General features: G+C 67.7%; 45 protein-coding genes, 1 tRNA gene and 2 pseudogenes. 16 read left to right on the top strand and 32 right to left on the bottom strand.

The genetic code is table 11. The features are described from left to right. Nucleotides 1–32: 32 nt before the first annotated feature. The 4 genes from ASE78_RS06900 to purM are packed head-to-tail and all read right to left on the bottom strand — an operon-like array spanning nt 33 to nt 2,563. Nucleotides 33–635 (bottom strand): hypothetical protein, encoded by a 603-nt coding sequence (locus ASE78_RS06900; protein ID WP_056494837.1) that lies wholly within the window; start codon nt 633–635, stop codon nt 33–35. Next, nucleotides 632–898 carry a hypothetical protein gene (locus tag ASE78_RS06905; protein ID WP_056494841.1) on the bottom strand — a complete coding sequence of 89 codons (267 nt, stop codon included), beginning with the start codon at nt 896–898 and terminating at the stop codon, nt 632–634. The genes ASE78_RS06900 and ASE78_RS06905 overlap by 4 nt, the downstream gene beginning before the upstream one ends. Continuing rightward, on the bottom strand, nt 895–1,416 hold the full coding sequence (purN, locus tag ASE78_RS06910) for a phosphoribosylglycinamide formyltransferase (RefSeq protein ID WP_056494844.1): 522 nt from the start codon (nt 1,414–1,416) through the stop codon (nt 895–897). The genes ASE78_RS06905 and purN overlap by 4 nt, the downstream gene beginning before the upstream one ends. Before the next feature lie 40 nt (nt 1,417–1,456). Next, nucleotides 1,457–2,563: a phosphoribosylformylglycinamidine cyclo-ligase gene (purM, locus tag ASE78_RS06915; RefSeq protein WP_056494846.1), complete on the bottom strand. Its 1,107-nt coding sequence runs from the start codon at nt 2,561–2,563 to the stop codon at nt 1,457–1,459. Between the two features lie 59 nt (nt 2,564–2,622). On the opposite strand from purM, the gene ASE78_RS06920 reads away from it, so the two are divergent. Genes ASE78_RS06920 through ASE78_RS06935 form a run of 4 tightly spaced genes read left to right on the top strand, consistent with a single transcriptional unit; the run spans nt 2,623 to nt 8,163 of the window. Then, on the top strand, nt 2,623–3,861 hold the full coding sequence (locus tag ASE78_RS06920; protein WP_056494849.1) for a hypothetical protein: 1,239 nt from the start codon (nt 2,623–2,625) through the stop codon (nt 3,859–3,861). Beyond that, the gene (locus ASE78_RS06925) at nt 3,858–4,496 is read left to right on the top strand and encodes a hypothetical protein (RefSeq protein WP_055756253.1); all 639 of its coding nucleotides are present in this window, start codon (nt 3,858–3,860) and stop codon (nt 4,494–4,496) included. The genes ASE78_RS06920 and ASE78_RS06925 overlap by 4 nt, the downstream gene beginning before the upstream one ends. Next, nucleotides 4,493–6,673 (top strand): RNA degradosome polyphosphate kinase, encoded by a 2,181-nt coding sequence (locus tag ASE78_RS06930; RefSeq protein WP_056494853.1) that lies wholly within the window; start codon nt 4,493–4,495, stop codon nt 6,671–6,673. The genes ASE78_RS06925 and ASE78_RS06930 overlap by 4 nt, the downstream gene beginning before the upstream one ends. Then, nucleotides 6,673–8,163 (top strand): Ppx/GppA family phosphatase, encoded by a 1,491-nt coding sequence (locus ASE78_RS06935; RefSeq protein WP_056495330.1) that lies wholly within the window; start codon nt 6,673–6,675, stop codon nt 8,161–8,163. Before ASE78_RS06930 ends, ASE78_RS06935 begins: the two co-directional genes overlap by 1 nt. Nucleotides 8,164–8,666: 503 nt before the next feature. On the opposite strand, the gene ASE78_RS06940 is transcribed toward ASE78_RS06935, so the two are convergent. Next, entirely contained in the window at nt 8,667–9,035 is a 369-nt protein-coding gene (locus ASE78_RS06940) for an I78 family peptidase inhibitor (RefSeq protein WP_056494856.1), read from the bottom strand. Then, nucleotides 9,032–10,207 carry a ribonuclease D gene (rnd, locus tag ASE78_RS06945; protein ID WP_056494858.1) on the bottom strand — a complete coding sequence of 392 codons (1,176 nt, stop codon included), beginning with the start codon at nt 10,205–10,207 and terminating at the stop codon, nt 9,032–9,034. Before rnd ends, ASE78_RS06940 begins: the two co-directional genes overlap by 4 nt. A gap of 189 nt (nt 10,208–10,396) precedes the next feature. On the opposite strand from rnd, the gene aspS reads away from it, so the two are divergent. Next, nucleotides 10,397–12,193, top strand: a complete 1,797-nt coding sequence (aspS, locus tag ASE78_RS06950; RefSeq protein WP_056495333.1) for an aspartate--tRNA ligase — start codon at nt 10,397–10,399, stop codon at nt 12,191–12,193. 49 nt (nt 12,194–12,242) lie between these two features. Here aspS and ASE78_RS06955 read toward each other — a convergent pair whose 3' ends face one another. Continuing rightward, entirely contained in the window at nt 12,243–12,869 is a 627-nt protein-coding gene (locus tag ASE78_RS06955; RefSeq protein WP_156351315.1) for a carbonic anhydrase, read from the bottom strand. Between the two features lie 107 nt (nt 12,870–12,976). Between ASE78_RS06955 and lipA the strand changes: the two genes are divergently transcribed. After that, a complete protein-coding gene (gene lipA / locus ASE78_RS06960; protein WP_056494864.1) occupies nt 12,977–13,903 on the top strand; it encodes a lipoyl synthase in 927 nt (308 codons plus the stop codon). After that, nucleotides 13,903–14,403 (top strand): type II toxin-antitoxin system RatA family toxin, encoded by a 501-nt coding sequence (locus ASE78_RS06965; RefSeq protein ID WP_056494868.1) that lies wholly within the window; start codon nt 13,903–13,905, stop codon nt 14,401–14,403. The genes lipA and ASE78_RS06965 overlap by 1 nt, the downstream gene beginning before the upstream one ends. Here ASE78_RS06965 and ASE78_RS06970 read toward each other — a convergent pair. The 3 genes from ASE78_RS06970 to ASE78_RS06980 are packed head-to-tail and all read right to left on the bottom strand — an operon-like array spanning nt 14,325 to nt 16,528. After that, nucleotides 14,325–14,864 (bottom strand): CinA family protein, encoded by a 540-nt coding sequence (locus tag ASE78_RS06970; RefSeq protein ID WP_056494871.1) that lies wholly within the window; start codon nt 14,862–14,864, stop codon nt 14,325–14,327. The genes ASE78_RS06965 and ASE78_RS06970 overlap by 79 nt on opposite strands. A 6-nt stretch (nt 14,865–14,870) precedes the next feature. After that, nucleotides 14,871–15,389 (bottom strand): hypothetical protein, encoded by a 519-nt coding sequence (locus ASE78_RS06975; protein ID WP_056494874.1) that lies wholly within the window; start codon nt 15,387–15,389, stop codon nt 14,871–14,873. Then, entirely contained in the window at nt 15,386–16,528 is a 1,143-nt protein-coding gene (locus ASE78_RS06980; protein WP_056494877.1) for a bifunctional 2-C-methyl-D-erythritol 4-phosphate cytidylyltransferase/2-C-methyl-D-erythritol 2,4-cyclodiphosphate synthase, read from the bottom strand. The genes ASE78_RS06975 and ASE78_RS06980 overlap by 4 nt, the downstream gene beginning before the upstream one ends. A 91-nt stretch (nt 16,529–16,619) precedes the next feature. Between ASE78_RS06980 and dusB the strand changes: the two genes are divergently transcribed. The 7 genes and pseudogenes from dusB (at nt 16,620) to hflX (ending at nt 25,710) form a co-directional block, all read left to right on the top strand. Further along, nucleotides 16,620–17,615, top strand: coding sequence for a tRNA dihydrouridine synthase DusB (dusB, locus tag ASE78_RS06985; protein ID WP_056494880.1), 996 nt, complete (start codon nt 16,620–16,622; stop codon nt 17,613–17,615). Further along, nucleotides 17,591–18,661, top strand: a complete 1,071-nt coding sequence (locus tag ASE78_RS06990) for a two-component system sensor histidine kinase NtrB (RefSeq protein WP_056494883.1) — start codon at nt 17,591–17,593, stop codon at nt 18,659–18,661. Before dusB ends, ASE78_RS06990 begins: the two co-directional genes overlap by 25 nt. Beyond that, entirely contained in the window at nt 18,658–20,103 is a 1,446-nt protein-coding gene (gene ntrC, locus ASE78_RS06995) for a nitrogen regulation protein NR(I) (RefSeq protein ID WP_055757285.1), read from the top strand. Before ASE78_RS06990 ends, ntrC begins: the two co-directional genes overlap by 4 nt. Nucleotides 20,104–20,157: 54 nt before the next feature. Continuing rightward, a complete protein-coding gene (locus ASE78_RS07000) occupies nt 20,158–22,422 on the top strand; it encodes a sensor histidine kinase NtrY-like (RefSeq protein WP_082467042.1) in 2,265 nt (754 codons plus the stop codon). Further along, nucleotides 22,419–23,801, top strand: coding sequence for a sigma-54-dependent transcriptional regulator (locus ASE78_RS07005; RefSeq protein WP_056494889.1), 1,383 nt, complete (start codon nt 22,419–22,421; stop codon nt 23,799–23,801). The genes ASE78_RS07000 and ASE78_RS07005 overlap by 4 nt, the downstream gene beginning before the upstream one ends. 122 nt (nt 23,802–23,923) lie before the next feature. Further along, a pseudogene (hfq, locus tag ASE78_RS07010) lies at nt 23,924–24,427 on the top strand (RNA chaperone Hfq); the annotation flags it as partial. After that, a complete protein-coding gene (gene hflX / locus ASE78_RS07015; protein ID WP_056494895.1) occupies nt 24,424–25,710 on the top strand; it encodes a GTPase HflX in 1,287 nt (428 codons plus the stop codon). The pseudogene hfq and the gene hflX, both read left to right, overlap by 4 nt. Nucleotides 25,711–25,846: 136 nt before the next feature. On the opposite strand, the gene mazG is transcribed toward hflX, so the two are convergent. The 10 genes from mazG to ASE78_RS07065 form a co-directional block, all read right to left on the bottom strand. After that, the gene (gene mazG / locus ASE78_RS07020) at nt 25,847–26,605 is read right to left on the bottom strand and encodes a nucleoside triphosphate pyrophosphohydrolase (protein WP_056494898.1); all 759 of its coding nucleotides are present in this window, start codon (nt 26,603–26,605) and stop codon (nt 25,847–25,849) included. A gap of 32 nt (nt 26,606–26,637) precedes the next feature. After that, nucleotides 26,638–27,279 (bottom strand): TIGR02281 family clan AA aspartic protease, encoded by a 642-nt coding sequence (locus tag ASE78_RS07025; protein ID WP_235514897.1) that lies wholly within the window; start codon nt 27,277–27,279, stop codon nt 26,638–26,640. Further along, on the bottom strand, nt 27,276–28,040 hold the full coding sequence (locus tag ASE78_RS07030) for an MBL fold metallo-hydrolase (RefSeq protein WP_056494900.1): 765 nt from the start codon (nt 28,038–28,040) through the stop codon (nt 27,276–27,278). Before ASE78_RS07030 ends, ASE78_RS07025 begins: the two co-directional genes overlap by 4 nt. Then, entirely contained in the window at nt 28,037–28,816 is a 780-nt protein-coding gene (locus ASE78_RS07035; protein WP_056494904.1) for a TatD family hydrolase, read from the bottom strand. The genes ASE78_RS07030 and ASE78_RS07035 overlap by 4 nt, the downstream gene beginning before the upstream one ends. After that, complete coding sequence (gene metG, locus ASE78_RS07040; protein WP_056494907.1) at nt 28,813–30,360, bottom strand: methionine--tRNA ligase; 1,548 nt, start codon at nt 30,358–30,360, stop codon at nt 28,813–28,815. Before metG ends, ASE78_RS07035 begins: the two co-directional genes overlap by 4 nt. A 222-nt stretch (nt 30,361–30,582) precedes the next feature. Continuing rightward, entirely contained in the window at nt 30,583–31,533 is a 951-nt protein-coding gene (locus ASE78_RS07045; RefSeq protein WP_056494910.1) for an AAA family ATPase, read from the bottom strand. Further along, nucleotides 31,530–32,156, bottom strand: a complete 627-nt coding sequence (gene tmk, locus ASE78_RS07050; RefSeq protein ID WP_056494913.1) for a dTMP kinase — start codon at nt 32,154–32,156, stop codon at nt 31,530–31,532. The genes ASE78_RS07045 and tmk overlap by 4 nt, the downstream gene beginning before the upstream one ends. Next, nucleotides 32,153–33,319, bottom strand: coding sequence for a D-alanyl-D-alanine carboxypeptidase family protein (locus tag ASE78_RS07055; protein WP_055756213.1), 1,167 nt, complete (start codon nt 33,317–33,319; stop codon nt 32,153–32,155). Before ASE78_RS07055 ends, tmk begins: the two co-directional genes overlap by 4 nt. Before the next feature lie 25 nt (nt 33,320–33,344). After that, nucleotides 33,345–34,076 carry an SPOR domain-containing protein gene (locus ASE78_RS07060; protein WP_056494916.1) on the bottom strand — a complete coding sequence of 244 codons (732 nt, stop codon included), beginning with the start codon at nt 34,074–34,076 and terminating at the stop codon, nt 33,345–33,347. Next, nucleotides 34,073–35,095, bottom strand: a complete 1,023-nt coding sequence (locus ASE78_RS07065; protein ID WP_235514898.1) for a lytic transglycosylase domain-containing protein — start codon at nt 35,093–35,095, stop codon at nt 34,073–34,075. The genes ASE78_RS07060 and ASE78_RS07065 overlap by 4 nt, the downstream gene beginning before the upstream one ends. A 117-nt stretch (nt 35,096–35,212) precedes the next feature. Between ASE78_RS07065 and ASE78_RS07070 the strand changes: the two genes are divergently transcribed. Continuing rightward, nucleotides 35,213–35,302 (top strand) — tRNA-Ser (locus ASE78_RS07070). A 54-nt stretch (nt 35,303–35,356) separates the two neighbouring features. On the opposite strand, the gene pcaF is transcribed toward ASE78_RS07070, so the two are convergent. Genes pcaF through pobA form a run of 8 tightly spaced genes read right to left on the bottom strand, consistent with a single transcriptional unit; the run spans nt 35,357 to nt 42,751 of the window. Next, nucleotides 35,357–36,559 carry a 3-oxoadipyl-CoA thiolase gene (gene pcaF / locus ASE78_RS07075; protein ID WP_056494923.1) on the bottom strand — a complete coding sequence of 401 codons (1,203 nt, stop codon included), beginning with the start codon at nt 36,557–36,559 and terminating at the stop codon, nt 35,357–35,359. Next, nucleotides 36,559–37,737 carry a 3-oxoadipate enol-lactonase gene (gene pcaD / locus ASE78_RS07080; RefSeq protein WP_056494926.1) on the bottom strand — a complete coding sequence of 393 codons (1,179 nt, stop codon included), beginning with the start codon at nt 37,735–37,737 and terminating at the stop codon, nt 36,559–36,561. Before pcaD ends, pcaF begins: the two co-directional genes overlap by 1 nt. A gap of 4 nt (nt 37,738–37,741) precedes the next feature. Continuing rightward, complete coding sequence (locus ASE78_RS07085) at nt 37,742–38,884, bottom strand: lyase family protein (protein ID WP_056494929.1); 1,143 nt, start codon at nt 38,882–38,884, stop codon at nt 37,742–37,744. Further along, entirely contained in the window at nt 38,881–39,540 is a 660-nt protein-coding gene (gene pcaG, locus ASE78_RS07090) for a protocatechuate 3,4-dioxygenase subunit alpha (RefSeq protein WP_056494932.1), read from the bottom strand. Before pcaG ends, ASE78_RS07085 begins: the two co-directional genes overlap by 4 nt. Next, entirely contained in the window at nt 39,530–40,231 is a 702-nt protein-coding gene (gene pcaH / locus ASE78_RS07095; RefSeq protein WP_056494935.1) for a protocatechuate 3,4-dioxygenase subunit beta, read from the bottom strand. Before pcaH ends, pcaG begins: the two co-directional genes overlap by 11 nt. Next, complete coding sequence (locus ASE78_RS07100; RefSeq protein ID WP_056495339.1) at nt 40,228–40,857, bottom strand: 3-oxoacid CoA-transferase subunit B; 630 nt, start codon at nt 40,855–40,857, stop codon at nt 40,228–40,230. Before ASE78_RS07100 ends, pcaH begins: the two co-directional genes overlap by 4 nt. Beyond that, entirely contained in the window at nt 40,857–41,567 is a 711-nt protein-coding gene (locus tag ASE78_RS07105; RefSeq protein WP_056494938.1) for a CoA transferase subunit A, read from the bottom strand. Before ASE78_RS07105 ends, ASE78_RS07100 begins: the two co-directional genes overlap by 1 nt. Then, the gene (pobA, locus tag ASE78_RS07110) at nt 41,564–42,751 is read right to left on the bottom strand and encodes a 4-hydroxybenzoate 3-monooxygenase (RefSeq protein ID WP_056494941.1); all 1,188 of its coding nucleotides are present in this window, start codon (nt 42,749–42,751) and stop codon (nt 41,564–41,566) included. Before pobA ends, ASE78_RS07105 begins: the two co-directional genes overlap by 4 nt. A 125-nt stretch (nt 42,752–42,876) precedes the next feature. On the opposite strand from pobA, the gene ASE78_RS07115 reads away from it, so the two are divergent. Next, complete coding sequence (locus ASE78_RS07115) at nt 42,877–43,758, top strand: helix-turn-helix domain-containing protein (protein WP_056495342.1); 882 nt, start codon at nt 42,877–42,879, stop codon at nt 43,756–43,758. 87 nt (nt 43,759–43,845) lie between these two features. Here ASE78_RS07115 and ASE78_RS07120 read toward each other — a convergent pair whose 3' ends face one another. The 4 genes and pseudogenes from ASE78_RS07120 to ASE78_RS07135 all read right to left on the bottom strand — a co-directional run. Continuing rightward, complete coding sequence (locus ASE78_RS07120) at nt 43,846–44,769, bottom strand: sugar phosphate isomerase/epimerase family protein (protein WP_056494945.1); 924 nt, start codon at nt 44,767–44,769, stop codon at nt 43,846–43,848. 19 nt (nt 44,770–44,788) lie between these two features. Then, entirely contained in the window at nt 44,789–45,745 is a 957-nt protein-coding gene (locus ASE78_RS07125) for a sugar phosphate isomerase/epimerase family protein (protein WP_055756191.1), read from the bottom strand. A gap of 65 nt (nt 45,746–45,810) precedes the next feature. Further along, nucleotides 45,811–46,584 (bottom strand): sugar phosphate isomerase/epimerase family protein, encoded by a 774-nt coding sequence (locus ASE78_RS07130; RefSeq protein ID WP_056494948.1) that lies wholly within the window; start codon nt 46,582–46,584, stop codon nt 45,811–45,813. A gap of 384 nt (nt 46,585–46,968) precedes the next feature. Beyond that, a pseudogene (locus tag ASE78_RS07135) lies at nt 46,969–47,551 on the bottom strand (3,4-dihydroxy-2-butanone-4-phosphate synthase); the annotation flags it as partial.

A 47,551-nucleotide genomic window follows, 5' to 3' on the forward strand; every position in this document is an offset into this window, starting at 1 on the left:
CCTTCGCGGGAATGACGATGAGGCAGGAGAAGCTACCCCGCCAACCGCCCCAGCTCCGCCGCCCACAACGTATCGAGCCGCCGCCCGACGCCACCGTTCGCCGCTTCACGCCGGGCCAGCGCCTTCAACCGCAACGACCGCCCGCCGATCATCCGCCCCTCGGTCGCGAACACGAGGTCATAGATCGCGCTCGACTGCCGCTCATTGTCGCCATCGAACCATGTCGCGGTTACTTCGACCGGCAATCGCCCCTCCAGGTCATCCTTGCCGCCATCGGTGATCGCCAGCAGCGGCGCGCGCACCCAGTCGACGTCGATCGCGACATCGCCCACCGCCGTCCGCTCGGACACCTTCAATGCGGGCGGGAAGCGCACCGCGATCCGCTCGATCCGCCGGTCGGCGGCGCTCAGGGTCAGCCGATCGCCACCCCCGGCCGGCGTGGCGACGATCGCCAGCGCGTTCTTGGCCTTCGCCGCCGAGGCGCTGGCCGCCGCGCGATCGGCGTCGACGCTGCGCCGTTCGGACACGTTGTTCCACAGCGTCAGCCCACCGATCACCACGCCCGCCACCGCCACGCCTTCGGCCAGCGTGATCCAGCGGCGACGCTGCGCGCGGGCTTCGTCGGCCTCGCTCACCGCCCGCCGGCCTCCAGCAGATCGCGCGGCGCGGTCAGTTCCCATCCGCGCGCGATGGCGTCCTCGACCAGCCGCCAGTCGACGTCACCCTCGACCGATACCGGCGTCCAGCCATCGGCGGTTCGCACCGACAGCGCGTCGCCATCCGCCCGCGCGAACGGCTCGCCCTCGACACAGAATGCGTGGTCGTCACCGTCGCCCTGTTCCGCCGCGCCCGGCAGCAGCAGGGCGGTTTCGCGTACCCGGTCCAGCAATTCGTTCATCGCGTCACATACTCCGCCAAGGTTCGCGGATAGAGCCGATGCTCTTCCGCCAGCACCCGCGCCGCCAGCGTGTCCGCGCTATCGTCGGGCAGGATCGGAACGCGCGCCTGCGCCAATATGCTCCCGGCATCCAGTTCCTCGGTGACGACATGCACCGAACACCCTGCCTCGGCATCCCCCGCCGCGATCGCCCGCGCGTGCGTGTCGAGCCCCTTGTACCGGGGCAGCAGCGAGGGGTGGATGTTGACGATCCGGTCGCGCCACGCCGCGACGAAGCCGGGCGAGAGCAGCCGCATATAGCCCGCCAGCGCGATCGTCTCGACGCCCGCCGCACGCAATTCGCTGTCGATCGCCGCTTCATATTCCGCCTTGGGAATCCCCTTGGGCGAATGGGCGAAGGTCGCGATGCCGCGCGCGGCGGCATGCGCCAGTCCGGCGGCATCGGGCTTGTCCGACGCGACCAGCACGACTTCATACGGGCAATCGGGGGCCTGCGCGGCGGCGACCAGCGCCGCCATGTTCGATCCCCGTCCCGAAATCAGGATGCCGACCTTATGCCTAGCCAAGATGCGTCGCGCTCCATGCCGCCCGCGCGCTCCACGTCTCCACGCTGCCCTTGACGGTGCAGCCCTTCTCGCCCGCCTCGACGGTGCCGATCCGCACCACGCTTTCGCCGGCGGCGGCCAGATCGGCGGCGACCGAGTCGGCGGTGTCGGCCGACACCAGCAGCACCATGCCGATGCCGCAGTTGAATGTCCGCGCCATTTCCTCGGGCTCGATATTGCCCTGCGCCTGGAGGAACGCCATCAATCGCGGCTGTTCCCACGCATCGGCATCGACCACGGCATGCGCGCCCTCGGGCAACACGCGCGGGATATTCTCCAGCAACCCCCCGCCGGTGATATGCGCGAGGCCATGGATGCGCCCGGCGCGGAGCAGCGGCAGCAGCGGCTTCACATAGATTTTGGTCGGCGCCATCAGCGCGTCGATCAGCATCACGTCCTGATCGAACAGCGCCGGCCGGTCGAGCTTCCACCCCCGGTCCGTCGCGAGCCGGCGCACCAGCGAGAAACCGTTGCTATGCACGCCCGAGGAGGCGATGCCGAGGATCACGTCGCCCACGCCCACCTTGTCACCGGTCAGCAACTGTTCGCGCTCGACCGCGCCGACGCAGAAGCCGGCGAGGTCATAGTCGCCATCGGCATACATGCCGGGCATCTCGGCCGTCTCGCCGCCGATCAGCGCGCAGCCCGCCTGCCGGCACCCCTCGGCGATCGAGGCGACGACCCGCTCGGCGGTGTCCGCGACCAGTTTGCCGCTGGCGTAATAGTCGAGGAAGAACAGCGGCTCGGCACCCTGCACGATCAGGTCGTTGGCGCACATCGCGACCAAGTCGATACCGACGCCGTCGTGGGCATCATGCTCGATCGCCAGTTTCAGCTTGGTGCCGACGCCGTCGTTCGCCGCGACCAGCAGCGGGTCCTTGAACCCCGCCGCCTTGGGATCGAACACCCCGCCGAATCCGCCCAGTTCGGCATCCGCGCCGGGCCGCCGGGTGGATTTCGCGAGCGGTCCGATCGCGCGGACCAGCGCGTTGCCCGCCGCGATCGAAACCCCTGCCTGTGCGTAGGTATAGCCGCCGCCGCGGTCGCCTTCATTGCTCATGGGAGCCGGTTAGCCACATCGCGCTTGGATTTCCACGCCTGCTTCGTCAAAAGGCGCGCATGACGCTGCAAACCCGCCACCGCCTGCTCGCCGCCGCCCTCTTGGGCATGGTCGCGACCGGCGCGGTCGTGGCGCAGGGCGGAGTCGCCGCCGTCGACAGCTCGGGCACCTTCGAGGTGAACGGCGTCCGCGTCGACGTCGCCGGCCCCACCGCAGACGTGGCCCGCACCACCGGCTGGCGCCTCGCGCAGCGTCGGGGCTGGCAGATGCTGTCGCAGCGGCTGACCGGATCGGCGCAGACGCTGCCCGACGGCACGCTTGATTCGCTGGTCGACGCGATCGTGGTGGAGAGCGAGCAGATCGGCCCCAACCGCTATGTCGCGCGTCTCGGCGTCCTGTTCGACCGGGGGCGGGCCGCATCGATCCTCGGCATCGCCGGCGTCGCCGAACGCAGCCCGGCGATGCTCGTCGTGCCGCTGATCTGGGACGGTGGCACCGGCACCGCGTTCGAACGGGCGACGCCGTGGCAAGCGGCATGGGCGCGCTTCCGCACCGGCGGCAGCACCGTCGACTATGTTCGCCCGAATGGCACCGGCGGCGACGCGCTGCTGTTGAATGCGGGGCAGGTGACGCGGCGGGGGCGCGGCTGGTGGCGCACCGTGCTCAACCAATATGGCGCGTCGGACGTGCTGGTCCCGCAGGTCCGGCTGGAGCGGCAATGGCCCGGTGGGCCGGTCGTCGGCACCTTCACCGCCGGCTATGGTCCCGACAACCGGCTGATTGGCCGCTTCGCGCTGCGTGTCGAACAGGCCGATGCGATTCCCGCGCTGCTCGACGAAGGCGTGCGGCGAATCGATTCGCTGTACCAGCAGGCGCTGCGCGATGGCACGCTGCGGCCCGATATGGCGCTGAACGCCGCGCCGCCGGGCACGCCTGCACCGGTCGAGAACCCGCTGGCCGATCCGCTTGCCCCCGTACCGGTCAATCCCGCCGCGCCGGTGCCGACCCCGACGCCCGTCGATACCTTCGTCACCCTGTCGGTGCAGGCCGACACGCCCACCGCCGCCGCCGTCGAATCGACCGAAGCAGCGTTCCGCGCCATTCCGGGTGTGCGCAGCGCGATCACCTCCAGCCTCGCGCTGGGCGGTGTATCGGTGTTGCGCGTCACCTTCGATGGCGATCCCGCGATCCTGTCGGCAGCCCTCGAAGCGCGCGGCTGGCAGGTGCAGGGCGGCGACGGCGCGCTACGCATCCGCCGTCGCGCGGCCCCGACACCACCGGCTCCGGCCGGCGGATGAGCGGCCCCGCCAACGGTCCCGCCCAGATGAGCTTCACGCTCGACCTGCCGCCCGGCGCGCGGAAAGACCGGTTCCTCGTCAGTCCCTCCAACCGCGAAGCGGTCCAGTTCCTCGACAATTGGGGGCTGTGGCCGGTGATGGCGGCGGTCCTGATCGGCCCGCGCAAATCGGGCCGCACGCTGCTGGCGCGGATGTTCGCCGCGCGCAGCGGCGGGATGATCGCCGACGATGCCGAACGGATGAACGAGATCGACCTGTTCCACCTGTGGAATCAGGCGCAGGCGGAGGGGCGGCCGCTGCTGATCGTCGCCGATGCCACGCCGCCGGTGTGGAAGATCGAGCTGCCCGACCTGCGCACCCGTATCGCCGCGACCCCGGTCGTCCGGCTTGATGCGCCCGACGATCTGCTGATCGAAACGCTGCTGCAACATCTCTTCGACAGGAAGGAATTGATAGTCGCGCCCGATCTGGTGCGCTGGCTCGCCCGCCGCGTCGACCGGAGCCATCTCGCCGTGCTTCGCGTTGTCGAGGCATTGGAGGAAGATGCGATGCTGCGCTCGACGCGCCTTTTGACCGTTCCCGCCGTGCGCACCGCGCTCGGTCGTACCACGCTCCTGACGGACTCCGCCGCATGACCGAGTTGCAGACCGACGTCCCCGCCGGATCGACCGTCGCCGCCGTGCCCGAAGCGCGCTATTTCAACCGCGAGCTGTCGTGGCTGGCATTCAACCGCCGCGTGCTGGACGAGGCGTGCAACGCCGCCCATCCGCTGCTCGAACGCCTCCGCTTCCTCTCGATCTCGGCGACCAACCTCGACGAATTTTTCATGGTCCGCGTGGCCGGGTTGAAGGGGCAGCAGGCGCAGGAGGTCGGCCACGAATCGCCCGACGGCCTGACCCCGACCCAGCAATTGGAGGCGATCGTCGCCGACGCCGCGCAACTGGTCGATAGCCAGCAACGCATCTGGCGCGACATCGCGACCGATCTGGCGGCGGCCGACGTCACCGTGCTGGGGGCCGATGCGATCACCGGCGATGCCGAGGTGTGGCTGGAACGCTATTTCCGTGAACAGGTGTTCCCGGTGCTGACCCCGCAGGCGCTCGACCCGGCGCACCCGTTCCCGTTCATCCCCAACCTCGGCTCGGCGCTGCTGTTCGATCTCATTCGCCGATCGGACGAGGTCGAGGTGCGCGAAGTCGTGCTGCTCCCGCCCGCCATGCCGCGCTTCGTGCGCCTGCCGGGCAAGGCGGCGCGTTATGTCGCGATCGAGACGATCCTGCGCCATTTCTCCGGGCTTTTCTTCCCCGGCTACACCGTGCGCGCCTCCGCCGCCTTCCGGGTGATTCGCGACAGCGACATCGAACTGGAGGAGGAAGCCGAGGACCTCGTCCTGTATTTCCGCACCGCCATCAAGCGACGGCGGCGCGGCCGCGTCATCCGGCTGGAGATCGAATCGGGCATCTCCGACGAGATGATCGAACTGCTGCGCGAGGAAATGACCGGCAGCGATGCGGTGATGACCGAAACCGGCGGCTTCCTCGCCATCGGCGACCTGTCGATGCTGGTCGCCGAGGATCGCGCCGACCTGAAATTCCCGCCGTTCAGCCCCCGCTTTCCCGAACGCATCCGTGAATATGGCGGTGACTGTTTCGCGGCAATCCGCGCCAAGGACATCGTCGTCCACCATCCGTACGAGACGTTTGACGTCGTCATCGCCTTCATCAAACAGGCGGCGGCCGACCCCGATGTCGTCGCGATCAAGCAGACGCTCTACCGCGCCGGCAAGCAATCGGCGATCGTCGCCGCGCTGGTCGCCGCCGCCGAGGCGGGCAAGTCGGTGACGGCGGTGGTCGAACTGAAGGCGCGCTTCGACGAGGAACAGAATCTCAACCTCGCCTCGGTCCTCGAACGCGCCGGGGTGCAGGTCGTCTACGGTTTCATCGAATGGAAGACCCACGCCAAGATCTCGATGGTCGTCCGGCGCGAGGAACAGGGGTATCGCACCTACTGCCACTTCGGCACCGGCAACTATCACCCGATCACCGCGCGCATCTATACCGACCTCAGCTTCTTCACCGCCGATCCGGCGATCGGGCGCGATGCCGCGCAGGTGTTCAACTACATCACTGGCTATGTCGAACCGCAGGCGCTGCAACAGCTCGCCATTTCCCCGCGCGACCTGCGCGACCGGCTGGAAGCGCTGATCGAGGGCGAGATCCAGACCGCGCGGGCCGGCGGGCAGGGGTCGATCTGGCTCAAGATGAATTCGCTGGTCGACCCCGCGCTGATTGACAAGCTCTACGAAGCATCGGCGGCGGGGGTGCAGATCGACCTGATCGTGCGCGGCATCTGCTGCCTGCGCCCCGGGGTTCCAGGCATGTCGGAGAATATCCGCGTCAAGTCGGTCGTCGGCCGCTTTCTCGAACACAGCCGTATCTATTGCTTCGGCGGGGGGCAGGCGCTGCCCAACGACGATGCGCTGGTCTATGTTTCCTCGGCAGACTGGATGCCGCGCAACTTCGATCGCCGCGTCGAATATCTGTTGCCGATCACCAACCCGACCGTCCACGACCAGGTGCTCGATCAGGTGATGGTCGCCAACCTGCTCGACACCGAACAGACTTGGGAATTGCGCGCCGACGGCAGCTATCGCCGCGTGGCGAAGGGCGACCGGCCGTTCAACCTCCATCGTTACTTCATGACCAATCCCTCGCTGTCGGGCCGCGGCGCCGCGATCGAGAGCGGGGCGGCGATGAGCCCGCAGAAACTGTCGCTCCGCGCATGGCGCGCGGCACGCGGCGGCACGCTCTGATGGGGTTGGGCTGGCCGGGAAGCACGCCGACCTCGATCGCGCACAGCGCAATCGTCGACATCGGTTCGAACTCGATCCGGCTGGTCGTCTATGGCGGGCCGGAGCGTATCCCGGCGATCCTGTTCAACGAAAAGGTATTGGCCGGGCTGGGCCGCGCGCTCGCCGGCACCGGCGCGATCGATGCCGACGCGATGGCGGCGGCGCGCGCCGCGCTGGAGCGTTTCGCATGGCTGACGCGCGAGATGGCGGTGCCGCGCGTCCGCACCGTCGCCACCGCCGCCGTGCGCGATGCCGCCAATGGCGCGGAGCTGATCGCGCTGGCGCACGCCGCCGGCCTCACCGTCGAAATCCTGTCGGGCGAGGAAGAGGCGCAGGCCGCCGGCCACGGTGTCCTCTCCGCCATTCCGCAGGCCGACGGCATCGTCGGCGATCTGGGCGGCGGCAGCCTCGAACTGGTCCGGGTGAAGGACGGTCAGCTCGGCGAGCGCGTTTCCTTCCCGCTGGGCGTGCTGCGCCTCGGCGCGATCCGCGCGAAGGGGGCGGGCGAACTCGACCGCACGGTCGCCCGGATGATCGCGGCGGCCGGCTGGACCGGGCAGGGGCAGGGGCTGCCGCTCTACCTCGTCGGCGGATCGTGGCGCGCGCTCGCCCGGCTCGACATGCACCTGACCGGCTATCCGCTGCCGATCGCGCATGGCTATGCGCTGTCGCCCGCGCGCATATCCGCACTGCGCAAGCTGCTCGCCGAGATGCCGCGCGCCGACCTGAGGCTGGTGCCGAACCTGTCGGGCGGGCGGGTGCCGACGCTGGACCATGCCGCCGCCGTGCTCGCCTATGCGGTGCGCCACCTCGGCTGCGCCACCACCGTCATTTCCGCCTATGGCCTGCGCGAAGGGCTGCTCTACGCCGCGCTGCCCGCCAAGGTCCGCGCGACCGACCCGCTGCTGGTCGCCGCGCATGACGAAGGCGCGCGGCAGGGCCGTTTCGCCGAACATGGCGACCTGCTGCACCGCTGGATCGCGCCGCTGTTCCCGCAGGACGATCCGGCGATGGTCCGGCTGCGTCATACCGCCTGTCTGCTCGCCGATGTGGGCTGGCATGCCAACCCCGAATTTCGTGCCGAACGCGGTGTCGAGATCGCGCTGCACGGCAACTGGGTCGCGGTCGACGCCGCTGGCCGTGCGATCGTCGCGCAGGCGCTGCATTGTTGCCTTGGCGGCGGCAGCGACACGCCCGAACCGCTCGGCCGCCTTGCCCCGCCCGACGCGCTGGCGATCGCGCGCCGCTGGGGCCTTGCGATGCGGCTGGGCCAACGGCTGAGCGGCGGGGTGGCCGCCCCGCTCAAGCGCACCGCCCTGCGGCGCGGAGCCGGCGGCGTCGAACTGCTCGTCACCGGGGCGGATGCCTCGCTGTATGGCGAAGCGGTGCAGAAGCGCCACAAGGCGCTCGCGACTGCGCTCGGCATGGAAGCGGCGCTGGTAACGCGCTGACTGTCCTACAGGGCAGGCGGTATGCCAAGGTCGGGACGCTCGTTGACTCGTCCGCCCCCTGTATTCTCCGTCCCGGAAGGGGCGGGCGTTTTCCCTGCGCGGATCGATATTCCGTTTTTGCAGAGGGAATTTACCCCCGAACCCCAACGTCACCCCCGCGAAGGCGGGAATCCATACACGCCGATGCCGGTGATCGAACCGAGCCCGTTACGTCTATGGCTTCCCGCCTAGGGCGGTCCACATTCCGCATTTCCGGCCAATCTTCGTCATTTTCGGCCGAAACAGCCGCCCCTTTCGTCACCCCGGACTTGTTCCGGGGTCCACGGCTCGGCAATCGGTACGGCTTGAGCCTCGATTGACCGCATTTGCGGCCAAGTGAACCCCGGAACAGGTCCGGGGTGACGACGCGCGAAGGAATGTCGATCGGCCCTGGGAAACCGCCGCCCCGTCAAACCGCAAACCGGTCGAAACGCGCTATAGTGTAAACTTTGTAAACTTTGCCATCACCCGCAGCGAAGCCGCAGGATTTTGCGGCTCGAGTCGAGCTCGATGTTCAGCCGGTCAGGGCGATAGTCCATGGTGATGGCGTTATGGTCCGGCCCGATCACCCGCACGCTCCGCGCGCCGACCTTCGCCTGTGCCTCGGCCTGCACCGCCGGGGTCAAGGGTTTGCCGATCAGGCCGGCGGCTGCCTCGATCCGGCACGGCGTCATCGGCTGGACCTCGGCTGCCTCGTCGCCGGGCGGAGCCGGGATCACCGGCGGCATCACGGCCTGCGGCGGCGCGACCCGCCGTGGCGGCGGGGGCGGCGCATCCGGGGCACTTGGCGCACAACCCACCAGCATCAATCCGATGAGGGCAACCCGCTTCATTCGACGACCTCCGCTCGTGTCATCTTCAACTTTCCGCCCAGCACCGTGAACCCGAGCTGACCCTCGACCAGCGCCAGCGCGTCGCGCCCGAACTGCTCGAACCGCCACCCGTCTAATATTGCCAGCCCGTCGCGCTGCCCGGCGGCCAGCGCCTCCAGATCGTCCGATCGCGCCAGCAGCCGCGCGGCAACCTTGATCTCGTTCGCGCGGATTTTCAGCAGCAGTTTCAACAGGTCGGCAACCAATGCGCCTTCCTTGCCCAGCGCCGGCTTGCGCTCGTCACGCCCCGGCATTTCCTCGGCGGTCAGCGGCTTCGCCTCGGCCAGCGCGGTCATCATCCGCGCGCCAATGTCGTTGTGCGCCCATGCCGCCGACAGGCCGCGCACCTTGGCCAGATCGGCCTGCTTGCGCGGCGGATTGGCCGCCAGATCGGCGACCGTCTCGTCCTTGACGATCCGCCCGCGCGGCAGGTCCTTGCCCTGAGCTTCCAGTTCGCGCCACTTGCCCAGCGCCTTCAACCGGCCGAGTACGTCGGGCTTGCGGCTGTTGACGCGGATGCGTTGCCACACCGTTTCGGGATCGTTGAAGTAATTGGCCGGATTGCCGATCCGCTCCATCTCCTCGTCCAGCCATAACCCGCGACCCGTCCGCCGGAGCTTGGCGAGCATCTTGGGAAAGATCACCGAAAGATGCGTCACATCGGCGATCGCATAGTCGATCTGCCGGTCGTCGAGCGGCCGCCGCGACCAGTCGGTGAACCGCGCACCCTTGTCGACGACGATGCCCAGATAGGCATCGACGAGGTTGGAATAGCCGACCTGCTCGCCCTGACCCAGCGCCATCGCCGCCACCTGCGTGTCGAACATCGGAAAGGGGGTCTTGCCGGTCAGGTTATAGACGATCTCGATGTCCTGTCCGCCGGCGTGGAAGACCTTCAGCACCTCGTCATTGTCGGTCATCAAGTCGAGCAGCGGCTTCAGGTCGATCCCCGGTGCCATCGGATCGATCGCGGCGGCTTCTTCCGCGTTGGCGATCTGGATCAGGCAGAGTTCGGGCCAATAGCTGTTCTCGCGCATGAATTCGGTGTCGACCGCCACGAAATCGGACTGGGCGAGGCGGGCGCAGAGGGTGGCGAGGGTCGCGCTGTCCTCGATCAACGGATGGATATGCATCCCGCCCGCATAGCAGCCTCGCGCGCCTTGACAAAAGGGGGTTGGAAGGGGAAGCGCGCGGCAACGGATTAATCCGTCATCCCCGCGCAGGCGGGGATCCATAGACGCAGGTTCGCGTGAGAGCCGCGCCGTCAGCGGCTATGGATTCCCGCCTCCGCGGGAATGACGACCAAGCAGGGTTACGTTCTGATGCACGCCTATCGCACCCATAACTGCGGCCAGCTTACGGACGCGAACGAGGGCGATACCGTCCGCCTGTCGGGCTGGGTCCATCGCAAGCGCGACCATGGCGGCGTGCTGTTCATCGATCTGCGCGACCATTATGGCATTACCCAGATCGTGGCCGACAGCGACAGCCCGGCACTCGCGCTGCTCGATGCCGCGCGGACCGAATCGGTGCTGACGATCGACGGCACGGTCAAGGCGCGTTCGGACGCGACGAAGAATCCCAACCTCGCGACCGGCGCGATCGAAATCTATGCCCGCGCCGCCACGCTGCAATCGGCCGCGCAGGAACTGCCGATGCCGGTGGCGGGCGAGGCCGAATACCCCGAAGACATCCGCCTGCGCTATCGCTTCCTCGACCTGCGGCGCGAGCGGCTGCACGCGAACATCCTGCTGCGCTCGAACGTCATCGCGTCGCTGCGCCGCCGGATGATCGATCAGGGCTTCACCGAATTCCAGACCCCGATCCTGACCGCGAGCAGCCCCGAGGGCGCGCGCGATTATCTGGTTCCCAGCCGCGTCCATCCGGGCAAGTTCTACGCGCTGCCGCAGGCGCCGCAGATGTTCAAGCAGTTGCTGATGGTCGCGGGTTTCGACCGCTATTTCCAGATCGCGCCCTGCTTCCGCGACGAGGATGCCCGCGCCGATCGCTCGCCGGGTGAATTCTACCAGCTCGATTTCGAGATGAGCTTCGTCACGCAGGAAGACGTGTTCGCCGCGATCGAACCCGTCCTGCACGGCGTGTTCGAGGAATATGCCAACTGGCAGGGCAAGGGCCGCACCGTCAGTCCGCTGCCGTTCCAGCGCATCCCCTACCGCGAATCGATGCTGAAATACGGCAATGACAAGCCCGACCTGCGCAACCCGCTCATCATCACCGACGTGTCGGAGCTGTTCCGGGGTTCGGGCTTCGGCCGCTTCGCCTCGATCGTGGAAGGCGGCGACGTCGTCCGCGCGATTCCGGCCCCCGGGACCGCCGACAAGAGCCGCAAGTTCTTCGACGACATGAACGCCTGGGCACAGGGCGAGGGCTTCGCCGGCCTCGGCTATGCCACGCGCAAGGGCGGAAAGTGGGGCGGCCCGATCGCCAACAACCATGGCGACGAAGGCATGGCGAAGATCTCCGAGGCGCTTGGCCTCGGTCCCGACGACGGCGTATTCTTCGCCGCCGGCAAGGAAGCGCAGGCGGCAAGGCTCGCCGGGCTTGCCCGCACCCGCGTCGCCGATACGCTCGGCTTAATCGACGACAAGCGCTTCGAATTCTGCTGGATCGTCGACTTCCCGATGTTCGAATATGACGAGGACGCCAAGAAGGTCGATTTCAGCCACAACCCCTTCTCGATGCCGCAAGGCGAGATGGACGCGCTGGAGACGATGAACCCGCTCGATATTCTTGCCTATCAGTACGACATCGTCTGCAACGGCGTGGAATTGTCGTCGGGCGCGATCCGTAACCATCGCCCGGAAATCATGTACAAGGCGTTCGAGATCGCCGGCTATACGCAGGCGGACGTCGACACGAACTTCGCGGGCATGATTAACGCCTTCAAGTTCGGGGCACCGCCGCACGGCGGCTCGGCACCGGGCGTCGATCGTATCGTGATGCTGCTGGCCGACGAGCCGAACATCCGCGAGGTCATCACCTTCCCGATGACGCAGAAGGCGGAAGATTTGATGATGGGTGCGCCGAACTACGCGACGCCGAAGCAGCTTCGCGAACTGAACATCCGCGTGACGGCGGACGGCCCCAAGGAGGGCTGATCCGGTTGAGGTGCGCCGGGCGGGAGCTTCCTGCCCGGCGCAGTTACGGTCAGGCGTTCTCGAACTTCTCGCCTTCGAGCACGCGCAGCCGCCCGTCGTCGATCGCGAACACCGCGCCGTGCAGCTTGAGCGTACCGGCCTCGACCCGCTCGCGGACGAACGGGAAGGTCATCAGGTTTGTCAGCGACACCTTGACGCCTTCCTGTTCCAGCGCCTTCTGCCCCTCGGGACCGGTGCCGTGTTCGGCGACCACCTTCTCGCGCGCTCCGTCCAGCAGGTCGATCCAATGGGCAACGAACCCGCCTTCGCCGGGCTTGGTATTGGCGAGCGCCTGCGTCAGACAGGCGTTGACGCCGCCGCACGCCCCGTGGCCGAGAACGAGGATTTCCTCGACCTCCAGCTTCGTCACCGCGAATTCGAGCGCGGCGGACACGCCGTGGCGGCCCCCGTCATCCTCGAACGGCGGCACCAGATTGGCGACGTTGCGCACCACGAAAATCTCGCCCGGCCGCGCGCCGAAGATGGTCGCGGGATCGACGCGGCTGTCCGAACAGGCGATCACCATCACCTTGGGACTCTGGCCGGTCGCCAGTTCGCTCCAGCGCTCGCGCTCCTGCTGCCACTCGTTGCCCCGGAAGCGGAAATAGCCTTCCTTGAGGTCGCTGAAGTGCATCAAAGAATCTCCATCATACGTTAGGTTTTTCCCTCACGGCCACAGACGCACGGCGCGCGCGAACGTTGCAGGCGGTTGTTCGTTTCCTCGCGGATCGCTATCTGGGGCCCATGAACGAAATGTCGCCGCTCCCCCGCCCGCAGCGTGAACGCAAGCCCGACTGGATTCGCGTGAAAGCCCCGACCGGCAAGGTCGTGGCCGAAACCCGCGCGCTGATGCGCTCGAAAAGCCTGACGACGGTCTGCGAGGAAGCGGCCTGCCCGAACATCGGCGAATGCTGGTCGAAGAAGCACGCGACCGTCATGATCCTCGGCGACACCTGCACCCGCGCCTGCGCCTTCTGCAACGTCAAGACCGGCATGCCGCGCAAGGTCGATCCGATGGAGCCGCAGCATGTCGCCGAGGCGGCAGCGGCGATGGGGCTGAACCATATCGTCATCACCTCGGTCGATCGCGACGACCTGCCCGATGGCGGCGCCAGCCAGTTCGTGAAGGTGATTCAGGCGATCCGCGCCGCGAATCCGACGACGACGATCGAAATTCTCACCCCCGATTTCCGCAACAAGCACGAAGCGGCGGTTGAGGCGATCGTCGCGGCGCGTCCCGACGTCTACAATCACAATCTCGAAACCGTGCCGCGCCTCTATCCGACGATCCGGCCGGGCGCGCGCTATTATGCCTCGCTGCGGTTGCTGGAGAGCGTCAAGAAGCTTGACCCGTCGATCTTCACCAAATCGGGCATCATGCTGGGGCTCGGCGAAGAGCGGCTGGAGGTGCATCAGGTGATGGACGACATGCGCTCCGCCGACATCGATTTCCTGACGATGGGCCAGTATCTCCAGCCGACGCCGCGCCATGCCAAGGTGATCGATTTCGTGACCCCCAAGGCATTCGACGCCTATGCCGCGATCGCGCGGGCCAAGGGGTTCCTGCTGGTCGCCTCCTCGCCGCTGACACGGTCGAGCTATCACGCCGGCGACGATTTCGAACGGATGCGCACGAACCGCGACGCGAAGCTGGGCGTTGTCCGCGTCTGATGCCCAAGCATACCGAAACCCGCCATCTGCCCTACAGCCCCGAGCATATGTTCGATCTGGTCGCCGACGTCGCGCGCTATGGCGAGTTCCTGCCATGGGTCAGCGCGATCCGGGTGCGTTCGTCGAGCGAGACCGAAATGGTCGCCGACATGATCGTCGGCTTCAAGGGCCTGCGCGAAAGCTTCACCTCGAAGGTGCAAAAGGAACGGCCGGACCATATTCGCGTCGACTATCTCGACGGACCGCTCAAATATCTGAACAACGATTGGCGCTTCAAGCCCGACGGGCAGGGCGGTACGCTGGTCGAATTCTGCGTCGACTTCCAGTTCAAGAACCGCGTGTTCGAGATGCTGGCGGGGCAGGTGTTCGACCGTGCGCTGCGCAAGATGATCGGCGCGTTCGAGGAACGCGCCGCGGCGCTTTACGGCGATTCGGCGACGGGTTCTTCCGACGCTTCGTCGGGCGGCAGCAGCAGTTCGAGCGCGCACAGCGCCGCCTGAAGCCGGACGCCACCCCGGCCGAGATCGCCGAAATGGCGCAGGTCGGCGACGACCTTCGCCGGATCGCCACCCTTTTCGGCCCGCGCGAACACGACGGTGCCGACCGGCTTCTTTTCCGATCCGCCGCCCGGCCCGGCAACCCCGGTGATCGCGACCGCGACATCGGCATCGGACGCTTCCAGCGCACCTTGCGCCATGCTCCACGCGGTCGCGACCGACACCGCGCCAAAGGTTTCGAGCACGTCCGAGCTGACCCGCACCTGCGCGGTCTTGGCCTCGTTCGAATAGGTGACGAAGCCGGTGTCGAAGATTTCCGACGATCCCGGAATTTCGGTGATCGCGGCGGCGACGAGGCCGCCGGTGCAGCTCTCCGCCAGCGTCACGCGACGGCCGACGGCGCGATTGGCCGCCACCACGCGGCGGGCGGCGGCAACCAGTTCGGCGGGAAGAATGGTATCCATAATGTCTCAGTTCCGGGGGCGCGTGCCGCATAGCGGCAACCGCATCTGGGGACGGGGGCTGTCGGCATCGATCTGCGCGAACAGCACGATGAGCCCGGCGACGTTGCGCGGGGGAAGCGACTGGACAAGCATCGCGGCACGTTCGATCCGGGGGCAGTCGGCCGGATCGATGTTGCCGACGACCATCGGTGCGATGATCGACGACACGATCGGCGCGGCGAAACTGGAATCGAGCAACTGGATCGCCTGTGGCGCGGTGAGGCGCGACAGCGCCGCCTTGGCCTGGGTCCAGGCACCTTCGGTTTCCGCTTCGTAGCGGGCGAGGAACGGTCCGCTCGTCCGGCGGATCAGGGCGGTTGCCGGCAGCGCGGTCGCGCAGCGGGTTCCGGCCTGACGGATCAGGTCGGGCGCGACGAACAGTACCAGTGCCTCGGCCTCGGCCGGGGTGACGCAGGCAGCGGAGGTCTGCGCCTGCGCCGCACCGGTCGTCGCGAACAGGGCGATGGCGGCGGCGATGCGCCTCATGCCGGCACCCGCACGGTCGCGATCGCCTGTGCGGCGATACCCTCTTTGCGGCCGGTGAAGCCCAGCCGCTCGCTCGTCGTCGCCTTGATGCTGACCTGCTTCTCGGTGAGGCCGAGGATGGCCGCGATCCGCGCCCGCATCGCCGCGCGGTGCGGGCCGATCTTGGGCGCTTCGCAGATCAGCGTCAGGTCGACGAAGTCGAGGACGCCGCCCTCCGCCCGAACCAGCGACGCGGCACGGGCGAGGAACTGGTCCGACGCCGCCCCGCGCCACCGCGCATCGCTCGGCGGGAAATGGGTGCCAATATCGCCCGCGCCGATCGTGCCGAGCAACGCATCGGTGATCGCATGCAGCGCGACATCGGCATCGCTATGCCCCGACAGTCCGCGATCGTGCGGGATCAGCACCCCGCCCAGCCACAATTCCTCGCCCGCTTCCAGCCGGTGAACGTCGTAGCCGGTGGCGCTGCGCGATACGAGCGTGGGCGCGATCCGCGCCTCGGCCGCCGCGAAGTCGGCGGGATAGGTGATCTTGTCGAGCATGATGTCTCCTTCGACGGTCGCGACGTCCAGCCCGATCGCGCGCAGCATCTGCGCATCGTCGGTCGCCTCCACGCCCGCGTCCCATGCGGCATGCGCGTCGCGAAGCGCAGCGACGTCGAACGCCTGCGGCGTCTGTACCCGCACCAGCCCGGCGCGCGGCACGACGTCGCCCAGCACCTCGCCCGCCTGCGCCAGCGTATCGGCGACCGGCAGCACCGGTATCGCGCCGGGCAGATGGTCGAGCGCGGCGAGCAGCCGGTCGATCACCGCGCCCGGAACGAACGGCCGGGCGGCGTCATGGACCAGCACCCGCGCCGCATCGCCGATCGCCGCCAGCCCGGCGGCGACGCTTTCCCGCCGGGTCGCGCCGCCGATGACGTGGCGCACCTCGCCGATGGCCGCCGCCAGCATCGCCTGCTGGCCCTCGCCGATGACCACGACGACCTCGTCGATCGCCGGATGCGCCGCCAGTGCGGCATGGGCATGGGCGATCATCGCCCGGCCACCGATGGCGCTATATTGTTTCGGGGTGCTGCTGCCCGATCGACTGCCCTGTCCGGCAGCGACGATGAGGGCGACGGTAGGTCCGGTCTGCATCGCAGCCGCCTAGCCCAAGCCGCCGCCCGCCGCCAGCCTTGCCCTTGCCCATGGTTTGGGGTAAAGCCTGCCCGATTTTCAGGCAGTTCCCATGACCCTCGCTCCCATCCATATCGGTGATGTCGTGATCGACACGCCGGTGATCCTCGCGCCGATGACCGGTGTCACCGACCTGCCGTTCCGCAAGATGGTGCGGCGGCATGGATCGGGCCTCAACGTCACCGAAATGATCGCCAGCCAGGCGGCGATCCGCGAGACGCGCCAGTCGATCCAGAAGGCGATGTGGGACCCGGCGGAAGAGCCGGTGTCGATGCAGCTCGTCGGCTGCACGCCGTTCGAGATGGGCGAGGCGGCGAAGCTGGCCGAGGACAAGGGCGCGGCGATCATCGACATCAACATGGGCTGCCCGGTGCGCAAGGTGACGAACGGCGATGCCGGATCGGCGCTGATGCGCGACCTGCCGCTCGCCGCCGATCTGATCGCGGCGGTGGTGAAGGCGGTCGACGTTCCCGTCACCGTCAAGATGCGGATGGGCTGGGACCATGCAAGCCTCAACGCCCCCGAACTGGCGCGCATCGCCGAGGATCTCGGCGCGCGGATGGTCACGGTCCATGGCCGCACCCGCAACCAGATGTACCGTGACACCGCCGACTGGGCGTTCGTCGCCAGCGTGAAGGACGCGGTCAAGGTGCCGGTGATCGTCAACGGCGACATCTGCTCGGTCGACGACGCCCGCACCGCGCTGGCGCAGTCCGGCGCGGACGGGGTGATGATTGGGCGCGGTGCCTATGGCCGGCCGTGGCTGCTGGCGCAGGTCATGGCCGCGCTGTCGGGCGGGGCCGAACCAGCCGATCCGTCGATCGAGGAGCAATATCATCTGATCGTCGAGCATTATCACATGATGCTCGACCATTATGGCGAGGAAACCGGCGTCAACATGATGCGCAAGCACATCGGCTGGTACACCAAGGGGCTGCACGGATCGGCCGAGTTCCGCAACAAGGTGAACCAGCAACCGGACGCCCGCACCGTCCTTGCCATGCTCGCCGATTTCTATGCGCCGTGGTGCTCGCGCGCGGCGGCCTGAGCGCCGCCGAGGGCGCGCCGCCGTTCGCCGATCTGTTCGCGGCGCTGCCCGTCGCGACGATCGTGCTGGACGAGGCGGGCTGCGTCGCCCACGCCAACAGCGCCGCCGAACTGCTGCTGAACCTCTCCGATCGCTCGATGCGCGGGTTGTCGCTGTCGCAGATCATCACGCTGCCGCCGGGCTATGGCGATCAGCGCGACGGACATGGTTTTGCCAGCTACGAATGCGAGTTGCGGTTGCGGCGTGGGGGCAGGCTGCGCGCCGATTTCCACGAAACACCGGCCGGGCACGGATCGCCGTGGCGGATCGTCATGCTCTATGGCCTGCGCGCCATGCCCGCCGCGCCGCGTGCCGCCGGGGCACGGGCGGCGGCCGGAGCGGCGGCAATGCTCGGCCATGAGATCAAGAACCCGCTGTCGGGCATTCGCGGCGCGGCGCAGTTGCTGGCCGACGAGGTCGACGACCGTGGCGTCCTGACCGACCTCATCATCACCGAGGTCGATCGGATCGCCGCGCTGATCGACCGGATGGAGGATTTCACCGACGCCCGCCCGCGCGAGCTGACCGTGCAGAACATCTATCCGGTGATCGCCCATGCGGTGCAGCTCGCCACCGCCGGCTTCGCGCGCGGCATCGTGATCGAGGAGCGGTTCGACCCGTCGCTGCCGCCGGTGCGGATCGATCGCGATGCCTTTGTCCAGGTGCTGGTCAATCTGCTCAAGAACGCCGCCGAGGCATTGGCGGACACCCCCGATCCACGGATCGTGGTCGGCACCGCCTATCGCCACGGCATGTCGCACGGCGTCGGCGGTGGCGCACGGCGGGCGGTGCCGATCGAGCTGAGCGTCGGCGACAACGGCCCCGGCGCGCCGAGCGACATCGCCGGGCATCTGTTCGAACCGTTCGTATCGGGCAAGCGTGAGGGCAGGGGGTTCGGCCTGCCGATGGTGGAGAAACTGATGGCGGAGATGGGCGGAACCGTGGGCTATGCGCGCGAGGGCGATCCCGAATGGACCATATTCCGTATCCGGTTGCCGCGCGCATGACCCAACCGGCGCGTATCCTGCTGTGCGACGACGATGCCGCGATCCGCACGGTCGTGGCGCAGGCGCTCCGCCGCGAGGGGCATGTGGTCCAGTCGGTCGCGACCCTCGGGCAGTTGCGGGCGCAGTTGCGGGCCGAGGCGCCCGACGTGCTCGTGACCGACGTGGTGCTGCCCGATGGCGACGGCCTCGAACATGCGACTGCGCTCGCCGCCGAAATGCCCGACCTGCCGGTCATCGTGCTGTCGGCGCAGAACACGCTGACCACGGCGGTCCGCGCGACCGAGGCGGGAGCGTTCGACTATCTGCCCAAGCCGTTCGACCTCGACACGCTGGCGCTGGCGGTGCGCGGCGCGCTCGCCCGGCGGCGGCGTGGCCCCGACGAGGCACCCGTCGATTCGATCGACGCATCCCTGCCGCTGATCGGCCGGTCCGCTGCGATGCAGGACGTGTACCGCGTGATCGCCCGCGTCGTCGCCACCGACCTGACCGTGCTGGTGACGGGGGAATCGGGGACCGGCAAGGAACTGGTCGCCCGGGCGATCCACGATCTCGGTCGCCGTGCCCGTGCGCCGTTCATCGCGCTCAACATGGCCGCGATCCCGCGCGAACTGATCGAGGCCGAACTGTTCGGCCATGAACGCGGCGCCTTCACCGGTGCGGCGCAACGATCGGCCGGCAAGTTCGAACAGGCGGCGGGCGGCACGCTGTTCCTCGACGAGATCGGCGACATGCCGATGGACGCGCAGACCCGGCTGCTGCGCGTGCTGCAATCGGGCGAGTTCACCAGCGTCGGCGGCGCGCGGGTGATCCGTGCCGACGTGCGCATCGTCGCGGCGACCAACAAGACGCTGGCGGCGCAGGTCCAGTCGGGCCAGTTCCGCGAGGACCTGTTCTACCGGCTGAACGTCGTGCCGATCGCGCTCCCACCCTTACGCGAACGACGGCAGGACGTGGCGCTCTTGGCCCGCCATTTCCTCGACCGCGCCGGGCAGGAAGGGCTACCCCGCAAAACGCTGTCGGCCGAGGCGCTGGCGCTGCTCGAGGCGCATGACTGGCCCGGCAACGTGCGCGAACTCGAAAATCTGATGCGGCGGCTGGCGGTGCTCGGCCGTGACACGACGATCGAGGCCGGCGAACTGCGCGGCGCGCTGGGCGAGGGTGGCCTGCGTCCCCCCGCCGTCGACATCGACCTGCACGAAGCGGTACGCGGCTGGCTGCGCCGCATCGCGCGCGAGGAGCCGGTGACGCTGGAAAACGGCACGCTCTACGACCGGCTGATCGCCGATGTCGAACGCCCGCTGATCGAAGCGATGCTCGACCGCCACGGTAACAACCAGTTGCGCGCGGCCAAGGCGATGGGGCTGAACCGCAACACGCTGCGCAAGCGGCTCGACGATCTGGGCATCGATCCGGCACTGCGCCCCTATCAGAACGAACGATAACGCACGTAAGCGATTTGACGTGCGTTGCCGCGCGAATGTTGTAAAACGGCAACTATGGTTGCAGCGTTGATGGAAGCGGATCGCGCCCCACGCAGTTCGGCGCGCTGGTTCCCGGCGATCGAGCTGATCGTGCTGGCCGTGGCGCTGGCGATCGGCATCGGCAGCTATTTCCTGATCGACGGCACGCAGGACGCCCGCAAGAGCCTGCCGCCACCCGAACAGATGGCGGGGTTGCTGGTCGCCAACCTTATCCCCGCGATGGCGTTGCTGGTGCTCGCCGGTCGCCGGGTCGCGATGCGCCGCGCGGCACGTTCCGAAATCGGCGGCACCGGTACGCTGCACGTCCGGCTGGTCGCGCTGTTCTCGATCCTCGCCAGCGTGCCGTTGCTGCTGGTGACGGTCGGCGCGTCGTTCGGGTTTCAGGTCGTCGCCGAATTCTGGTCGTCCGAGCGCGCGCGCGGCATTTTCGAGAATGCGCAATCGGTCGCCCAGTCGTCCTACAATGATTTCCTGAACTCGGTCGATGCGCAGAACGTCGCGGTCGCGTCCGACATCCAGCGGATGCTGTTCGTCAATCGCTACAAGCCGTCCGATCCGATGTTCGGGATCATCTATCAGCAGAGCATCAGCGCGCGCGGCCTGACCGATTCGGTGCTGTTCGAAATTCCGGCCGACGGCCGCCCCGTCTCGCTCGCCTCCGCCTCGATTTACGAGGGGCCGCTGCGCTGGAGCATCGATCCACGATCGGTGACAGCGCTGGGCAAGGGCAAACGCAGCGACGTTCGCGAACGTGACGGCATGGTCCAGTCAGTGACGCGAATCCCCAACACACCCTATCTGCTCTATTCGGGGCGCGATCTCGACCTCAAGACCTATACCGACCGGCGTGATCGTACCCGGGCGATCCTGTCGGATTACAATGCGTTGCTTGATCGGTCGCGCGTCGTCCAGTTGCGGCTCTATGTCGCGCTGTTCGTCGTGTCGTTGCTGATCGTCGGGCTGGCGGTGTTCGTCGCGCTGGCGGTCGCCGACCGGCTGGTCCGCCCGGTCGGCGCACTGGTCGGCGCGGCACGGCGCATCGCCGACGGCGATCTGACCGCGCGCGTGGCCGAACCCGGCAAGCGCAAGAAGGACGAGATCGCCACGCTCGCCAGCGCGTTCAACAGCATGACCGAACGGTTGCAGGAACAGACCGGCGAGCTGGTTGCGGCCAATGCCCAGATCGACAGCCGCCGCGCCTTGATCGAGGCGGTGATGTCGGGTGTCAGCGCCGGTGTGGTGTCGGTCGGGCGCGATGGTACGATCCGGCTCGCCAACAGCTCGGCGACGGCGCTGCTCAAGACCGGTCCGGCTCCGCTCGCCGGCCGGTCGCTGCGCGAGGTCGCCCCCGAGCTCGATCAGTTGCTGGCGGGCGACAAGCAGGACGCGACCATCCAACTGGCGGCGGCGGGCGAGGCCAAGACGCTCGCGGTCCACATTACCCGCGACGACGGCCAGCATATCCTGACCTTCGACGACATCACCCAGCAATTGCTCGACCAGCGCCGCGCGGCGTGGTCCGACGTGGCGCGGCGGATCGCGCACGAGATCAAGAACCCGCTGACCCCGATCCAGCTTGCTGCCGAGCGGCTCCAGCGCCGCTATGGATCGAAGCTGATCGCCGACGACGGCACCTTCGCCCGCCTGACCGAGACGATCGTCCGGCAGGTCGGCGACCTGCGGCGGATGGTCGATGAATTTTCGTCGTTCGCGCGGATGCCCAAACCGGTGTTCCGCAGCGAATCGATCACCGAACTCGCGCGGCAAAGCCTGTTCCTCCACGAAGTCGCCCATCCCGAAATCGACTTCGTGCTGGAAAACGACGGCCCGGCCACCCTTGTGTGCGATCGGCGGCAAATGGCGCAGGCGATGACCAACATCGTCAAGAATGCGACCGAAGCCGTTGCCGTACGCGGAGAAAATGCACCGCGTGGCCGCATCGCGATCGACGTTCGGGTGATGGCGAATGGCCATCTGCGGATCGACACCAGCGACAACGGCATCGGCCTGCCCGCCGAGCGCGACCGGATCGTCGAACCCTATATGACGACGCGCAAGGGCGGCACCGGGCTGGGGCTGGCTATCGTCCGCAAGATCGTCGAAGAACATTTCGGAACCATATCGTTCGTCGACCGTCCCGGAGGAGGGACGATCGTTTCCATCATCCTCGACCCCGTGATGCTCGCCGCGCTGGCGAACGACGACGGGGTGGCGGACGACAATGTGCAGGAGGTTACGACGCGCCACCCCATGCTTACCCGGACCGGATTTACGTCATGAAACTCGACATTCTCGTCGTCGACGACGAAGCCGATATTCGCGAACTCGTCGCCGGTGTGCTGGAGGACGAGGGCTATGACACACGCAGCGCCGCCGACAGCGACGCCGCGCTGGAAGCGGTCGCCGCCCGGCGTCCGTCCTTGGTGCTGCTCGACGTCTGGCTTCAGGGGTCGCGGCTTGACGGGCTGGAACTGCTCGACGAACTGAAGGCGCGCGATCCGTCGCTGCCGGTGCTGGTCATCTCGGGGCATGGCAATATCGATACCGCCGTGTCGGCGATCCGCCGCGGTGCGGTGGATTTCATCGAAAAGCCGTTCGAGGCCGAGCGGTTGCTGTTCCTTGTCCAGCGTGCGACCGAAACCGAACGGCTGCGGCGCGAGGTCGCCTCGCTGCGCGCCTCCGCCGGGCGTGAGGACGACCTGACCGGCAGTTCGACCGCGATCAACGCAGTGCGCGCGACGTTGAAGCGGGTTGCCGGCACCGGCAGCCGCGTGCTCATTACCGGCGGGGCGGGGGTCGGCAAGGAAGTCGCCGCCCGGCTGCTCCATGGCTGGAGCCAGCGCGCGCAGGCGCCGTTCGTGGTCGTCAGCGCGGCGCGGATGACGCCCGAGCGCGTCGACGAGGAACTGTTCGGCGTCGAGGAAGCCGGCAATCTCGTCCGCCCCGGCCTGCTCGAACAGGCGCATGGCGGCACCCTGTTCCTCGACGAGATCGCCGACATGCCGATCGCGACGCAGGCGCGCATCCTGCGCGTCCTGACCGATCAGAGCTTCTCCCGCGTTGGTGGAACACGAGTGGTGAAGGTCGATGTCCGGGTCGTCTCGGCAACGGGGCGCGATCTGCAACAGGAGATCGTCGACAGCAATTTTCGCGAGGACCTCTACTATCGGCTGAACGTCGTACCGGTACAAATCCCGTCGCTGGCCGAACGCCGCGAGGATATTCCGCCGCTCGTCGAGCACTTCGTCGCGCATTACGCCGCCGAACGCCGCGTATCGACACCTGAGGTGGCGGCCGATGCGATGATCGCGCTGCAAAGCTATGAATGGCCGGGCAACGTCCGCCAGTTGCGCAATGTGGTAGAGCGGACCGTCATTCTGGCGCCGGGCAACCGCATCGCGCGCATCGACATCGACCTGTTGCCGCCCGAAGTCCTCGGGTCCGCCGGAGATGGCACTGGCGGCGCCAGCAACAGCGCGATCATGGGGTCGCCGCTGCGCGAGGCACGCGAGTCGTTTGAGCGTGAATATCTGCGAGTGCAGATTCGGCGGTTCTCGGGCAATATTTCGCGCACCGCTACGTTCATCGGCATGGAGCGATCGGCATTGCACCGGAAGCTCAAGCTGTTGGGGATCACCGAAACGCGCGGCGACGAATAGCGTATTACTGGACATTGCCGCCGCGTTCCCGGCATCCTATTTTGCAATTCCGCACCAAAGGGGTGCGGCAATCCGGCGTCGGATACCGGCGCTATGCGGAATAAGAGTTCCGCCAAGAACAAGGGCAAGCCATGGCCGACAGGCAGGGGTCACTTCAGGACCTGTTTCTCAATTCATTGCGCCGGTCGAAGACGCCGGTCACGATGTTTCTCGTCAAGGGCGTAAAGCTTCAGGGCATCGTTACGTGGTTCGACAATTTTTCGGTGCTCCTGCGTCGGGATGGACAGTCGCAACTCATCTACAAACATGCAATTTCGACGATCATGCCGTCCGGTCCCGCCGATCTTGCGTCGGTGATCGAGGCTGCGGCCGACCATTCGTCGAAGAATGCGCCGTTGCAGGAAATCTTTCTCAACGCCGTTCGCAAGGCACGTGAGAATGTCACGATGTTCCTTGTCAACGGGGTGATGCTGCAGGGGCAGATCGCGGCGTTCGACCTGTTCTGCATGTTGCTTCAGCGCGACGGCATGTCGCAGTTGGTCTACAAACATGCGGTATCGACAATTCAGCCGGCCAATCCGTTGAACTTGGCCGAAGAGCAGGCATTGGGAGCAGACGAGGCTTGAGTACCGGTTTCGATCGCGACGCGCAGGAATTCACCCGGGGTGCCAGCGCGATCGTCGTCCTGCCCGACATGGGCGGGTCGGTGCGTGATGCCGATGCCCGGCTGGAGGAAACCGCCGGCTTGGCGCTGGCGATCGGTGTCGAGGTCCGGCACCGTGTACCGTTCCGCGTCCGCGCGCCCAAGCCCGCGACGCTGATCGGCAGCGGACAGGTCGATCAGCTCGCTGCGATCGTGCGGGACGAGGACATTCAGCTTGCCGTGTTCGATGCAGCACTGACGCCGGTGCAGCAGCGGAACCTCGAAACCGGGCTTGGCTGCAAGGTGATCGACCGGACCGGGCTGATCCTCGAAATCTTCGGCGAACGCGCGCGGACCGCCGAAGGACGCCTGCAGGTCGAGCTGGCACATCTCGACTATCAGGCCGGTCGGCTGGTGCGAAGCTGGACCCACCTGGAGCGGCAGCGCGGTGGTTTCGGCTTTCTGGGCGGTCCGGGCGAAACCCAGATCGAAGCCGATCGCCGCCTGATCCGCGACCGGATGGCGCGGCTGCGGCGTGAACTCGACGGGGTTTCGCGGACGCGGACGCTGCACCGCGATCGGCGGCAGCGCGCGCCGTGGCCGGTCGTGGCGCTCGTCGGCTATACCAACGCTGGTAAATCGACGCTGTTCAACCGGCTGACTGGGGCAGGGGTGATGGCAGAAAATCTGCTGTTCGCCACACTCGATCCGACGCTGCGACAAATATCGTTGCCGGGAATCGACAAGGCGATCCTGTCCGATACGGTGGGCTTCGTCTCCGATCTGCCGACCCAGTTGGTTGCGGCGTTCAAGGCGACGCTGGAAGAAGTCGTGTCCGCCGACCTGCTGATCCATGTCCGCGACGTGGCACACCCCGATACCGACGCGCAGGCGGCCGATGTCGAGGCGGTATTGCGTGAGATCGGTGTGGACGAAACCACGCCGCGCATCGAGGCATGGAACAAGCTCGACCTGCTCGATGAGGATACTCGAATCGAAATGGTGGGGGAGGCGGCGCATCGCGATGACGTCGTCGCGCTCTCGGCGCTGACCGGGGAGGGGGTCGATCGCCTTGTCCGCACGGTCGGTGACCGGTTGACGCAGGGGCATCGCCGCTTCCGTATCGCACTGGCGCCCGAGGATGGCGCAAGCGCCGCATGGCTTCACGCGCATGGCGAAGTCGTCGATCACTGGATCGACGGGGAGCGGGCGCTATACGACGTGCGCATGGCGCCGGCGGACTATGACCGGTTCCTGACCCGGTAGGGCGGGGCCGGGGAGTCCGTTAGAGTCCGAAAACGACCCGTTGGGAGTCGCTGAACAGGTTTCGGAATGCTACCTATCTTTCCGAAGCCACGTGACTCCAGCGGACGTTTTTTCGCGGACTAATTGAGATCGGGTGTCAGGGCAGGGAGGCAAGCCGTTGTTTTGCTTGCACCCATGCAGCTTCCTGTTCCTCCAGCGATCGTTCGGCGAAGTGCGGATCGCCGGCTTCCATCGCTGCAAAGCGCTGTTCGAACTTGGCGTTGGCGGTGCGTAACGCTGCCTCCGCATCGATGCCGAGATGCCGCGCCCAGTTGACCACCGAGAACAGCAGGTCCCCGACCTCCCCGACGCGATCGTCGGGTGCGGCCGTCTCCACCTCGCGCAATTCCTCGTCGATCTTGGCGCGCGGCCCCGCCGCGTCGGGCCAGTCGAAGCCGACCCGTGCCGCCCGCTTCTGCAACTTTTCCGCCCGACTGAGCGCTGGCAGGCCCAGCGCCACACCTGCCAGCGCACCGGTTGCTCCGGCTTTCGTCGCGCGTTCGGCGGCCTTGATCTGTTCCCACATTGGTTGGCCGCCGGTGGTGGCATCGCCGAAGATATGCGGGTGGCGGCGTTCCATTTTTTCGCTGATCGCGGTGACGACGTCGCTGAGGTCGAACAGGCCGGCTTCCTCGGCGATGCGGCTGTGGAAGACGACCTGGAGGAGCAGGTCGCCGAGTTCGTCCTTCAGATCGTCAGGATCGCCACGGGCGATCGCGTCTGCGACTTCATAGGCTTCCTCAATGGTATAGGGTGCGATCGTCGCGAAGCTTTGCGCGCGGTCCCATTCGCAGCCATTCACCGGGTCGCGTAGCCGGGCCATGATCGTGACGATCCGTGCCGTTATATCCGTCATTCCGCCAGTCCGATAATTAACATTATGTAAAATTACTGGCTTTGGTTCGAAAAAGTCGAGTTGCCGATATTCAACTTCGAACTTCCCTCGAGGATCAGCGTGCCGCGTTCCACCCGCCAGCCATCGAGGCGTGACAGGAAGTTCATGCCGATCACGTCGAACCGGCCGAACGTCGGCGAGATCACCACGCCGAGGTCGCGCGTTTCCAGACCGCCGAGCCGGACGGTTTGCGCAACGCCGCGTTCGGCGCGGATCGCGCCGTTGGCGGTGTTGAGCAGTACCGGCGGGCTTCGGCGCGGTTCGATGCCGGCGGCGCGTGCGGTGTCGTCGGAGATCGCGGTGATCGTCGCGCCGCTGTCGATCAGCATGCGTCGTTCGACGCCGTTCAGCCGGACGGTTGCCCAGTAATGGCCATCGGCCGAGGCGCGGATGCGGACAGTGTCGCCGTCGACGGTCTGTTCGGCGCCGCCGATGCGTTCGTTGAGGCCGGCGAAGGCCGTGGCGATCCGGTCGCGCTGGGCGATCACGACATAGACGATGCCGACGATGACGATCCAGCCGACGACAGCGCGCAGCACGTCGCCGATCGACGGACGCCGCGCGATCAGCGATGCCAGCGGCAGGACCAGCATCGCCAGACCGAAGATCAGCCAGAGCGTCCGGTCGTCGCTCACAACAGGACTTCCAGCCCGTCGTAGCCGGGCTCAATGCCCGCCGGCAGCGTTGCAGCGAGCGTCGCATAGTCCATCGAATGGTCCATGTGGATCAGGATCGACCGCCCTGCCCGTACGTCCTGCGCGAAGTCGATTGCCTCGGCCAGCGACGGATGCGTCGGGTGCGGTTTGATGCGCAAGGCGTCGACGACCAGCACGTCGACACCTTCATACAGGCTGCGCATATCGTCGGTTACGGCGCTGAAATCGGTGGCATATCCGATTGAATGGCCGCCGGTATCGAAGCGTAGTCCGGCGGACAGGATCGAGCCATGCGGTTGGTCGGTACAGCGTACCCGAATCGGCCCGACCGTCATGTCGTCGGGCAGCAGCGCGCCGGTGATCGTCGGGCGATAGCCCGCCCTGCCCGCGAACGCATAGTTGAACCGCGCCTTCAGGCTGTCGAGCGTGTCGGCGCGGGCATAGCCCCGGACCGGTTCGCCGCGATTGTGGAACAACTGCCGCAGATCGTCGATGCCGTGACAGTGATCGGCGTGGTCGTGGGTCCACAGCACCGCATCGACATCGGCGACATCGGCCGCCAGCAACTGCTCGCGCATGTCGGGGCCGGTGTCGATCAGGATGCGGGTGCCGTTCGCCTCGATCAGCGCCGAGACGCGGGTGCGGCGGTTGCGCGGGTTCGCCGGATCGCAGGCACCCCAGTCGTTGCCGATGCGCGGCACCCCCGAGGACGTTCCCGATCCGAGGATGCGCAGCTTCACGCGCGGGTTTTCGCGAACAGGCGGTGGAAATTGTCGTAGGTCGTCTCGGCGAGCGTGTCGGCATCCTCGCCGCGCAGATCGGCCAAGAACCGGCAGGTGTCGGCGACGAACGCCGGTTGGCCCGGCTTGCCGCGATGCGGCACCGGGGCGAGGAACGGCGCGTCGGTTTCGATCAGCAACCGCTCGATCGGCAACGACCGCGCAACCGCCTGCAAATCCTGCGCGCTCTTGAAGGTGACGATGCCCGAGATCGAGATGTAGAAGCCGAGGTCGATCGCGGTGCGGGCCAGCTCGGCGCTACCAGTGAAACAATGGAGGACGCCGGGAAAGGCCCCCTTCCCCAGCTCGTCGCGCAGGATGTCGGCCGTGTCGGCCTCGGCATCGCGGGTGTGGACGACGATCGGCAGCCCGGTTTCACGGCAGGCGGCGAGGTGGGCGCGGAAGCTCGATTGCTGGGCGGAGCGGTCGCTATGGTCGTAGAAATAGTCGAGGCCGCTTTCGCCGATGCCGACGATGCGCGGGTGCGCGGCGCGTTCGACCAGTTTGGCGGTATCGATATGCGGATGCTGGTCGGCCTCGTGCGGGTGGATGCCGACCGTCGCCCAGACATCGGCCTCGCGCTCGGCGGTGCCGACCACCGCGTCCCATTCGCTCTCGCGGGTCGCGATGTTGAGCATCGACGCGACACCGGCGGCGCGGGCGCGGGCAAGAACCTCGCCCTGCTGTTCCGCGACGCCCTTGTAGTTCAGGTGGCAGTGGCTGTCGGCCAGTTTCATGCGGCGGGGGCTTCCTCGATCGTCAGTCGGGGAAAGATGGGGGTCGGCGGTGCGATGCGAAAGCCCTCCGCCTGTGCGGCCGCGTACCAGCCATGGTCGCCGAGTAGCGCGTGCGGGGTTTCCCCCTGCCCCAGTTGCGCCAGCAGCTTCGCGGCGGACGCGGGCACGACCGGATAGATGGCGACGGCGAGGTCACGGATCGCGCGGACCAGCGTGCCGAGGACGGCGTGCATCCGGTCGGGATCGGTCTTGCGCAGCGCCCACGGGGCCTGCACGTCGATATACTGGTTGCAGGCGAACACGCCGCGCATCCACGCCTCCAGCGCCTGCGACAGCGCAAGATCGTCGAACGCGCGGGCGAAGGCGGCGTTGGCGTCGGCGATGACGCCCAGCAGTTCGGCGTCGGCGGGGTCGCCGCGCCCGTCGGCGGGTAGTTCGCCGCCGAGGTTCTTGGCGATGAACGACAAGGTGCGCTGTGCGAGGTTGCCGAAGCTGTTCGACAGATCGCTGTTGGCGCGCGCGACGATCGCCTCGTCGGAGAAGGTGCCGTCATGGCCGAAGCTGATGTCGCGCAGCAGGAAATAGCGCAGCGCGTCGACGCCATAGAGTTCGGCGAGCTGCATCGGATCGACGACGTTGCCGGTCGACTTCGACATCTTTTCGCCTCGGTTGAGCAGGAAGCCGTGGCCGAACACCTTGTGCGGCAAGGGCAGCTTCGCCGACATGAGGAACGCGGGCCAATAGACCGCGTGAAAGCGGACGATGTCCTTGCCGATCAGGTGCAGCGCGGCGGGCCAATATTTGTTGGTTGCGTCCGGGTAGCCCGCGCCGGTCAGATAGTTGGTCAGCGCATCAACCCAGACGTACATGACATGGCCGGGGCTGCCCGGCACCGGCACGCCCCAGTCGAAGCTGGTGCGCGATACCGACAGGTCGGTCAGCCCGCCCTCAACGAAGCGCAGCACTTCGTTGCGACGGCTTTCGGGCTGGATGAAATCGGGGTTGGCGGCGTAGAAATCGAGCAGCGGCTGCTGGTATTTCGACAGGCGGAAGAACCACGTCTCCTCGGCGGTCCATTCGACCGGCGTGCCCTGCGGCGACAGGCGTACCCCGCCCTCGCCGTCGGTCAGTTCCTTTTCCTCGTAGAACGCCTCGTCGCGGACCGAATACCAGCCCTCGTAGCGGTCGAGATACAGGTCGCCGGCATCCTGCATCGCCTGCCAGATCGCCTGCGACGCGGCATAATGCTCAGGCTCGACGGTGCGGATGAAGCGGTCGCACGAGATGTTGAGTTTGCCCGACATCTCATGGAAATAGCCCGACATTTCATCGGCCAGGGCGCGGACCTCGACGCCGCGGTCGCGCGCGGTCTTGACCATCTTCAGCCCGTGTTCGTCGGTGCCGGTCTGAAAGAACACGTCGCGCCCCGCCTGCCGCTGGAACCGGGCGATGGCGTCGGCGGCGATCATCTCATAGGCGTGGCCGATGTGCGGCCGGCCGTTGGGATAATGGATCGCGGTGGTGATGTAATAGGGTTCGGACATAGCCGAGCGCTCTAGGGTCCTGCCCCAGAAACGGCAATGGTCGGGAGTCGATGCCATCTGCTTATCCAAGACGGATTCTGCATTGCTCCCCTCCCTGACAAGGGAGGGGCTGGGGGTGGGTTGGTTCGCGAGGAAGGGTGGGCGTTCCACAACCGGCCTACCCACCCCCGACCCCTCCCTCGTCAGGGAGGTGAGCAAATTTCGTCGATGTTTTGATTGACCTCAGCGATCCGCTGGCTGGGCCAAGCGCGCGATCAGGCCGGCCATTTCGAAGACGGTCGTCTCGGGCACCAGCGACAGCGCCGGGGCCATCGCGGCGAGGGCGCGGGCCTTGTCATAGGCGTCGAGTGCGTCGCGCAAGGCGGTGCCGGTGCGGTCTTTCGCACTCGACGCGATCAGCGCGGGGGCGCGGTCGAGGAAGGCGAGGTAGCGCGGGTGCGCGGTCTTGCCCGACAGCGCCTTGGCGAGCCGGCTGCGGGTGCGGTTGGCGGGATCGCCATCGGCGAGGATGCCGGCCAGATCGCGGTCGAGTGTGGCGATCGACAGCCCGGCATATTGCAGCGCGCGGCCGGGCGAGCCTTCGGCCGCCGCGACCAGCGCGGCGATTTCGTCGTCCGGCGTGTCGGGCAGGTGATCGCGGATCACCGCGCCGACGTCGTGATCGTCGAGCGGATCGAAGCGAAGCTGGCGGCAGCGCGAGCGGATGGTGGGGAGCAGCCGGCCGGGCGCGTGGCTGACGAGCAGGAACACCGTGCCGGGCGGCGGTTCCTCGAGGTTCTTGAGCAGCGCGTTGGCCGCACCGCGTTCGAGGTCGTCGATCGCGTCGATCACCACCACGCGCCGTTCGCCCGGTTCAAGCGAGCGGGCGAACAGCGGTTGCAGCCCGCGGACCTGCTTGATGACGATGCTGCGCGCGATGTCCTGATCGGGCTTGTCGGGGTCCTTGGGCAAGCGGACCAGTTCGCGATAGCCGTGGTGCGCGCTGGCGGCGATCATCGTTTCCGTGCGCTCGCGTCCCTCGCGGGCGGCGAGCAGGTCGATCGCGGTCTGGCGCGCGAAACTGGCCTTGCCGACGCCCTCGGGGCCGGTCAGCAGCCATGCGTGGTGGAGCGCGCCGCTGGCGGTCGCGGCGGCGAAGGCCGCGCGGGCGGCGGCGTTGCCGCGCAGGGTCATGGCAGCAGATCGGCGAGCGCTTCCATCAGCCGCGCGGTCACGGTTTCGGGCGCGCCGGCGGCATCGATCCGCCGGACACGGTCGGATTCGCTGGCGGCGATCCGATCGAAGGTGGCGACGACCGAACGATGGAAATCGCTGTCGCGCGCGGCGAAGCGGTCGGCATCGTCACCATCGCGTGCCTTGGCGCGGGCGTCGCCCTGCCCCTCTGGCAAGGTCAGCAGCAGCGTGCGATCGGGCAGGAGCCCACGCGATCCGAAAGCGTGGAGCGCGAGGATCGCCGCATCGTCGATCCCCTGCGCCCCCTGATAGGCGCGGGTGCTGTCGAGGAAGCGGTCGCACACGACCCAGCTTCCGGCGTCGACCAGCGGGCGGATGACCTTTTCGACGTGGTCGGCGCGGGCGGCGGCGAACAGCAGCGCCTCGGCATGCGCGCTCCAGCGGCGGACGTCGCCCTGCATCAGCAGATCGCGGATCGCCTCCGCGCCTTCGCTGCCGCCCGGTTCGCGGGTCAGCACGGCGTGGAGCCCGCGCGCTTCGAGCGCGGCGACGAGGGCGCGGGCCTGGGTCGACTTGCCGACCCCCTCCCCGCCTTCCAGCGTCAGGAAGCGCCCGGCGCTCAAGCGAACAGGCCGGTCAGCCCCGCCCAGACGCGGCCGAAGAAGCCGGCCTCGGCGACAGCGCTCTCGGCGACCAGCGGCATGCGCTGTTCACCGGTGTCGGGCGAGGTGATGACGAGGTCGGCGATATGCTGGCCCTTGGCGATCGGGGCCTTGATCGGGCCGGTGTAGACGACCTTGGCGGTCATCGGGCTGTTGGTGCCCGCCGGCATGGTGACGGTCAGCGCGCGCGGCGCGACCAGCCCGACCTGGTTGACGTTTCCCATCTGCACATCGGCGGTCTCGACCCGCTTGCCCGCCGCGACGATCGGGCGCGCGCGCCATGCGCCGAAGCCCCAGTTCATGAACTTGACCGATTCGCTCGCGCGCTGGTTGAAGCTGGTCAGCCCGGCGAGCACCATCACGAGGCGGCGGCCGTCCTGTTCGGCGGAACCGGTGAAGCCGTAGCCCGCTTCCTCGGTATGGCCGGTCTTGAGGCCGTCGGCGCCGCGCACCTTGCCGAGCAGCGGGTCGCGGTTCGCCTGGGTAATGGCGCTGCCGCTGCCCAGCGTCTTGCCCCAGGTGAAGTTTTCCTTGGAATAGAATTGCTTGTAGAGCTGCGGATGGTTCTGGATCGTGGCGGAGGCGAGCTTCGCCAGATCGCGCGCGGTGACATAGGTGCGGCCTTCGTCGGGCCAGCCGTTCGAGGTGCCGAAGTGGCTGTTGGTGAGGCCCAGTTCCTTGGCGCGCTGGTTCATCAGGTTGGTGAAGGCTTCCTCCGACCCGGCGATCTTTTCGGCGAGCACGACGCAGGCGTCGTTCCCCGACAGGACGACGATGCCGTAGAGCAGGTTCTCGACGCTGACGTTCTCGTTCACCGACAGGAACATCGTCGAGCCGGCCTGCGGCCCGTGCCATTTGCGCCACGTTTCGGGCGAGACGAGCGCGGTGTCGCTGAGTTTCAGATCGCCCTTCTTGATGAGGTCGAACGCGACATAGGCGGTCATCATCTTGGCCATCGACGCCGGGGGCATCCGCCGGTCGGCATCCTTGGCGAAGAGCGTCGCGCCCGACGACAGGTCGGTCATGAACGCGACCGGGGCCGGCGTCTCGAACGTAGGCGCAGCGGCGATGCCCGGGGTGGCGACGGCAAGGGCGACGATGCTCGACAGGGCGATTGTACGCATGATGGGATACGCTTCCGTTTGGACGTTAGTTTGGGGCGATCATCCGCGCGTCGCCGAAGCCGCGCCGGACCAGCGAGGCACGGGCGGTATCGGCGGCGGCGCGGGTGGCGAACGGGCCGGCCTGGACCCGGTACAGCGTGCCCGTGCGTCGCACAACGCCGCCGACCGAATTTGCCAGTTGTTCGGCGCGCGGACCGTCGGACAGCGCGGCAACCTGCACGAACCACTGGCCGGTTGCCGGGGCGGCGACGACGACGGGCGCTGCGGGGCGGAAGGGTTTGGGCGTGCGGGCGGGGGGCGAGACGCTCGCGCGCAGCATCTCGCGCGACGGGCGGGCGGTCGTCGGCAGGCGGCGGCGCAGCGCCACCAGCAGCGGCTGCGGCGCATCGAGCCTAGCGACCACGCCGCCGGCGCGCAGCACCGTCTGATCCTGCGGCGTGGGCGTGACCGGGCGGATGCGGATCGCGACCAGTGCAACGTCCGGCAGCCCGAGTGCAGCGGCGGCGGCGGGCGACAGGTCGGCGACACGGTCGGGCGGGAGCGGCGCACCGGCCCTCACCGCTGCGAGAATGATCCGTCCGGTATCGAGCGCGGTCACTTCGACGAAGCTGTCGGGGGCGAGCGAGCGATGGACGACGAACACCCCGCTCCCGTTGGTCCGCCCCGCCCGGCCGATGTCGTCGAGCCGTGCTTCGTGGACCGGTGGCGTGTCCTGCGCCCCGGCCGCGAGCGCGACGATCATCAGCGGCACGATCACCGCGCGACCTCGTCGGCCAGCAACCCGACCGACAGCGCGTAGAAATTGGAGCAGTTATAGTCGAGGATCACGCGGTAGTTGCCGGTCAGCAGATAGGCGGTGGCGCCGGGGCCATCGGGTTCGATCAACGTTGCCTGCACCGCGTCGTCGTAGCGTCGGCCGTCCGACGGGACGATGCCGAGCGAGCGCCATTCGCCGATCGTGCGCCACTGGCTATGCCGTTCGAACACGCGCGGGCAGCGCGGCGAGAGCGAGCGCGGCGTCAGGACCCCCCGGTCGAAGCCCGAAGGCACCGCGACCGCGAACCCCCATGGCTGACCGGAACGCCAGCCGGCGTTGAGGAAATAGTTCGCGATCGAGGCCAGCGTGTCGGCCTCGTTCGACCAGATGTTGGCGATACCGTCGCCATCGCCGTCGCGGGCCAGGCGCAGGTAGATCGACGGCAGGAACTGCGGATAGCCGAAGGCCCCGGCCCAGCTCCCCTTCAACCGGTCGCGCGGCACGCCGCGATCGATCATCTTGAGCGTCGCGATGAATTCCGGCTCGAACAGCGCGCGGCGGCGGCCTTCATAGGCGAGCGTCGCGAGGCTGCGTGGCAGGTCGAAATCGCCGGTGTAGCTGCCGTAATTCGTTTCATGGCCCCAGATCGCGACCATGATCTCCTCGGGAACCCCAGTTTCGCGCTCGATCGCCGCCAGCCGGCCGCGCTGCGCGCGATAGGCGGTGCGCCCGCGCGTGATCCGCGCGGTATCGACATGGCGCGCCTTGTAGGGCGCGAAGCGCGGAACCGCGCTGGTCGACGACGTGCCCGGCTGTTGCCGGTCGAGTTCGACGACGCGCGGATTGTAGGTGAGCGTCGGCAGCACCGAATCGATCGTCGCCTGGCGCACGCCCTCCGCCCGCGCGCGGACCGCCACGCCCTGCAAATACGCCTGAAACCCGCTTTCATCCTGTGCCGATGCCGATGCACCGGCCGTAAGGGCAAGAAGCGCGGCAAACCCCGTCCTGAAGATACGCATTACCCGGTCTCCCGCCATGGCGCAGTCTTGGCACAGGCGGCGGGGCGGATGAACCCCTCTTGTTTGCGACGGGGCTTGCGCGATACGCCGCACCGGTTCTAGGCAGCGCTGCGATCTGGAAGCGTGTCCGAGTGGTTTAAGGAACCGGTCTTGAAAACCGGCGAGCGGGCAACCGTTCCGTGGGTTCGAATCCCACCGCTTCCGCCATCGCTGCATGGCCGCGTGATGGTCAGGCCGGCGACGACACCGGCCGCACCGATCTCAGCAGCGCTCCAGCATCAGGGCGATACCCTGTCCGACGCCGATGCACATGAACGCCATGGCGTAGCGACCGCCGGTACGATGCAGTTCCTCCGCCGCCGTCATCGCGATGCGCGCGCCGGACATGCCGAGCGGATGCCCAAGCGCGATCGCACCGCCGTTGCGGTTCACCCGCGGATCGTCGGTGGCGATGTTCAGGTCGCGCAAGGTCGCGATCGCCTGCGCGGCGAAGGCTTCGTTGAGTTCGATGACGTCGAGCTGGTCGAGACGCACGCCGGTGATCCGGCACAGCTTGCGCGCCGCCTCGATCGGTCCTGCCCCCATGATCCGGGGCGCGATTCCAGCCGAAGCCATCCCCAGGATGCGCGCGCGCGGGATCAGGCCGTGGCGAGCGGCGGCGGCCCCGGACGCGATCAGCATTGCCGCTGCTCCGTCGTTCAGGCCCGATGCGTTCCCGGCCGTCACCGTACCATCGGGCCGGACGACCGGCCTGAGCCTTGCCAGCGCGTCGAGGCTGGTCGCGCGGGGATGTTCGTCCCGCGCGAAGACGATCGGATCGCCTTTGCGTTGCGGGATCGTGACCGGCACGATCTCGACGGCCATCCGTCCGCCGGCGATGGCCGCAGCGGCCTTTTGCTGGCTGGCCAGTGCGAAACGGTCCTGATCCTCGCGGCTTACCTGCCACTGGTCGGCAACATTTTCCGCCGTCTGCGGCATCGTATCGACGCCATAGGCCGCTTTCATCGCCGGGTTGACGAACCGCCAGCCGAGCGTCGTGTCCTCGACCTGCTGTGCGCGGTCGAAGGCGGTGCCGGCCTTGCCCATCACATAGGGCGCACGGGTCATGCTCTCGACGCCGCCGGCGATGACGAGGCCGGCGTCGCCACAGCGGATCGCCTGCGCCGCGCTGCCGACCGCGTTCAGCCCCGATCCGCACAGCCGGTTGATCGTGCCGCCGGGAACCATGTCGGGCAGGCCGGAGAGCAGCACCGCCATGCGCGCGACGTTGCGATTGTCCTCGCCCGCCTGATTGGCGCAGCCGAGCAGCACGTCGTCGACCGCTTCCCAGTCGACCGAGGCGTTGCGCTCGACCAGTGCGCGCAGCGGGATCGCCGCCAGATCATCGGCGCGGACGCCCGACAGCGCGCCATTCAACCGGCCGATGGGCGTGCGGATCGCGTCGCAGAGATAGGCGTCGGGCATCAGGCGTCCTGTTCGAGCATGGCGATGATCTTTTGCGCTTCGGCGAAACCGGTGTTCGCGGCGGGCACCCCGGCATAGATCGCGGTCTGCATCAGCACTTCCTTGAGCTCGTCGGTGGTGAAGCCGCCCTCGCGAAGCCCGGCGCGGACGTGCAGCGCGAATTCCTCCCACCGGCCGAGCGCACAGGTGATGGCGAGGACGAGGAGGCGGCGGGTCCGGTCGTCGAGGCCGGGGCGGCCCCAGATCTCGCCCCATGCGATGCGCGTAATCATCGCCTGGAAATCGGCGGTGAACGGGGTGCGCTTCGCGAGGCTGGCATCGACCCACGCATCGCCCAGCACCCGGCGACGGTTAAGCAGGCCGGCGTCGAACAACGTGTCGGCCGCCGCATTCACCGCGTCGTCACCGTCGAGGAAGCCGCGCAGCGCGCTCGCCAGCGCCGCCGGTGCCTCGATCGGCGGCAGATGCGCGCCTTCGATACCGACGTGTCGCGCGCCGGGGATGGTCAGGAGATGCTCGCCATGCCCGGCATAGGGGGTCGAGACGTCGAGCATCGCGGTCACGACCAGCGTCGGCACGGCGATCGCGGCGATCCGCCCGGCCAGCGCCATATCGCGGATCGCCGCGCCCGCCCCGGCATAGCCGGCATCGGCCTGTCGCACGATGCCGTCGCGCAGGGTTTCGGCGATCCCGGAATGGCGCGCCGCGAAACCGGACGACAGGAACCGCCCCACCGCCATGGCGGCGATGGCGGCGGTGCCCTGCGCGCGCACCGTGTCGATCCGCGTCTGCCACGCGGCGGGGTCCATCGTCGCCGAGGTACAGATCAGCGCCAGCGCCGACACCCGGTCGGCATGATCGAGCGCCAGTTGCATGGCGACCATGCCCCCCAGCGACACGCCCGCCACCGCCGCCCGTGCGATCCCGGCATCGTCCATGACGCCGACGACATCGTCGGCCAGCATCGACAGGCTGTAATCGCCGTCCGGCGCATCCGACCCGCCCGCCCCGCGCGTGTCGATGCGCAGCAGGCGGAAGGCGGGGAGCAGTAACGGGACGGTGCGGTCCCACAGCGACAGGTCGGTGCCGATCGAGTTGAGCAGCACCAGCACCGGTCGGTCGGCCGCCCCCTCCAGCCGCCAGTGCAGCCGCACGCCACCCCGAATCGTCATGGCCATCGCGTCAGTCCTTCCCGTCCGCCAGCAGATCGGCGATGATCGCCGCGCTCTCGCCGATGTCATCGCCGACCGCCGCCGTGGCGAGGTTGCGCGCGATGGCGGCTTCGTCGATCTCCAGCCCTTCGGCGACGACCGCCAGCGCAGCGGCGCTGCCCGACGCGAGCAGGAACAGGTCGGCGAGCACCGGCCCCTCGGCCTGCCAGCCGCCAATGCCCCGTTCCGCTTCCTGTGGCAGCCCGGCCAGCAGCGACGCGACCAGTCCCGGCGCGCGGATCGCCGCCGACAGCGCGACCTGACAGCCGGTCGGGTTGCGTTTGTGGGCCATCACCGACGATCCGCCGCGTCCGGCGACCAGCGGCTCGCGCGCCTCGCCGATGCCGTTCTGCGCCAGCAGCGCGACGTCGCGCGCCAGCTTGCCGAGCGCGCCGATCAGGATGCCCAGCGCCGCGCCGATCGCCGCCACGCCGGTGCGGCGCGCGTGCCATGGGGCGGCAACGCCAAGCCCGAGGGCATCGGCGACCTGCGCCGCGATCGCAGCACCCCTGCCATCCAGTCCGGCGCGTGTCCCCGCCGCACCGCCCAGTTGCACGACCGCATGGGTCCCGACCGCCGCGTCGAGCATCGCCAGCGCATCGTCGATCCCCCGCGCCGCCTGCGCCAGTCGCAGCCCGAAGGCGACCGGCATCGCATCCTGCAACAGCGTCCGCCCGATCGCCGGCCGTTCGGCATGGACACGCGCCACCCTCGCCAGCGCATCGCGCACCCGCTGGCCGTCCTTCGCCAGCAGGCGATGTGCCGCGCGGACCTGAATCATCAGTACGGTATCGGCGACATCCTGGCTGGTCGCGCCGTGGTGCAGCGCCATTGCCGCCGCCCCGCCGACCATCGCCCGCAGCCGCGCGACGAGCGGTATCGCGAGCGTGCCGGCCAGCGCCGCTTCCCCGGCCAGTTCCGCCGCATCGATCCGCGCCGGATCGACGCCGGCCATAATCGCGTCGGCCAGTTCGGGCGCGATCACGCCCTGCGCCGCCTGCGCCCGCGCCAGCGCGGTTTCGAAGGCGCAGCCATGGGCGATGGTCGCGGCATCGTCGAACACCGCGATCATGGCCGCCGTCGCGGCGGGGCGGAGGCGCAGTAGGTCGCTCACAGGTCGAAGAACACTGTTTCGCGCGGCCCCTGCAATACGAAATCGAGCGTCCAGACGCCGTCGCCTGTTGCCGTGGCGATCAGCGTGTGGCGGCGCTCCGCCGGCACCAGCGACAGGATCGTGTCCCCCGCTTCCGATCCGGCGAAATACAGCCGCGTCGCCAGCCGCCTGATGAGCCCGCGCGCAAAGATCGACACCGCGACATGCGGCGCATGGCCGGGGCCGATCGCGCCGGGCAGGATCGTGCGGAACCGATAGCTGCCGTCTGCGGCGGTCGCGGCACGGCCGAAGCCGACGAAATGCGGATCGGCGTCTGGCTCGCCATGATAGCGACCGGCGGCATCGGCCTGCCAGATTTCGAGCATCGCGTCCGGCACCGGCGCCCCCTCGCCATCGACCACGCGGCCGGTGAGCTCGATCGCGTCGCCCGCCGGCGTACCGGTGGGGGAGGACAGGTTCAGCACATAATGCGCCTCGGGAAACAGGTCGGGGCGCGCGCCCATATCCGACTTGCCCACCAGATCGGCGCCGCCCTTCCACGGCAGGCCGTAGTGGAAGAAGGGGCCGACCGTCTGGCTGGGGGTCTGGCCGAACAGTGCCGGATCCTGGTTATCGGCGCGCGGTGCGGGACGGCGGTCGGCGACGTCAATGGTCATGGTCGTCCTCCTCGAACGGCGTCTGTTCGCGGCCCTTCAATACCACGTCGAAGCGATAGCCGAGCGCCCGGTTCGGCTCGGTCACGTCCATGTCGAACCGCGCGACCAGCCGCTGGCGATAGGGCATCGGCACGGCGTTCGCGATCGGATCGATCTCGATCAGCGGATCGTCGGGGAAATAGAGCTGCGTCACCAGCCGCGTCGCGAACGCGGGGCCCAGCAGCGACAGATGGATATGCGCCGGCCGCCACGCATTATGGTGATTGCCCCATGGATAGGCTCCCGGCCGGATGGTGACGAAGCGATAGCATCCCTGCGCATCGGTCACGACGCGGCCCGCGCCGGTGAAGTTGGGGTCGTGCGGCGCGTCCCACTGGTCCTTCGCGTGGATGTAGCGCCCGGCGGCATTGGCCTGCCAGATTTCCATCACCGTATCGGGAACGGCACGGCCATCCTCGTCGAGCACGCGGCCGGCGACGATGATCCGCTGCCCCTGCGCCACGCCGCCATGCTGCGTCGTCAGATCGGCGAGTGCCGGCCCCATCAGCCGGTCCCAGCCCGCCGGGCCGGTCGTCTCGGTCCGGGTCTGCGGCACCCGCAACGGCGGTTGCAGCGGCGCGCGCGTGCGGGTCGATCCGTACTCGGGGAACAGCGACGGCGGTGCCCCGGCATCGTCACGCTTGTAGGTCATGCAGCGAGGTCCGCGCCGGTCCTGGCGCGCACGTCGTCGGCCGTGACGCCGGGCGCGCATTCGACCAGCCGCAGGCCGGGCTTGTCGCAGGCGATGACGGCAAGGTCGGTGATGATGAGATCGACGCAGGCCCTGCCGGTCAGCGGCAACGTGCAGGCCGGCAGGATCTTCGGATCGCCATGCTTCGACACATGGTCCATCACCACCACCACGCGCCGCACGCCGGCGACCAAGTCCATCGCCCCGCCCATGCCCTTCACCATCTTGCCCGGGATCGTCCAGTTGGCGAGGTCGCCCGCCGCCGACACTTCCATCGCGCCGAGGATCGCCATGTCGATATGCCCGCCGCGGATCATCGCGAAGCTGTCGGCGCTGGAGAAGAAGCTGGAGGTCGGCAGCGCGGTGATCGTCTGCTTGCCGGCGTTGATGAGGTCGGGGTCGGCCTCGCCGTCATAAGGGAACGGGCCGATGCCGAGCATGCCGTTTTCCGACTGGAGCGTCACCTCGATACCCGGCGGCACATGGTTGGCGACGAGCGTGGGAATGCCGATGCCGAGATTGACGTAGAACCCGTCCTGCAATTCGCGCGCGGCGCGGGCGGCCATCTCGTCGCGGGTCCAGCCCATCATCCGTCCTCCCGTTCGCGCACCGTCAGCTTCTCGATGCGCTTCTCGTTGATCGTGCTTTTGACGATACGGTCGACATAGATGCCCGGCGTGTGGATGCAGTCGGGGTCGAAGCTGCCTTCGGGCACGATTTCCTCGACTTCCACCACCGTCACCCTGCCGGCAGTCGCCATGGTCGGGTTGAAGTTGCGCGCGGTCTTGCGGAACATCAGGTTGCCCGCCGGATCGGCCTTCCATGCCTTCACGATCGACAGGTCGGCGCGCAGCCATGTCTCGCGGACATAGTCCTCGCCCTCGAACGTCTCGACCGGCTTGCCCTCGGCGACGACCGTGCCGACGCCGGTTTTGGTATAGAAAGCGGGAATGCCCGCCCCGCCCGCGCGGATGCGTTCGGCGAGCGTCCCTTGCGGGTTCAATTCCAGTTCCAGTTCGCCCGAGAGATATTGCTGCTCGAACAGCTTGTTCTCACCGACATAGCTTGCGATCATCTTGGCGACCTGCCGGCTATCCAGCAGCATCCACAGGCCGAAGCCGTCGGCCCCGGCATTGTTCGAGATGACCGTCAGCCGCTGCACGCCGTTGCTGCGGATTTCGGGGATCAGGCTCTCAGGGTTGCCCGACAGGCCGAACCCGCCCGACATGATCGTCATCCCGTCGAACAACAGCCCGTCGAGCGCCGCCGCCGGGGTATCATAGATCTTGCGCTTCATGCCGCCTCCAGCGGTAGGCCGACGTAATTCTCGGCAAGGGTACGCTGCGCGGCGGGCGAGCCGCGCAGATAGTCCAGTTCGGCCATCTGGATGCGCCGGTCGAAGCCATCCATGGTCGGGAACCGATGCGTGACCGAGGTGAACCACCACGAGAAACGCTCGGCCTTCCACACCCGCGCCAGCGCGCGCGCCGAATAGCCGTCGATCCCGGCATCGCTACGCTCGCGATACCGTTCGGTCAGCGCCTCGCCCAGCATCGTCACGTCGGACACGGCGAGGTTCATGCCCTTGGCACCCGTCGGCGGCACGATATGCGCGGCGTCGCCGGCCAAGAATAGCCGGCCCCAGCGCATCGGTTCGGCGACGAACGACCGCAGCGGCGCGATCGACTTCTCGAACGAGGCCCCCCGCGTCACCTTCGCCGCCGTCTCCGGCCCGAGGCGCAGGCAGAGTTCGTCCCAGAAGCGATCGTCGGACCAGTCGGCGACATCCTCGTCCAGCCCGCACTGGATATAATAGCGGCTGCGCGTCGGCGATCGCATCGAGGCGAGCGCGAAGCCGCGTTCGTGATTGGCATAGACCAGTTCATGTTCGGCGGGCGGCACATCGGCCAGCACCCCCAGCCAGCCGAACGGATAGATGCGTTCGAAGGTGCGCAACACATCGGGCGGGATCGCTGCGCGGCTGACGCCATGATAGCCGTCGCAGCCGACGACGAAATCGCAGTCGAGATGCTGTGTCCCGCCGTCCTCACGCCACGTCACGACCGGCCGGTCGCTGTCGAGGCCGGCGAGCGTCACGTCCTTCGCATTCCAGCGAACGTCCAGCCCGCGCGCCCCGGCGGCGTCGAATAGGTCGCGCATGACCTCCTGCTGGCCATAGACGGTGACGGTGGCACCGCCGGTCAGCGCCGCCATGTCGATGCGGAACATGCGCCCGTCGAGCGACACGTTGGTGCCGCCATGAACCAGTCCCTCACGCTCCAGCCGGGCCGACAGGCCAAGGCGCCGCATCAGATCGACGGTGCCCTGTTCGAGAACGCCGGCGCGCACCCGCCCCTCGACATAGTCGCGGTCGCGGCGTTCGATGACGGTGGCGTCGATCCCTTGGGCATGTAGCAGATGGGCAAGGAACATCCCCGCTGGCCCCGCGCCGATGATCGCGACCTGTGTGCGCTGTCGCATCCTGTCCTCTCCCGTCGGCATGTCTGCCGTTCCGGGGAGCATCATGTCGCGTCGGTGCGTGGAGGACGATGGATATGCCGCGCGAAAAGTTGGACGATCCGGTCGTACTCGCGTACACCTGCGGCATGACCGGCGCATCGGTTCCCAGCTTCTATCTCTACGGCGAACCGCACCGGGCGGTGGATGATGGCTTCGTCCATGCCGAACGGCTCGACGATCGCTCACGGCCGAGCGAATGGACGATCCTGCCGCACGCCCATGCCGATCTCGTCCAGTTGTTCGTCGTCGAACAGGGCGGGGGCGAGATGCGCGCGGAGGACGACCGGATGACGGTGACGGCCCCGGCGGTCCTGCTGGTCCCGTCGGGGGTCGTCCACGGCTTTGCATGGCAGCGTGATTCGGCCGGATCGGTCGTTACCCTGTCGGTTCGGCATCTGGCCTTGCTCGATACCCGCTATCCGGGCGTCACGGCGCTGTTCGGGTCCGCCCGCGCGATCCCGCTCGACGGCGCGGCATTCCGCGCGGTTCAGGCAAGCGTCGCCGCATTGATGCGCGAACTGGGGTGGGCGGCACCCGGCCATGGTGCCGCCGTCGATGCGGCGCTGCTCGGCATGCTGGTCGAGCTGTGGCGCGCGGGCGGGCCGATCGCGGCCGATGCGGCGGGCATTCCGGGCCAGCAGAGCGCGCTGGTCGCCCGGTTCCGCGCGCGGATCGACGAACGCTTTCGCCTGCGGGAACAGATCGCGGTCCATGCCGCCGCGCTTGGCGTCAGCGAAAGCAGGCTGCGCACCGCCTGCGCGCAGATCGCCGGCCTGTCGCCGGCGGCGATGCTCGACCAGCGCGCCGTGCTCGAGGTCAAGCGCGCGCTGCTCTATACCAACCTGTCGGTCGCCGAGGTCGGCTATGCCGCCGGATTTGCCGATCCCGCCTATTTCACGCGCTTCTTCACCCGTCATGCCGGGGTGTCGCCCCGCGTTTTCCGATCGATGGGCAGCGATCGCGGATAGACCGGCCCCCGCCCGCGCCAGCGCGTCGTGCGCGGCGGCGGGCCGGGGAGGATCGCCACCACCGGCGGGGGCAATCCTCCCGAAGGTTCAGTCGTAGATCGGGCGCAGCACGGTATCGAGATGGTAGCGCGTCAGCGCCATCGACGCGAGCAGGTCGGGCGATCCGTCATATTCGATCGACATCCAGCCTGTGAACCGATGCTCCTTCAGCAACCGGTACAGCCCTTCGAGGTCGAGCGTGCCGAGGCCAGGTTCCCAGAACCAGCGCGTTCCGTCGTCGGTGATCTCCGGGTCCTGCGCATAGCGGACGCTGCCGGGCTGCCGCTGTGATGCGGTGTCCTTCAGATGGAGGGTGCTGATGCGGTCGTGATAGTCGTTGTAGAAGGTCAGCAGATCCTCGCCCATGATCGCCACCTGCGCGGTGTCGAGACAGTAATGGACGTAGCGCGGATCGGTCGATTCGATCAGCTCGCGATGGTTGGGCAGGTTGATCGCGCAGAAGAACTCGTTGTGCAGCCCGATCCTGACGCCGTGATCGGTGGCGTAGCGGCCGATCTCGTTCATCACCCTGGCGCATTGCTGCACTTCGTCGCGGCTCAGCGGACCCGAACCGTAATAGTTCTGCGTGGGACAGGTATTCATGTAGCTGCCGCCGAACCGGACGATCGTGTCGACCGCCTCGCGGCCCGAACGAACCGCTTCGTCGAAATGATCGGCCTGGTGCGAGGCGTGTGCCCCGTGGAACATGCCGATCACCTCGACCCCGCGTTCCTTCGCGAACGCCGTGAACTTCTCGGGCGATCCGAACAGCGGCAGGATGTCGGCCAGATCCCATGGCGCGATCTCGATCCCGTCGAAGCCGAGTGCCGCCTGATATTTCAGGATGCTGTCCCAGTCCGAATAATAGGCGGTGTTCGTATTGTCCTCATAGTAGAATTCCCGGAAATTATCGATCTTGCGATAGGGAATGCTCTTCCAGTGGCACATGTTGGCGTAGCGGATATTGGGCATCGCGGAGACTCCGTCCGGCTTAATTCTGTAACTGGTTCAGCAGCGCGCGCGTGCGCAGCAACGCCCGGAACGGGTCGCGCGTCTGGCGGGCGCTGCAGATGATCGGCCCGGCATAGCCCGTCCGGTCCAGCAACCCGACGATCGCCGCGAGGTCGATGGCGCCGGTGCCCGGATCGCGGAATAGCTGCGTCGCGCGATGTTCGGGGAATTCCGGGTTGGGCGTCTTCCACGTGCCGGCGGTGTCGACGAAGCTCGTGTCGGTCAGGTGGACGCACCCGATCCGGTCGCGCTGCGCGGTGATGAACGCCGCCGGATCGATCCCCGCGATCGTCAGGGTCGCGGTATCGACGTCGAGCTTCACGCTGTCGGGCAAGCGGTCGAGCAACGCCAGGATGCGTTCGCCGCGGAACACGCTCCAATATTCGTTGCGCAGCACCAGCGCGACGCCCGCCGCCTCTGCCTTTGCCGCAAGGCCGCCGAGCAGGTCGGCCATCCGGTCGGCGAACGCCGCTGCCTTGTCCTCAAGGTCGGGATGATAGTGCGCGATGCGCCCGTAATAGGGCGACGGGCTGATCGCGAGATACCCGGCGTTCAGATCGGCGGCATGGCCCAGCGCTTCTCCCGCGAAATGACCGGTGGCGCCGAAATAGAAATCGAGGTTGGCGTTGCGCATGAACAGGTTGGAATCGAACGTCAGGCCCGTGACCCGATCGATGTCACCCTTGGCCAGCGCCGCGCGATAGTTCTCGGCATTCTGGTATTTGGTGTTGACGCAGTAGCGGTTCATCGGAACCCCGCTGCGTCCGCCGAACTGCCATACCGGTTCGTAGGGAATCTCGATCGAACGAAACCCCGCCGCGCCGATCAGGGGATAGAGTTCTTCCCAGAAATACCTGCTTTCGTAGCGGTTGCGATTGGGTTCCTGGTAATGGCGATTGACCAGGTCGAGGCTGATCGCGAATTGATCGCTGTGCATGGATGGATTCCGCAATTGGTGGGCGCGGTCGTTCGCGCCGGGGATCTGGACGGGCCGCGTTGGCGTCAATCGGCGAGCATCCGCCGGGACTGCGCCAGCGACTGTTCCATCGGCATCGTCGGAAAATATTCGAGCCCGATCGCCCCGTCATATCCCAACGCGCGCAGCGTCTGCGTGATCGCGGGCCAGTCGAGCGTGCCGGTGCCCGGTTCGTTGCGGTCGGGCATGTCGGCCACCTGGACATGGCCGACGAGATGGATGCGATCGGCGAGTACCGCGCCCATGTCCTCGCCCATCACCGCGCTGTGCCAGACATCGTAGAGCAGGCGCAGGTTGGGGCTGTTCACCGCTTCGACCAGATCGAGGCCGAGGCTGGTGCTGACCAGATACATGGTCGCGAACAGCCGGGTGTTGAGCGGTTCGAGGAGCAGTTGAACGCCCGCCGCCTCTGCCGCATCGGCCGCGGCGCGCAGCGCGGCGACGGCGTTGGCGAAATGCGCTTCCTCGCTCATCCCCTCGACGCGGAAGCCCGACGCGACGATCAGACTGGGCTTGCCGAGAATGGCCGTCGCCTCGATCGTCTCGCGCACGGCGGCGACCATCGCGTCACGCTCGGCCGGCTCGACGATCGAGCGGCGCGGATCGACGCACAGGCTGGTCAGCCGCATGCCCGTTTCGCCGAGCGCGGCGGCCATCGCCTCGATCGGCTTGTCGCGCCACAGGTGGAATTCGGCGAGATCGAACCCGGCGTCCCGCGCGGCGCGCAGCCGCGCGGCAAGATCGCCCGCTTCCGCGAACTGCCATTCGATACAGGACGATACTTGATAGACCGCAGACATAGGACCCTTCCCATTCTACGGCCCCGTGGCGCGCACCGCGCCCGTATGCCTGGCGGGCACCTGCCCGCTATTTTGTGTGTCGTTCCGTACAGGATTCGGTGCGATACGCAAGGTTGCAACCGGGGAAACGCTGTGCCGCCAATGGCATGGCCGTGCGATCGACGGAACCGATCAGGCAGCGCCAGCGCATTGTCGCCCGTTTTCAGAACAGGATGCCCGCCATCCAGAACGATCCGACGAGTGCGGTCAATGCGCTGACCGCCATCACCGCGCAGCGTGCATCCTCGAACCGGCGTATGCCGGGTTGATCCTTCGTCCGCATCATCCACTCCCATGGTGGCCGCCCCGGCATCATCCGTCCCGGTGGCGGCAGGTTGATATTCGCTACGCGGTTTCCCGCAGCGGCCGTTCGCCGACGACGCGCAGGCCATAGCCATCAAGGCCGACCAGCGTGTGGTGGGTGTTGGTGAGCAGCACCATGTCCTCGACGCCCAGTTCGTTCAGGATCATCGCGCCAACGCCATAGTCGCGCAGTTCCTCCATGTCGGGCACCGGCGCGCCGCTGCGCGCATGGATCGCCAGCGTTAGGCCGTCGGGACGCGGACGGTTGATGACCACCACCACCCCCGCCCCTTCCTCGGCGATGATCCGCATCGAGCGGCGCAGCAGGCCGCCGCGCTCGCCGCCTTCGCCGAACAGGTCGGCGAACGGCGACAGCGCGTGCATACGCACCAGCGTCGGCTTGCTCGGATCGATCCGCCCCTTGACCAGCGCGACCTGCTCGCTGCCCGTCGCTTTGTTCCAGAACGACATCGCGCGCCACTCGCCGCCCCACTCGCTCTCGAACACCGTTTCCGCGCGCTTCTCGACCAGATGGTCGTGGCGGCGGCGATAGGCGATCAGGTCGCGGATCGTCCCGATCTTGAGCGCGTGCAACTGCGCGAAGGCGACGAGGTCGTCCATCCGC

It is taken from the genome of Sphingomonas sp. Leaf25 (assembly GCF_001421635.1).
In the GTDB taxonomy this organism is placed as follows: Bacteria; Pseudomonadota; Alphaproteobacteria; order Sphingomonadales; family Sphingomonadaceae; genus Sphingomonas.

Bases quoted from the DNA above. Each gene is read 5' to 3' on its own strand.
- ASE78_RS07035 (WP_056494904.1), bottom strand. From the start codon at position 28,816: ATGAAACTGGCCGACAGCCACTGCCACCTGAACTACAAGGGCGTCGCG.
- ASE78_RS07000 (WP_082467042.1), top strand. From the start codon at position 20,158: ATGGTTGCAGCGTTGATGGAAGCGGATCGCGCCCCACGCAGTTCGGCG.
- ASE78_RS06905 (WP_056494841.1), bottom strand. From the start codon at position 898: ATGAACGAATTGCTGGACCGGGTACGCGAAACCGCCCTGCTGCTGCCG.
- ASE78_RS06930 (WP_056494853.1), top strand. From the start codon at position 4,493: ATGACCGAGTTGCAGACCGACGTCCCCGCCGGATCGACCGTCGCCGCC.
- pcaH (WP_056494935.1), bottom strand. From the start codon at position 40,231: ATGACCTACAAGCGTGACGATGCCGGGGCACCGCCGTCGCTGTTCCCC.
- pobA (WP_056494941.1), bottom strand. From the start codon at position 42,751: ATGCGACAGCGCACACAGGTCGCGATCATCGGCGCGGGGCCAGCGGGG.
- ASE78_RS06920 (WP_056494849.1), top strand. From the start codon at position 2,623: ATGACGCTGCAAACCCGCCACCGCCTGCTCGCCGCCGCCCTCTTGGGC.
- rnd (WP_056494858.1), bottom strand. From the start codon at position 10,207: ATGCATATCCATCCGTTGATCGAGGACAGCGCGACCCTCGCCACCCTC.
- ASE78_RS07125 (WP_055756191.1), bottom strand. From the start codon at position 45,745: ATGCACAGCGATCAATTCGCGATCAGCCTCGACCTGGTCAATCGCCAT.
- ASE78_RS07005 (WP_056494889.1), top strand. From the start codon at position 22,419: ATGAAACTCGACATTCTCGTCGTCGACGACGAAGCCGATATTCGCGAA.
- ASE78_RS07065 (WP_235514898.1), bottom strand. From the start codon at position 35,095: ATGCGTATCTTCAGGACGGGGTTTGCCGCGCTTCTTGCCCTTACGGCC.
- ASE78_RS07055 (WP_055756213.1), bottom strand. From the start codon at position 33,319: ATGCGTACAATCGCCCTGTCGAGCATCGTCGCCCTTGCCGTCGCCACC.
- ASE78_RS06965 (WP_056494868.1), top strand. From the start codon at position 13,903: ATGCCCAAGCATACCGAAACCCGCCATCTGCCCTACAGCCCCGAGCAT.
- purM (WP_056494846.1), bottom strand. From the start codon at position 2,563: ATGAGCAATGAAGGCGACCGCGGCGGCGGCTATACCTACGCACAGGCA.
- aspS (WP_056495333.1), top strand. From the start codon at position 10,397: ATGCACGCCTATCGCACCCATAACTGCGGCCAGCTTACGGACGCGAAC.
- metG (WP_056494907.1), bottom strand. From the start codon at position 30,360: ATGTCCGAACCCTATTACATCACCACCGCGATCCATTATCCCAACGGC.
- dusB (WP_056494880.1), top strand. From the start codon at position 16,620: ATGACCCTCGCTCCCATCCATATCGGTGATGTCGTGATCGACACGCCG.
- ASE78_RS07045 (WP_056494910.1), bottom strand. From the start codon at position 31,533: ATGACCCTGCGCGGCAACGCCGCCGCCCGCGCGGCCTTCGCCGCCGCG.
- ASE78_RS06940 (WP_056494856.1), bottom strand. From the start codon at position 9,035: ATGAAGCGGGTTGCCCTCATCGGATTGATGCTGGTGGGTTGTGCGCCA.
- ASE78_RS06975 (WP_056494874.1), bottom strand. From the start codon at position 15,389: ATGAGGCGCATCGCCGCCGCCATCGCCCTGTTCGCGACGACCGGTGCG.
- pcaG (WP_056494932.1), bottom strand. From the start codon at position 39,540: ATGACCATTGACGTCGCCGACCGCCGTCCCGCACCGCGCGCCGATAAC.
- pcaF (WP_056494923.1), bottom strand. From the start codon at position 36,559: ATGCCCGACGCCTATCTCTGCGACGCGATCCGCACGCCCATCGGCCGG.
- ASE78_RS06925 (WP_055756253.1), top strand. From the start codon at position 3,858: ATGAGCGGCCCCGCCAACGGTCCCGCCCAGATGAGCTTCACGCTCGAC.
- ASE78_RS07130 (WP_056494948.1), bottom strand. From the start codon at position 46,584: ATGTCTGCGGTCTATCAAGTATCGTCCTGTATCGAATGGCAGTTCGCG.
- ASE78_RS06935 (WP_056495330.1), top strand. From the start codon at position 6,673: ATGGGGTTGGGCTGGCCGGGAAGCACGCCGACCTCGATCGCGCACAGC.
- ntrC (WP_055757285.1), top strand. From the start codon at position 18,658: ATGACCCAACCGGCGCGTATCCTGCTGTGCGACGACGATGCCGCGATC.
- mazG (WP_056494898.1), bottom strand. From the start codon at position 26,605: ATGACGGATATAACGGCACGGATCGTCACGATCATGGCCCGGCTACGC.
- ASE78_RS06970 (WP_056494871.1), bottom strand. From the start codon at position 14,864: ATGGATACCATTCTTCCCGCCGAACTGGTTGCCGCCGCCCGCCGCGTG.
- purN (WP_056494844.1), bottom strand. From the start codon at position 1,416: ATGGCGGCGCTGGTCGCCGCCGCGCAGGCCCCCGATTGCCCGTATGAA.
- lipA (WP_056494864.1), top strand. From the start codon at position 12,977: ATGAACGAAATGTCGCCGCTCCCCCGCCCGCAGCGTGAACGCAAGCCC.
- ASE78_RS07115 (WP_056495342.1), top strand. From the start codon at position 42,877: ATGACCGGCGCATCGGTTCCCAGCTTCTATCTCTACGGCGAACCGCAC.
- ASE78_RS07120 (WP_056494945.1), bottom strand. From the start codon at position 44,769: ATGCCCAATATCCGCTACGCCAACATGTGCCACTGGAAGAGCATTCCC.
- ASE78_RS07100 (WP_056495339.1), bottom strand. From the start codon at position 40,857: ATGGGCTGGACCCGCGACGAGATGGCCGCCCGCGCCGCGCGCGAATTG.
- ASE78_RS07105 (WP_056494938.1), bottom strand. From the start codon at position 41,567: ATGAAGCGCAAGATCTATGATACCCCGGCGGCGGCGCTCGACGGGCTG.
- ASE78_RS06980 (WP_056494877.1), bottom strand. From the start codon at position 16,528: ATGCAGACCGGACCTACCGTCGCCCTCATCGTCGCTGCCGGACAGGGC.
- pcaD (WP_056494926.1), bottom strand. From the start codon at position 37,737: ATGGCCATGACGATTCGGGGTGGCGTGCGGCTGCACTGGCGGCTGGAG.